This window comes from Paraburkholderia sp. SG-MS1 (assembly GCF_012275575.1).
GTDB lineage: Bacteria > Pseudomonadota > Gammaproteobacteria > Burkholderiales > Burkholderiaceae > Paraburkholderia.
On sequence record NZ_NPIH01000286.1, the window covers coordinates 113,930 to 171,600 of the forward strand.

47 protein-coding genes (2 of these 47 running past the window's edge) are annotated in these 57,671 nt (G+C 64.2%); 21 read left to right on the top strand and 26 right to left on the bottom strand.

The genetic code is table 11. From position 1 onward, the window contains the following. The 6 genes in view from CIC12_RS31425 to CIC12_RS31450 are tightly spaced (at most 47 nt apart) and all read right to left on the bottom strand, a layout consistent with a single transcriptional unit that may run on beyond the window. Window positions 1-408: the beginning of an aromatic ring-hydroxylating oxygenase subunit alpha gene (locus CIC12_RS31425; RefSeq protein WP_168670230.1), read on the bottom strand. The gene continues 822 nt to the left of window position 1, outside the view; the window shows 408 of its 1,230 coding nt (coding positions 1-408); the start codon lies at window positions 406-408; its stop codon lies off the left edge, out of view. 47 nt (window positions 409-455) lie between these two features. Beyond that, on the bottom strand, window positions 456-1,262 hold the full coding sequence (locus CIC12_RS31430) for a siderophore ferric iron reductase (RefSeq protein WP_168670232.1): 807 nt from the start codon (window positions 1,260-1,262) through the stop codon (window positions 456-458). Between the two features lie 2 nt (window positions 1,263-1,264). Beyond that, entirely contained in the window at window positions 1,265-3,151 is a 1,887-nt protein-coding gene (locus CIC12_RS31435; protein ID WP_446728057.1) for an IucA/IucC family protein, read from the bottom strand. After that, on the bottom strand, window positions 3,148-3,813 hold the full coding sequence (locus CIC12_RS31440; protein WP_168670234.1) for a GNAT family N-acetyltransferase: 666 nt from the start codon (window positions 3,811-3,813) through the stop codon (window positions 3,148-3,150). Before CIC12_RS31440 ends, CIC12_RS31435 begins: the two co-directional genes overlap by 4 nt. Further along, window positions 3,803-5,056, bottom strand: a complete 1,254-nt coding sequence (locus CIC12_RS31445) for an MFS transporter (protein WP_168670236.1) — start codon at window positions 5,054-5,056, stop codon at window positions 3,803-3,805. Before CIC12_RS31445 ends, CIC12_RS31440 begins: the two co-directional genes overlap by 11 nt. Continuing rightward, window positions 5,053-6,447 (bottom strand): lysine N(6)-hydroxylase/L-ornithine N(5)-oxygenase family protein, encoded by a 1,395-nt coding sequence (locus CIC12_RS31450; protein ID WP_168670238.1) that lies wholly within the window; start codon window positions 6,445-6,447, stop codon window positions 5,053-5,055. The genes CIC12_RS31445 and CIC12_RS31450 overlap by 4 nt, the downstream gene beginning before the upstream one ends. A 581-nt stretch (window positions 6,448-7,028) precedes the next feature. Between CIC12_RS31450 and CIC12_RS31455 the strand changes: the two genes are divergently transcribed. The 13 genes from CIC12_RS31455 to CIC12_RS31515 all read left to right on the top strand — a co-directional run bounded on the left by CIC12_RS31455 (window position 7,029) and on the right by CIC12_RS31515 (window position 24,918). After that, on the top strand, window positions 7,029-9,239 hold the full coding sequence (locus tag CIC12_RS31455; RefSeq protein ID WP_238812982.1) for a TonB-dependent siderophore receptor: 2,211 nt from the start codon (window positions 7,029-7,031) through the stop codon (window positions 9,237-9,239). Window positions 9,240-9,524: 285 nt separating this feature from the next. After that, window positions 9,525-11,225 carry an FAD-dependent oxidoreductase gene (locus CIC12_RS31460; RefSeq protein WP_168670240.1) on the top strand — a complete coding sequence of 567 codons (1,701 nt, stop codon included), beginning with the start codon at window positions 9,525-9,527 and terminating at the stop codon, window positions 11,223-11,225. Window positions 11,226-11,302: 77 nt separating this feature from the next. Further along, window positions 11,303-12,739, top strand: coding sequence for an aldehyde dehydrogenase family protein (locus CIC12_RS31465; RefSeq protein ID WP_168670242.1), 1,437 nt, complete (start codon window positions 11,303-11,305; stop codon window positions 12,737-12,739). Window positions 12,740-12,752: 13 nt separating this feature from the next. Then, on the top strand, window positions 12,753-14,531 hold the full coding sequence (locus tag CIC12_RS31470; RefSeq protein WP_168670244.1) for a thiamine pyrophosphate-binding protein: 1,779 nt from the start codon (window positions 12,753-12,755) through the stop codon (window positions 14,529-14,531). 164 nt (window positions 14,532-14,695) lie between these two features. After that, window positions 14,696-15,871: an ABC transporter substrate-binding protein gene (locus tag CIC12_RS31475; protein WP_446728058.1), complete on the top strand. Its 1,176-nt coding sequence runs from the start codon at window positions 14,696-14,698 to the stop codon at window positions 15,869-15,871. 43 nt (window positions 15,872-15,914) lie between these two features. Then, the gene (locus tag CIC12_RS31480; RefSeq protein ID WP_168670248.1) at window positions 15,915-16,784 is read left to right on the top strand and encodes a branched-chain amino acid ABC transporter permease; all 870 of its coding nucleotides are present in this window, start codon (window positions 15,915-15,917) and stop codon (window positions 16,782-16,784) included. Next, window positions 16,781-19,387: a branched-chain amino acid ABC transporter ATP-binding protein/permease gene (locus CIC12_RS31485; RefSeq protein ID WP_168670257.1), complete on the top strand. Its 2,607-nt coding sequence runs from the start codon at window positions 16,781-16,783 to the stop codon at window positions 19,385-19,387. The genes CIC12_RS31480 and CIC12_RS31485 overlap by 4 nt, the downstream gene beginning before the upstream one ends. Next, window positions 19,384-20,256, top strand: coding sequence for a sugar phosphate isomerase/epimerase family protein (locus CIC12_RS31490; protein WP_238812983.1), 873 nt, complete (start codon window positions 19,384-19,386; stop codon window positions 20,254-20,256). The genes CIC12_RS31485 and CIC12_RS31490 overlap by 4 nt, the downstream gene beginning before the upstream one ends. Further along, window positions 20,253-21,176, top strand: a complete 924-nt coding sequence (locus CIC12_RS31495; RefSeq protein WP_168670259.1) for an NAD-dependent epimerase/dehydratase family protein — start codon at window positions 20,253-20,255, stop codon at window positions 21,174-21,176. The genes CIC12_RS31490 and CIC12_RS31495 overlap by 4 nt, the downstream gene beginning before the upstream one ends. Continuing rightward, the gene (locus tag CIC12_RS31500) at window positions 21,173-21,595 is read left to right on the top strand and encodes a cupin domain-containing protein (protein WP_168670261.1); all 423 of its coding nucleotides are present in this window, start codon (window positions 21,173-21,175) and stop codon (window positions 21,593-21,595) included. Before CIC12_RS31495 ends, CIC12_RS31500 begins: the two co-directional genes overlap by 4 nt. Before the next feature lie 22 nt (window positions 21,596-21,617). Next, window positions 21,618-22,580, top strand: a complete 963-nt coding sequence (locus tag CIC12_RS31505) for an NAD-dependent epimerase/dehydratase family protein (RefSeq protein ID WP_168670263.1) — start codon at window positions 21,618-21,620, stop codon at window positions 22,578-22,580. Window positions 22,581-22,617: 37 nt separating this feature from the next. Further along, on the top strand, window positions 22,618-23,361 hold the full coding sequence (locus CIC12_RS31510; protein ID WP_168670265.1) for an SDR family oxidoreductase: 744 nt from the start codon (window positions 22,618-22,620) through the stop codon (window positions 23,359-23,361). An 18-nt stretch (window positions 23,362-23,379) separates the two neighbouring features. Then, entirely contained in the window at window positions 23,380-24,918 is a 1,539-nt protein-coding gene (locus CIC12_RS31515) for an FAD-dependent oxidoreductase (protein ID WP_168670267.1), read from the top strand. A 17-nt stretch (window positions 24,919-24,935) separates the two neighbouring features. On the opposite strand, the gene CIC12_RS31520 is transcribed toward CIC12_RS31515, so the two are convergent. Continuing rightward, on the bottom strand, window positions 24,936-25,940 hold the full coding sequence (locus tag CIC12_RS31520) for a LysR substrate-binding domain-containing protein (RefSeq protein WP_168670269.1): 1,005 nt from the start codon (window positions 25,938-25,940) through the stop codon (window positions 24,936-24,938). A 111-nt stretch (window positions 25,941-26,051) separates the two neighbouring features. Here CIC12_RS31520 and CIC12_RS31525 point away from each other — a divergent pair, with 111 nt between their 5' ends. From CIC12_RS31525 to tcuB, 3 genes are read left to right on the top strand one after another with little or no spacing between them, the layout of a single operon-like run. Continuing rightward, window positions 26,052-26,999, top strand: coding sequence for a LysR substrate-binding domain-containing protein (locus CIC12_RS31525; protein ID WP_168670399.1), 948 nt, complete (start codon window positions 26,052-26,054; stop codon window positions 26,997-26,999). Beyond that, on the top strand, window positions 26,996-28,399 hold the full coding sequence (gene tcuA, locus CIC12_RS31530) for an FAD-dependent tricarballylate dehydrogenase TcuA (protein WP_168670271.1): 1,404 nt from the start codon (window positions 26,996-26,998) through the stop codon (window positions 28,397-28,399). Before CIC12_RS31525 ends, tcuA begins: the two co-directional genes overlap by 4 nt. Continuing rightward, on the top strand, window positions 28,386-29,561 hold the full coding sequence (tcuB, locus tag CIC12_RS31535) for a tricarballylate utilization 4Fe-4S protein TcuB (RefSeq protein ID WP_168670279.1): 1,176 nt from the start codon (window positions 28,386-28,388) through the stop codon (window positions 29,559-29,561). The genes tcuA and tcuB overlap by 14 nt, the downstream gene beginning before the upstream one ends. Before the next feature lie 150 nt (window positions 29,562-29,711). On the opposite strand, the gene CIC12_RS31540 is transcribed toward tcuB, so the two are convergent. From CIC12_RS31540 to CIC12_RS31620, 17 genes are all read right to left on the bottom strand, one after another. Beyond that, window positions 29,712-30,500: a DeoR/GlpR family DNA-binding transcription regulator gene (locus tag CIC12_RS31540; protein ID WP_168670281.1), complete on the bottom strand. Its 789-nt coding sequence runs from the start codon at window positions 30,498-30,500 to the stop codon at window positions 29,712-29,714. 67 nt (window positions 30,501-30,567) lie between these two features. After that, window positions 30,568-31,569 (bottom strand): 4-hydroxythreonine-4-phosphate dehydrogenase PdxA, encoded by a 1,002-nt coding sequence (gene pdxA / locus CIC12_RS31545; protein WP_168670283.1) that lies wholly within the window; start codon window positions 31,567-31,569, stop codon window positions 30,568-30,570. A 63-nt stretch (window positions 31,570-31,632) separates the two neighbouring features. Continuing rightward, window positions 31,633-32,904 (bottom strand): four-carbon acid sugar kinase family protein, encoded by a 1,272-nt coding sequence (locus CIC12_RS31550; protein ID WP_168670285.1) that lies wholly within the window; start codon window positions 32,902-32,904, stop codon window positions 31,633-31,635. Continuing rightward, on the bottom strand, window positions 32,901-33,881 hold the full coding sequence (locus CIC12_RS31555) for a 2-keto-3-deoxygluconate permease (protein ID WP_168670287.1): 981 nt from the start codon (window positions 33,879-33,881) through the stop codon (window positions 32,901-32,903). The genes CIC12_RS31550 and CIC12_RS31555 overlap by 4 nt, the downstream gene beginning before the upstream one ends. A gap of 252 nt (window positions 33,882-34,133) precedes the next feature. Then, complete coding sequence (locus tag CIC12_RS31560) at window positions 34,134-35,171, bottom strand: XdhC family protein (protein ID WP_168670289.1); 1,038 nt, start codon at window positions 35,169-35,171, stop codon at window positions 34,134-34,136. Between the two features lie 70 nt (window positions 35,172-35,241). Then, the gene (locus CIC12_RS31565; protein WP_168670291.1) at window positions 35,242-36,612 is read right to left on the bottom strand and encodes an MFS transporter; all 1,371 of its coding nucleotides are present in this window, start codon (window positions 36,610-36,612) and stop codon (window positions 35,242-35,244) included. Between the two features lie 59 nt (window positions 36,613-36,671). Further along, on the bottom strand, window positions 36,672-38,333 hold the full coding sequence (locus CIC12_RS31570) for a UbiD family decarboxylase (RefSeq protein WP_168670293.1): 1,662 nt from the start codon (window positions 38,331-38,333) through the stop codon (window positions 36,672-36,674). A 189-nt stretch (window positions 38,334-38,522) separates the two neighbouring features. Next, window positions 38,523-39,995, bottom strand: a complete 1,473-nt coding sequence (locus CIC12_RS31575; RefSeq protein WP_168670295.1) for an NAD-dependent succinate-semialdehyde dehydrogenase — start codon at window positions 39,993-39,995, stop codon at window positions 38,523-38,525. Between the two features lie 97 nt (window positions 39,996-40,092). Beyond that, window positions 40,093-40,677: a UbiX family flavin prenyltransferase gene (locus CIC12_RS31580; protein ID WP_168670297.1), complete on the bottom strand. Its 585-nt coding sequence runs from the start codon at window positions 40,675-40,677 to the stop codon at window positions 40,093-40,095. Beyond that, window positions 40,664-42,331 (bottom strand): UbiD family decarboxylase, encoded by a 1,668-nt coding sequence (locus CIC12_RS31585; RefSeq protein ID WP_168670299.1) that lies wholly within the window; start codon window positions 42,329-42,331, stop codon window positions 40,664-40,666. The genes CIC12_RS31580 and CIC12_RS31585 overlap by 14 nt, the downstream gene beginning before the upstream one ends. Before the next feature lie 139 nt (window positions 42,332-42,470). Then, window positions 42,471-43,199, bottom strand: coding sequence for an enoyl-CoA hydratase/isomerase family protein (locus tag CIC12_RS31590; protein WP_168670301.1), 729 nt, complete (start codon window positions 43,197-43,199; stop codon window positions 42,471-42,473). Between the two features lie 65 nt (window positions 43,200-43,264). After that, on the bottom strand, window positions 43,265-45,631 hold the full coding sequence (locus CIC12_RS31595; protein WP_168670303.1) for a xanthine dehydrogenase family protein molybdopterin-binding subunit: 2,367 nt from the start codon (window positions 45,629-45,631) through the stop codon (window positions 43,265-43,267). A gap of 4 nt (window positions 45,632-45,635) precedes the next feature. Continuing rightward, window positions 45,636-46,148, bottom strand: coding sequence for a (2Fe-2S)-binding protein (locus CIC12_RS31600; RefSeq protein WP_168670305.1), 513 nt, complete (start codon window positions 46,146-46,148; stop codon window positions 45,636-45,638). A gap of 19 nt (window positions 46,149-46,167) precedes the next feature. Then, window positions 46,168-47,049 (bottom strand): FAD binding domain-containing protein, encoded by an 882-nt coding sequence (locus tag CIC12_RS31605; RefSeq protein ID WP_168670307.1) that lies wholly within the window; start codon window positions 47,047-47,049, stop codon window positions 46,168-46,170. 30 nt (window positions 47,050-47,079) lie between these two features. After that, window positions 47,080-47,778, bottom strand: a complete 699-nt coding sequence (locus CIC12_RS31610) for an SRPBCC family protein (protein WP_168670308.1) — start codon at window positions 47,776-47,778, stop codon at window positions 47,080-47,082. Between the two features lie 112 nt (window positions 47,779-47,890). Continuing rightward, window positions 47,891-48,685 carry an alpha/beta fold hydrolase gene (locus CIC12_RS31615; protein ID WP_168670310.1) on the bottom strand — a complete coding sequence of 265 codons (795 nt, stop codon included), beginning with the start codon at window positions 48,683-48,685 and terminating at the stop codon, window positions 47,891-47,893. Between the two features lie 164 nt (window positions 48,686-48,849). Then, the gene (locus tag CIC12_RS31620; RefSeq protein WP_168670312.1) at window positions 48,850-49,251 is read right to left on the bottom strand and encodes a carboxymuconolactone decarboxylase family protein; all 402 of its coding nucleotides are present in this window, start codon (window positions 49,249-49,251) and stop codon (window positions 48,850-48,852) included. Window positions 49,252-49,388: 137 nt separating this feature from the next. Between CIC12_RS31620 and CIC12_RS31625 the strand changes: the two genes are divergently transcribed. From CIC12_RS31625 to CIC12_RS31645, 5 genes are all read left to right on the top strand, one after another. After that, window positions 49,389-50,072 carry a GntR family transcriptional regulator gene (locus CIC12_RS31625; RefSeq protein WP_168670314.1) on the top strand — a complete coding sequence of 228 codons (684 nt, stop codon included), beginning with the start codon at window positions 49,389-49,391 and terminating at the stop codon, window positions 50,070-50,072. Window positions 50,073-50,496: 424 nt separating this feature from the next. Further along, complete coding sequence (locus tag CIC12_RS31630; protein WP_168670316.1) at window positions 50,497-51,795, top strand: MFS transporter; 1,299 nt, start codon at window positions 50,497-50,499, stop codon at window positions 51,793-51,795. A 138-nt stretch (window positions 51,796-51,933) separates the two neighbouring features. Next, window positions 51,934-53,352 carry a uracil-xanthine permease family protein gene (locus CIC12_RS31635; RefSeq protein WP_168670318.1) on the top strand — a complete coding sequence of 473 codons (1,419 nt, stop codon included), beginning with the start codon at window positions 51,934-51,936 and terminating at the stop codon, window positions 53,350-53,352. A gap of 231 nt (window positions 53,353-53,583) precedes the next feature. Then, on the top strand, window positions 53,584-54,627 hold the full coding sequence (locus CIC12_RS31640; RefSeq protein WP_168670320.1) for a porin: 1,044 nt from the start codon (window positions 53,584-53,586) through the stop codon (window positions 54,625-54,627). A gap of 193 nt (window positions 54,628-54,820) precedes the next feature. Then, window positions 54,821-55,912: a porin gene (locus tag CIC12_RS31645; protein ID WP_168670322.1), complete on the top strand. Its 1,092-nt coding sequence runs from the start codon at window positions 54,821-54,823 to the stop codon at window positions 55,910-55,912. A gap of 260 nt (window positions 55,913-56,172) precedes the next feature. Here the strand turns inward: CIC12_RS31645 and gcvA are convergent, their stop codons facing one another. Together gcvA and CIC12_RS31655 are read right to left on the bottom strand one after the other, a co-directional pair. Further along, entirely contained in the window at window positions 56,173-57,105 is a 933-nt protein-coding gene (gcvA, locus tag CIC12_RS31650) for a transcriptional regulator GcvA (RefSeq protein WP_168670324.1), read from the bottom strand. Window positions 57,106-57,228: 123 nt separating this feature from the next. Next, on the bottom strand, window positions 57,229-57,671 hold the 3' portion of the coding sequence (locus tag CIC12_RS31655) for a D-cysteine desulfhydrase family protein (RefSeq protein WP_238812986.1). Its footprint extends 613 nt past the window's final position; only the last 443 of its 1,056 coding nucleotides appear in the window; the start codon falls outside the window, past its right edge — the gene reads right to left on this strand; its stop codon occupies window positions 57,229-57,231.

A 57,671-nucleotide genomic window follows, 5' to 3' on the forward strand; every position in this document is an offset into this window, starting at 1 on the left:
CCCGATCAGTTCGCCTTTGCCGTCATAGGTCCAGCGATGCAGCGGGCAAACGATGTTGCCGCCGGTCGCGGCGAGATTGCCGCTCGATTGGGTGGCGCCGCCCACGTCACCCGTTTCGCCGCCCAGCATCAGCGCCTGGCGATGACGGCAGACGTTGGAAAGCAACTGCACGCCGCTAGCGTGGCGCACGAGGACGCGGCCTCCTTCCTCCTGCGGCAGACGGCGCCAGTCGCCCGGCGCGGGCACCGACTGTTCGTGGCCCACATACAGCGCGGCGTTCGAGAAGATGCGCGCCATTTCGCGCTCGAACAGCGCATCGTCGAAATAGGCGCTTGCCGGCAGTTGCAGCTGCGCGTCTTGCGCATCGGACGGAGGAGCAAGATGCGTCATATTGCTGATGTCGTTCATCGGTCGTTTCCATTTCGGTTAAATGCCACGTGCGCGTGTGTTCGCGTTCACGCAGCCGGCATGGCATCCCGTTCCGCATTCAGGCGCACGATGCGCTCGTGTTGTTCCAGTCGCGGGCATGTGCTGCAAAGTTCGCCATCGCGTCGGCGATAGTGGTAGCAGCAGGTCTGGCGATCGAGCGCGAGCGCGCTCGCGCCGTCGCTGCGTGCGTAAATGAAAAAGCCGCCGCGGCCTGCGAGTGCGAGCGCGCCGAGCCAACGTTCGCCGAGCGCTTCGATATGCGTGTGCGTCCATCCGGCGTGCGTGGGCCGCACGGCGAGCAACGCCGCCAGCACGCAATCGGCCTGCATGCATCGCGCAGCATGAGCATTGAGCCGGACGACGCTCGACAGTTCGTCGAAAATCTGCGCGCAGCAGGCGGCAATCTCCCTCGCGGCGCGATCGATCAGTGCGTCGGGATCGCCCTGCGCCGGCACGTGATCGGGCAACCGCACTTCGCGGGTCCAGCCGTTCTCGATAGGCTGCTCGAAGCGTTCGAGCGACAGTGCGCGCTGCGCTGTGTGGACGCCGATCACGCTCAGGTAAATCGGCTGCCAGATCAGAATGCCCCAGCAGCGCAACGACCAGTACGCACGTCCGGCCTCGGGATATTCCGTGGTCCAGACACTGAGCAGCGCTTCCAGCGCGACACGATTGCCGTCGCAACGGGCAGGGCGAAAGTGCGTTGCGCGACGCGCGGACTCGTCGTTGCAGGGCGGCGCAGAGCTTGCGCAGTCCGTGACCACCCCGCGCAAGCCTGGCACTACGCGTGCGGCGAGCCGCAGAAGATCTTCCAGTGTGCGGTTCGCCGTCATGATTACGCTTCGACTGCTTCGGCGAGCGCGCCCGTTTTGGCTTCCTGCGGTGCGGGGCGCCGTCCCGCGAGCGGGTTCTGGAGATTGCCCGCCATCTTCAGATTGCCAGCGGGGTCCGATAGATTCACCATCTGCAGATTGTTGCCGAGCTGAAGACGGTTGAGGCACGAATGCAGGAACTCCGGCGCGAACAGGTCGTAGTCGGCAAACTTCTGCGCGATCTGCGGATGCTCTGCCTGATAGCGCGCGACGCAGCCTGCCACCGCGTTCCAGAACACGTCCTCGCTGCAGCAGCCGTGCTCGACGAGAATCTGGTTGACGTAGCGGAAGAAGCCGTCGAACACGTCGATGAAGATTGCCAGCAGCTTTACCCGTTCGGGCACGTCCACTGCGAGCCGCTTCACATTATCGGGGAGCTTGGCGTCCTTGTTGAGGATCGCGGATTCTTCCGCGATGTCCTTCATGATCGCGCGTACCGGCACGTGGTTCTCCATCACGAGGATCAGGTTCTCGCCGTGCGGCATGAACACCAGATCGTGCGTGTAGAAGCAATGCACGAGCGGTGCTAGATACGCGTTCAGGTAGCGCTCGAGCCACGCCTGAACATCGAGCCCGGACGCTTCGATGAGCGCGGGCAGCAGCGCGCGGCCGTGGCGGTCGGTGTGCAGCAGCGCCGCCATCGTCATCAGGCGTTGGCCTTCGCCCGCGAGTGTCAGCGGGTTCTCGCGCCAGAGTGCCGAAAACATCTTCTTGTACGGACTGTCGACCTGCACGGCCGCTTCGTAATAGCGATTGCGAAAGCCGAGCGACGCGACTTCGCGCAGTATGGTAAAGCCCCGCTGCTGCAAATAAGGATCGCTAGCGACTAGGCCCTTAATGTAGTCGTTGATCGCCGGCGTGCCCGACATGTAATACGGCGAAAGACCACGCATGAACCCCATGTTGAGAATCGACAGCGAAGTCTTTACGTAGCGCTTCGAACGGTCCGAGAGATTGAAGAACGTCCGGATCGATTGCTGGGCGAGATAGCGGTCGTCGCCAAAGCCGAGGCAGATGATGCGATTCGTCGCGACATACGACGCAAACGCGATCGACAGCTTGTTGAACCATTGCCACGGATGGGCCGGCATCAGATGGTATTCGTCGAAGTTGCAACCGCTCGCTTCCACGATCTCCCTGAATCGCGCGATGGTCGGCGCGCCGAGTTCTTCGTCCATGAGACGCGCGTAGTCGAGGTCGTCGCTGCAATGAAACGCGGCGTTGTCCTTATGGACCGCGAGCCATACGACCTGAATTGGCGAACCGGCTTCCGGCGCGAATGCGCGATAGTCACCCGCGTCGAAGCCGAGGCGGCCATTGTTGGCGACGAAGCCCGGGTGACCTTCACTCATCGCGGTTTCGATCGCCTGAAAGTCGGCGCCCAACAGATCGGGCGTGTCCGGGCCGACCTTGACGGCCTTGTACGCGGCGCCGTACAACGTGCTGCTGATTTCGTCGAGATAGATCGGCAGCATCTCTTCCTTGATGCCGAGGCGACCCTTTACGTCGAGGATGAAGGCGAGCGCGTCCAGCGGTTGCTGAACACCGTCCCGTGTGCACACGATCGACTCTGGACGAATGCTCCAGTGACGCAGCGCGAGTTGCCGTGCTTCGAAGCGGTAGATGCTCGTGCCGTCGTCGGACTTCACTTCGTAGCGCGCATGGTGTTCGCCGGGCGCGTCGCCGATACGCGTCGGCTCGACGATCAGCTCGTGCGCGTACTCGGCGAGCGCCTTGCGAACCAGCATGCGGTTGGCGTTGCGCCATACGTCGGGTGTGAGATGCGCGGCGGCCTGTTGCGGGGCGAGCGTCACGTGTTGCATCGAAGGTTGCGTCGTCGGTCGAGTCATGGCTTGAGATCCTTTGCAGTGGTCTTTTGAAGGGTGGCGTAGAAGTCGGCTCGCGTGCAGAACGCGAGCGAGGCGGTTTTCTCACGGAACGCGACGTTCTTCGCATAGACGAAGCCCATCGCGCGGTTAAGTGCGTGGATACGTGTGTTGCGCGCATCCGGTTCGACGACGATGCGCTCGGCGTCGAGTTGTTCGAACAGAAACGTCATCAGCGTCTGAAACACGCGGCGTGTATGACCGGGCACGGGCGTCGCGGCGGGCCCGACGAACAGATGCATGCCGAGATCGCCGTCGCGCACGTCGTAGTGCTCGCCCGCTTCGTCGTGCGCCGGGTCGTAGCTCTCGAAGAGAAAGGCGCTTGCACCACGCTGGCTGCCGATCCATGCACGTGCGTGGCCGGAGTCTTCGATGGCCCGATAGAACGCAGCGACCTCGTCGACGCTCTTGTCCTGCATGTTCCAGAAGGCGGCGCGCTCTTCGATGAACCAGCGGTGCAGCGTGGGCGCGTCCCGTTTGACATCGAGCGGGCGGATGTAAAAGCCGTTCACGGTTGCGCAGCGCGTTGCGTGTTGCGAGCTAGCGGGGTTATCGGCGAGTCGCGCGGCAGATAACGGCGCGGGCGCGCGCAGTGCGATTTCATCGGAGGTGATGTCAGTTCGCATGGCCGGTGGCTCCTGTGTTGGCAAGGTCGTTGGAAAGCGCGGCATCGGCGAGCGCGGCATGGTCCGTGTCGCGAGCGGGCCGGCGCTCGAGCAGCCAGATGCTCAGGAGCGCGCATAGCAGGAGGCCCGCCGAGGCGATGAAGAACGGCGCGCGCAAGCTGATTTCATCGACGATCGTGCCGGCGGCGAACGAAGCGAGCAGCACGCCGAGGTTCTGGAAGAAGTTGATCACGCTGAAGTCGGTGGCATACGAGGCGGGCGTACTGAGCGCGAACATCGTCACGTCGAGCTTGACGACGATCTGGAAGAACGCCCAGCCGAACAGCACGCGTCCGACGATGATCCACAGCGGCGCTTCGACGCCTTGCAGCAGTATGCCCACGGTGCAGAGCAGCAGGTTCGGGATCATCTGATCCGGCAGACGCCGGCCTTGCCCTGCGGTGTGCTTGTTGATATACAACGCGACGAGTGCGACCATGCCAGGAATCGCGAAAACGAGACCGGAGAGCAGCTCGCTCGGCGAACCACTCGTGTTCTGCCAGTAGGAAGACATGAATGGCCGGATCAGGTACACGCAGAAGTCGAACGCAAGCATCAACAACGCGAGCCGCAAAATCGGCAGCCGTGTGCGCAGCTTCGGACGCACGGCCGCAGTGTGCGCTGGCGCTTCCTCTGCGAAGCGGCAGCGCCGTGCGATGGCGTGCGAGCGGATCAGCCACATGCAGATCGCCATCTGAGCGAAGTCGCCGGCGGCCATCGCGAAGATGCAGGTGTGCGCGCTCCAGACCTGCATCACGAAGCCGCCCGCAACAGCGCCCGCGATCGCGCCGAAGTGCACGACCACCGAGAGCAGGCCGATCGTGTGCGCGTGGGACGCCTTCGGCTCGAGCCGCATCATGTACGGGTACATCAGCAGATAGCTGCTCTTGCACATGAACATCGCGAGCGACAACACCCAGAAGAGCGGCAGCGTCGACGCCCAGTAGCTCGCGAGCGACAGAACGCCAGCTGCGCATTGCGTATAGACGAGCAGATGCATGGCGTCGAGCCGTGTGGCGACGCGTGCCCAGATGGGCAGTGTCAACATCACCACGATCGAAATGAACGCCACGTAGGCGCCCGCGTGCACAGGGCTCGTCACGCCGTAGCGCGCGGCGAAGAACTGCGGATAGAACGGAATCAGGATCGCATCGCTGACGACCGCGAAGGTCGTCATGAGGATGATCATGTTGCGCAACTTCATCGCGCCTCCAGCGGCGCTTTGACGAACGCCTCCGTGTCGGGCACCGAGAAGTCTTGCAACGCGATGCGCCGCTCGATCTTGTAGTGCTCGACGCCGGTCAGTTCGCGCAAGATGCACGAATTGCGGTAGCAACTCATGCCGAGGTCGGGATTGGTCAGCCCGTGGCTCAGAAGCCCGGCGTTCTGCACGAAGATGTCGCGTTCGTTCACGTCGATCGCATAGTTTCGTGACAGGCGGTAATGGCCGTTGTCGTCCCAGCGGATGCGCTCGCGAATGCCGTCGATAAAGCCCGGCACGTTCTGCCGGTAACCGGTCGCGAAGATCACGCCGTCTGTGATGTGCGTGTACTGCACGCCCTCGTCGCGCTGGACGAAGCGCAGATGGTAGCGATCGTCGACGTGATCGTGATGACAGCCTGTCAGCTCCGAGTTCGTGATGAGCCGCGCGTTGCGATGACCGCGGCTGCGGCGGTCATCGAGCAGATCGTAGATCTGGTTGATCAACGAAGCATTCACGCCTTTGTAGAGACTGTCCTGCTTCGCGATGATGCTTTCGCGCACATTGCCCGGCAGGTTATAGAAATAGTCGATGTAGTCGGGCGAGATCATCTCCAGCGTGAGCTTGGTGTTCTCCATCTGGAAGAAGCGCGGCGAACGCGTGATCCATGTGAGCGAATAGTTGTACTTATCGTTTTCCTTGAGCAGATCGTAAAATATTTCGGCGGCGCTCTGGCCGCTGCCGATCACCGCGATGGACCGCTTCTGCTGCAATTCCTGTTTGCGCGCCACGTAGTGCGCGCTGTGAATGCAGCGCTCGCGCATCGCGTCGCAACAGGCCGGTAGTTGCGGCACCGAACCCACGCCGACCACGAGCCGCTTCGCGCGATGCACGAAGGTCTGGCCGGTTCGCACATGACGCCCGCTCACGACGTAATGGGCACGCTCGCGATCGTATTCGACGTTCTCGACACTCGAGCCGAAAGCGATGCTGGAAAGCTGCTTGATCGCCCATTTGCAATACCGGTTGTATTCCTCGCGGCTCAGGTAGAAGCGCTCGCGGATGTAATACGCATAGAGTTTGCCCTCCTGCTTGCAGTAGTTCAGGAAGCTGAACTTGCTCTTCGGATCGGCGAGGCTGACGAGGTCGGCCAGAAAGGGGTTTTGCAGCGTGGTGTCGTCGATCAGCATGCCGGGATGCCAGTCGAAGTCTTCGTTGCGTTCGAGGAAGAGACCATGCAGGTCGCGGATCGGATCGGCGAGACACGCGAGGCTCAGGTTGAACGGGCCCAGACCGATCGCGATGAAATCGAGAACCGCCGGGTTCGTCCCGGCATCGGAGCCCGCATCCGCAGTACGGGGCGCGTGCTCATGGAAGATATTAGTTGTACTCATGTTTGAGTTTCCTCTTTGACCGGGTAGAACCATGTTGGGATGTCATCACCGATGGATGGAAGTCGCGAGCGTCACGCAACTGTCACAGCGAAACGCCGCGGAACGGCATGCGGCTCGGGTGTAAATGAGATTGATTCGCGTTTGATGATCATAGAAATTTCCTCGACATCTTGCAAGGCCGAATAACGAATAAAAAGGAATCCGAAGCAATCGAATTGACTCGCTGCGCATGAACGGGTCAATGAACCTTATCGGCCGCAAAGTCGCTGTGGATCGAGGAGGCGCAGGGTTGGTGGCGGTGTCTGCAACGGGCGCAAGTCGGGACCACTAAAAATTCATTTCGCCCGATTTCGTCAGACTTTATAACCCTTCTGTATGTAGGGGTTCGTGTGAGGCGGTCATGCTGGGACAGATAGAGCTGGGAAAGCCGGCCGGCGGGCGATGCGGCGCTTTTAAGCGTATGTAAGGCAATCGAATTGCAGCGTAAGGCTTTTAAATGGGCGCACGTTTTGTTAGTATCGCGCCCTTGAGAATGATTCCCATTCACAACTAGGGGCGCAGACGCCTCGGTCCTGCCAGACATGAAAAATCAACAAACCAAACGCCGTACCGGGCTCATGCCTTACCGTCCTTTGCAGATTGCGGCGTGGCTGACTTTTGCCGCCGCATCCCAGCATGCCTACGCTCAGAGCAACGCCAGCGCCGAAGCCGCTGCGCCGACTGCCGCCTCCGGCGTGACAGCGGGTGCGCCAGCGACTGGCCGCGGCGAACAGGCATTACCCGCCGTCAAAGTGACGGCGGCCGCCCAGACAGACTCGCCGCTGCATCTGAATACGCCTGTTTCGGCTGGCGCGCTCGGCTCGCGCTCACAGTTGGAGACGCCATTCTCGACCACTGTCGTGACCGGTGAGGAACTCGCCGATCGCCAGGCCAACAAGCTCGGCGACGTGTTCGCGGGCGATGCTTCGGTGACCGACAGCACCAATGCGTATAACGCGTGGGCGACGTACATCACGATTCGCGGTCTGCCGATCGACTGGCAAAACGGTTTTCGTATCGACGGCAATCCCTTCATTTCATACGGCATCACTATGCCCTATGAAAATCTGGAACGGGTCGAGTTGCTCAAGGGCCTCGGTGGCTTCATGTATGGTTTCGCGCAGCCAGGCGGCGTCGTCAATTACGTGACGAAGAAGCCAGGGGCCGAACCGGTGACGAGCGCCTCTCTCGGCTACCGGATGGACGGCGTGCTGAGCCAGCATGTGGACCTGAGTCGCCGTTTCGGTCCGGACGGGATGTTCGGCGCACGCATCAACTACACGCACGAGGCGGGCAAGACCTATAACGCCGGCGACATCAACCGCAATTCGGTGGCGTTGGCGCTGGACGGCCAGCTCACGCGCGACCTCGCTGTCTACTTCAATGCGATCTATCAGCAAAGCCGCTCGAGCGGCGGCACGCCGGCGATCTACACGGGTAGCTATACGGCGGCGAATCTGCCCGCGACGATCAGCGGCGGCAGCAATCTGCTGGGCGGCACCGATCAGCATCTGAATACGAACCTTCAGCTCTACACGGGAGGCGTGCGCTACCAGATCACGCCGGACTGGTCGTTCAATACGTCACTGAGCTACAGCAAGTCGACGCGCGACCGCAACGAGAGCACGCTCACGCTGCTCAACCAGGCGGGCGACTACACCGACAACCGCTGGAACGGCGACGAAGGCCACCAGGACATTTACTGGCAGGGGATGTTCGAAGGCAAGGTGAAGACCGGCCCGTTCATGCATCAACTGGTGCTCGGCGCGTCGTGGCAGCATCAGACCAACGACTACAGCGCCGTCTCGTATTCCTTCGAACTCGGCAACGGCAATCTCTTCCAGCCGAATCCGTGGCGCTATTACTCGGGCGCGGGTCTCGACAAGTACCGCGCGAGCGAGATCACGCAGAAATCGGTGTTTGCGAGCGACACGATCCAGTTGACGAGCCGCTGGTCGGTGCTCGCGGGCGTGCGCGTCACGAACTATGACCAGGAGACGTACAACGTGAACGGCTCGGTGGCGTCGTCGTATGGGCACAATGGTGTCGTCACGCCGACCTTCGCGCTCATGTACAAGCTCGAGCCGAGCACGACCGTCTACGCGAGCTATGTGGAGTCGCTGGAGCAAGGGACAAGCGTCGCCAGCAATTACGCGAACGCCGGCGCGCTGCTGAATCCGCTGCGCTCGCGCCAGTATGAAGTCGGCATCAAGAGCGAGCACGGACGCTGGAGCGCGAACGCCGCACTGTTCCGTATCGAGCGCGGCGCCACGTACGAGAACGACCAGCACGTGTTGACGCAGGACGGTACGTCGATCTACCAGGGTATGGAAGCGGGCGGCAGCGTGCGTCTGGGCCGCAGCTGGCAGGTAGCGGGCGACGTCATGCTGCTCGACACGTGGTACGCGAAGGGGCAGACGTATAACGGCAACCGCGTTGCCGGTGCGCCGCGCTTCGTTGCCGCGGCACGCGTGACCTACGATGTTCCGTTCGTGCCGGGCCTGCAGGTGGGCGCGGATACGAAGTACACCGGCAATATGGAAGTACGTCCGGCGGGCAATCTGCAGACGGGCGGCTATATGCTCGTGAACGTCGGTGCGAACTATATGACTCGCATTGGTGGCCACGACGTGACGCTGCGCGCGGCGATCGATAACATCACGAATCGCCGCTACTGGATGTTCCAGTACGAGAACTACATTGCGCCGGGCGATCCCCGTACGGTCAGCCTGAATGCCAAGATCGATTTCTGATCGAAGGGTGGAAGCCTGCTTGCTGATCGACTATCGGCAGCGGGCTTTTCCTTGTTAGCCAGCCAAGCTAATCGGCCTCGCCTGAAATCGGGCGCACGTTCTCCCCCGGCATAGGGGCACGCGCTCAGTGCTTCGCTGCAGACGCCTCTCCGTTTCGCCTCACCTCACCACCCATTTCTCCGCCCCTTTCGCCACGCAACACCCGCAGCCATAGCAGAAAGCGATAACCGCCATCGGAAATCGGTAGTCCCGCGCTCGCGGTTCACGCGCTTACACTGCGTCTCCATGGCAGACGAAAACTACGATCTGATTGTGGTTGGCGCGGGCGCGGCGGGCCTCGCGGCCGCTTCCATCGGCGCTGCGGAGGGGCATCGCGTGCTGTTGCTCGAGCACACCGGCCGGATTGGCGGGACTACCGCGATTTCCGGCGGCATGGTCTGGATTCCCGCGAACCACAAGATGAAGGACGCGGGCCTCGAAGATAGCGACGAAGCAGCGCGTCGCTATATCGAGGAAACGGTGCCGGGCGCGACGAACGACGCGCGCATGCAGGCCTTTCTGCAGCACGGCGACGCGGCGATCCGCCACCTCGAAGCGCACACCGCGCTAAAGCTGCGCCCGGTACGCCGCTATCCCGACTACTATCCCGATCTTCCCGGCGCGACGCCCGGCGGCCGCGTGCTCGAACCCGTCCCTTTCGACGGCCGCGAACTCGGCAAGGACTTCGCACTGCTGCGCGATCCCTTGCCCGAATTCATGCTGTTCGGCGGCATGATGATCAGCCGCGAGGACATTCCGAAGCTGCGTCGCGTCGGTAAATCGCTGGCCGCCACTTGGGACGTGCTCAAGCTGATCGGCCGATACGCGCGGCAGCGGCGGCGCGCCCATCGCGGAACGACGCTCGTGCTCGGCAATGCGCTCGCCGCCAGATTGTTCAAGTCGGCGCGTGAGCTAGGCGTCGAAATCGTGCTGAACGCGCAGGTCGATCGCCTCGTGCTGGACGGTGGCCAGGTCGCGGGTCTGCGGCTGCGAGTCGACGGGCAGGACAAGGAAGTACGCGCGCGGGCCGTGGTGCTCGCGACAGGCGGCATCTCGCACGATACGACACTGCGCGCGTCGTTCGTACCCGCCCAGGCGGGACAGCGCTCCGCTACCGCAAACTCAGGCGCGCAGGCAGGCGGCGCTCGCCTCGCGCAGGCAGCGGGCGCTGCATTGAGCCCGCCATCGCGAGGCGTGGACGATGCGTTGGCTTTCTGGGTACCCGTGTCCTGCTGGCAACGGGAAGACGGTTCCTCGGCGGTATTCCCTCACACCGTGACAGATCGCGCGAAGCCGGGATTGATTGCGGTGAACCGGCACGGCAAACGTTTCGTCAACGAGGCGGTTTCTTATCACGAGTTCGTGCGGGCCCAGCTTCGCGATGGCGACGCTGCGATCCCCGCATGGCTCATCTGCGATAGCCGCTTTCTCTGGAAGTACGGGCTCGGCCGCGTGCGCCCGTTCGCGCTATCGACCCGGCGCGACGTCGTGAGCGGGTACCTCAGGAAGGCGCACACGCTCGATGCCCTGGCCGACAGCATCGGCGTGCCGCGTGCGGCGTTCCTGCAAACCGTGCAGCGCTTGAACGCCGGCGCGAGAGAAGGGCGTGACGACGAATTCGGCCGGGGCGGCAACATTTACCAGCGTCATCTGGGTGACGCCGACCGGCAGCCCAATCCATGCGTCGCGCCGATCGAACACGGCCCTTTCTACGCGGTCGCCGTGTTCCCAGCCGATCTCGGCATGGCCGCCGGCGTCGTCACCGACGCACATGCGCGCGTGCTGCGCGCCGACGGCACGCCGATCGACGGCCTCTACGCGTGCGGCAACGACATGCATTCGGTGATGAACGGCGCTTATCCGGGACCCGGCATCACGCTCGGCCCGGCGCTGGTGTTCGGCGTGATCGCGGCGCAGCACGCGCTCGGCCATAAGCTGACCGTATAGGTGGTCTCGGAAAACAATAGTTTTGCTCGCGAAACCGCGCCCCTACACTGCTTGCTATCGCACGGAGCCTAATTTCGATGACCGAATCATTCACTGCACTGCCTGAGGTACGACTCCTGATAGACGGCCAGTGGGCCGATGGCGTCGACCGCGTCGCGGTGCTCGACAAATACCGGCTGACGCGATGTGCGAACCTGCATCTCGCGTCGCAGGACCAGGTGCGCATCGCGGTGGCGGCAGCGCAGCGTGCCTTCGCGGCATCGACGTTGACGCCGTATGAAAGGGGCGCCGTGCTCGAGCGGGCCGCAGCGCTGCTCGAACGCGATTCGCAGCAGCTCGTCGGCGCATTGCAGACGGAGGGCGGGTTTACGCTCACCGATGCGCAGGGTGAGATCAAGCGCTGTCTGCAGACGTTCAGGCTCTCGGCGGAAGAAGCGCGCCGGCTGGCCGGCGACATGGTGCCGCTCGACGGCGCGCCGCAGCAGGCAGGCCGCCTCGGCTTCACGATTCGCGTGCCGTTGGGCGTGGTGTGTGCAATCACGCCGTTCAACGCGCCGCTCAACACAGTCGCGCACAAGGTCGCGCCTGCGCTCGCAGCCGGTAACGCTGTCGTGCTGAAGCCTTCGACGCATACGCCCACGCTCGCGAATCTAATGGCGTCGAGTTTGCTCGAAGCGGGCTTGCCGCCGGGGCTCATCACGGTGGTGCACGGCGGTGCGGAAGTGGCGGGGTGGCTGATCGACGAGCCGGCCGTGCGGTTTTTCGCGTTCACGGGCAGCACCGAAGTCGGACGTTCGATCCAGCAGCGCGCGGGCCTGCGCCGTACGCAGATGGAACTCGGCAGCATCGCATTTACGATCGTCGGCGACGACGCCAACCTCGATCAGGCGCTGCCGAAAATCGTCGCGGCGGGCTACCGCAAAGCGGGACAGGTGTGCACGTCGATCCAGACGCTGCTCGTGCAACGTGACCGCATCGCGGAGGTCAAGGCGCGCCTGAGCGGGCTCGTGGGTGAGCTGCGCTTCGGCGATCCACGCGACCCGGCGACACTGGTCGGCCCCGTCATCAGCCTTGCGTCGGCTGAGCGCATCGAGCGCTGGATCGACGACGCGGTGGCACGAGGGGCAAGCCGACTGGTGGGCGGCGCGCGCGAAGGCGCGGTCGTGCCGCCGACGCTGCTGGCCGATGTCGATCCCGCCTCGCAGGTCAGTTGCCAGGAAGTGTTCGGCCCGGTGATGTCGCTCGTACCGTTCGACACGCTCGACGAAGCGATCGACCGCGTCAACGCCACGCCGTACGGGCTCGCGACCGGGCTCTTCACGAACCGCCTCGACGTGGCGCTGAAAGCCGCGCGCCGCCTGCACGTGGGCGGCGTGCACATCAACGAGACGTCGAGTTCGCGCGTCGATCTGATGCCGTACGGCGGCAGCAAGGATTCCGGCTTCGGACGTGAAGGGCCGCACTACGCCGTGCGGGAGATGAGCGAAGAACGTTTGATCACGCTGAGTACATGAAGGGGACGATGCAATGCCGATGATGAAGGGCGGTCAACTGATCGCCGAGACGCTGGTCAAGGAAAACGTGCCGTACGTGTTCGGCATCTGTGGTCATGGCAATGTCGGGATTCTTGATGCCCTGTACGACGTACGCGACAAACTGCAACTGATCTCCCCGCGTCACGAGCAGTGCGCCGGGCACATGGCCGATGCGTACTTCCGCGTGAAGCACCGTCCGGTCGCGACGCTGACGTCCACCGGCCCCGGTTCGGCGAACATGGTGATGTCGCTCGCCACCGCGCTGGCCGATTCGTCGGCGTTCATGGCGATCACCGCCAACGTGCCGACGTCGCAGCACAATCGCGGGCCGTTCCAGGAACTCTATCAACACAACCAGGCGGACTTCGCACAAGTTATGCGGCCCGTCGTCAAGCGCGCGTTCCAGCCGTCGCGCGTCGACATGCTGCCGCTCGCGCTGCGTCAGGCGATGGACACGATGGTGACGGGGCGTCCCGGTCCGGTGAATCTCGACATACCGTACAACGTGTTTCAGGAAGAGGCCGACGTCGAATTGCCGCCCGCCTCGCAGATCGGCCGCCGGGTGCGGCCCGGCGCGAGCGACGCGGACCTTGCCGCCGTGCTGGATCTGCTCGCCGCCGCGCACAAGCCGGTGCTCTTCATTGGCCACGGTGCGACGCTCGCCGAAGCGGGGCCCGAGCTGGCCGAATTGCAGAAGACGCTGCGCATTCCAGTGATCACGTCGCCGAACGGCATGGGCTGCGTGCCGGCGGACGACACGCTGACGCTCGGCTTCATCGGCCGCAACGGCGCCTATGCCGCCAACGAGGCAGGCCGCCAGGCCGATCTGGTCCTCACGATCGGCACGCGCTTCGACGACCGCTCGTCGTCGAGTTGGCATCCGGGCTACTCGTGGAATTTCCCGAAGACGCGGCTCGTGCATGTGGATATCGATCCGAATGAATTGGGGCGCAACTATGCGGTGACGGTCGGCATCGTCGCCGATGCGAAAGTGTTCACGCGACAGTTGCTCAACGCGCTGCCCGGCCGTCCGGCGATCGAGGCAAAGCGCTACGCGCCGTGGGCCGAAGAAGTGCTTGGATGGGTGCGTCAGTGGGAAGCCTTCGTGCGTCCGCACTTCAGCGATTCCACGAGCCCGCTGCGGCCGGAGTTCGTGGTCGGCACGCTGCAGAAAACGCTTCCCGACGATGTCATTCTGTCGCTCGACTCGGGCGTGCATCACAACTGGTTCATGCAATTCTGGAAGCCGAAGCGCCCGCAGAGCATGTTGAACAGCTGGGGTTACTCGTCGATGGGCTTCGGCGTATGCGGCGTGCTCGGCGCGCAACTTGCCGCGCCTGACCGGCCGTGCGTCGCGGTGGTCGGCGACGGCGGCTTCACGATGACGCCGTACGTGCTGTGCACCGCCGTCGAATACGACCTGCCGGTAGTGTGGATCATCTGGAACAACTTTGCGTGGGGCGCGATTCGCGATCTGCAATACGGTCTGTTCGATGGCCGCGAGATCGGCACGGCCTTCTACAAGGGGCAAACCGGCGAGCGCTACAACCCCGACTTCGCCGCATGGGCGCGCGCGTGCGGCGCCGACGGCATGACCGTCACGCGTGCACAGGACCTTGGCAATGCGGTGGAGCAGGCCCTCAGGAACCGGCGGCCGTGCGTGATCGACGTACACGTGGACGCCGAAGTCAGGCCACCTTCGACCGGCACGTGGCAGTTACCGCCGATTCCGTACAAAGAGCCAGTCTACGGCAAGCCGTACATCGCCTGATCACAGAATCACAGCCGCACGCATAACCAGAGAGCAGTCGTTCAACTCATGCTCCACGGCGCCTCGTGACCTTTAAGGCCGGCGCCGCCCCTAAACAGGAGACAGTCATGATTTTCCGCAATCCGCGCGGGCGGGTAGGTGTTCGCTCGTTTCTCGCAATCGCAATGGGTCTGGCTTGCAGCGCCACGGCACTCGCGCAGGGCAGCGATCCTGTGCGCATCGGACTCATTTATTCGAAGCAGGGCCCCGGCGCCTCGATCGGTCAATTCCTCGAACGCGGCAGCGAACTCGCGCTCGAACAGGCCGGCGGCAAAGTGCTCGGCCGGCCGGTCGAACTCGTGTGGCTCGACGAGCCGAATCCGCAGGTCTCACAGCAGAACATGCAGAAGCTGGTCGGCGAGAACAAGGTCGTCGCGGTGGTCGGCGGCAACTACAGCTCGTCGGCGCTCGCGATGATGAGCGTCGCCAACCGCGCGAAGATTCCGCTGATTCTGCCGGGCGCCGCCGCCAGCGAGATCACCGGCAAGGATTGCAGCCGCTATACGTTCCGCACCCAGGCGACGGTGCCGGTTCAGATCGCCGGCGTCATGCCGTACCTGTCGCAGATTGGCAAGAAGGTCTATTTCCTGACGCCTTCGTATGCGTTCGGCCAGGACATTCTGCGCTCGGCGCGCAGCCGGCTCAAAGAGAACGGTATGACCGAAGTCGGTGTCGATGAAGTGCCCGTCAACACCGCCGACTACAGCTCGTACATTCTGAAGATCAGACAGGCCAAGCCGGATGTCGTGCTCGGCGGGCTTGTCGGCGGCGATTTCTCGAACTTCCTGAAGCAATGGAACGAGATGGGCATGAAGGACAAGATCCCGTACGTGGCCGTCGCGGTGACCGACACCGACTTCTGGGACGTGGGCACGCAGGCATCGGCGGGCATCTACGTGAAGCCGTGGTATTACAACANCCCGAAGAACACCACAGCCGAGAAAAAATTCACTGCCGACTTCGAGAAGAAATACGGCCGGCCGCCTTCCGACAAGTCGTGGTCGGGCTGGATCGCGATGCGCTCACTGCTCGAATCGATCAATGCCGCGAAGTCCACGGACTCGCAGGCCATCGTCACCCAGCTCGAGAAGTGGAAGAACACGGACGGCGCCATCCCGTTCTACTACCGCGATTGGGATCACCAGCTTGTGCGTCCTTCGGTGGTCGTCAAGGTCAAGTCGAAGATCACCGACAAGTATGACTTCTTTGACGTGGTGAGGGAGACGTCGAGCACTGCCGCCGATACGGAGAAGGCCTTCGGCGACAAGCAGGAGATCGGTTGCAACATGCCGCCGCTGTAACGCCGCGGCAACCATACGGCAACTGCACGATCAAGGGGGCATCATGCTCGATACGCTTGTTTCACAGTCGGCCAACGGACTGGTACTAGGCTTCATCTACGTGCTGATCGCCGTGGGCCTGTCCATCACTTTCGGCCTGCTTGGCGTGATCAATTTCGCGCACGGCGCGTTTTTCGCACTCGGCGCCTACGTCGCGTACCAGCTCTATCAGATGTTCGGCTGGCCCGCGGTGGTGCTCGCGCCTATTTTGGTCGGCGTGATCGGCATGGTGGTGGAGGTGCTCATCATCCGGCGGCTCTACGGCAAGGAGCCGCTGTCCAGTCTCATCGTCACCTTTGCGCTGGCGTTGCTGATCGAAGCGCTGATCCGCTTTTTCTGGGGCGCCGACGGCAAGCCGTTCAACCAGCCGGAGTTTCTGGCGGGCATTGTCGAGGCGGGGCCGCTGCTGATCACGAAGTACCGGGTCGCCGTGCTCGTCGCGACGCTTGGCACGCTGCTCGCGCTCGGCGCATTCCTCGCATGGACACCGTACGGTCGCATTCTGCGCGCGGGCAGCCGCGATCCGGAGATGGTGGAGCTGCTCGGTATCAACTTGCCGCGCGTGCTGACCGGCGTGTTCGGGCTCGGCTGTGCGCTCGCGGCGATCGCCGGCGTGCTGGCCGCGCCGCTGTGGACCGTGTCGCCGTCGATGGCCGCCAACGCGATCATGCCGGCGTTCGTGGTCGTCGCGATCGGCGGTCTCGGCTCGTTTGCAGGCGCGGTGGTCGCGGGGCTGGCGGTGGGCATCGTGAGTTCGCTCACGATCCAGTTCCAGCCCGATGCCGCGGCCGCGTCGATGTATGCGCTGATGTTTATCGTCATGCTGTTGCGTCCGCGCGGATTGTTTGGAGAACACTGGGAGCGCTTCGAATGAACACGCGCACGACTACAGACACGCCGCTGCAGGCACGCGGCCATTTCCGTGCGTGGCGCCATCCGGTCGTCACGATGGCAGCCGTGCTGATCGTCATCTCCGGCGCGGCGCTCGCGCTGGGCATGCCGATCGACCGCATCACGCAGATCGCGATCTATACGCTCTATGCCGCCGGCACGAACTTTCTGATCGGCTATCTCGGGCTGGTTCCGTTCGGCGCGTCGTTTTTCTTCGGCTGTTCGAGCTATGCGCTGGCCATTGCCTCCGGGGCATGGGGCGGCAACGAGATTACGGGCGTGCTGATTGCCGGGGGCTTCTCGCTGCTGCTCGCGCTCGTGATCGGTGCGCTGATTTTGCGGCGCAAAGGTCTCTACTTCTCGTTGCTGACGCTCGCCTGCTCGCAGATCGCATTCGAGATTGCCTACAAGTGGACCGCGGTGACGGGCGGCGAGAACGGCCTGCAGAACGTGGCGCGGCCGCTGTTCGGATCAGCGCTGGCGTTCCATGCTTTTGCGCTGGTGGTCGTGATTGCGCTGTCGTGGGCGTTGTGGCGCATCGCGCATGCGCCGTTTGGCCGCCTGCTGCAGGCGCTGCGCGATAACGAGCAACGCGTGACGAGCCTCGGCTACGACGTTTACGCCACGCGGCTGATCGCGCTGCTGATAGCGGGTGGCACGATCGGCGTGGCGGGTGGCCTGATGGCGCTGCTGCTGCAAGGCGTCTATGCGAACAATCTGAACTGGGCGCACGCGGGCGACCCGGTGCTGATGGCGGTGCTGGGCGGCGTGCATCAGTTCCTTGGGCCGCTGTGGGGGGCGATTACTTTCATCGTGCTCGAAGACCGGCTCAGCGCGATCACGGAAAATTGGTGGCTGTTTTTTGCGCCGGTGATCATCGTCATGGCGCTGCTTTCGCCGGAGGGCATTCAGGGGTTCTGGCAACGCTTCGGCAAGCGGCCGCGCTGGACGCTCACGCGCGACGCCATTCCCGCGCGGCCGGCGCGCATCACGCCATATCGTCCGCTCGATGCGGGCGGCGAGGAAGGGCAGGCCGTGCTGTCGGTCCAGAACCTGTCCAAGCGTTTCGGTTCGATCGTCACGCAAGACGGCATTTCACTCGACGTGAAGCGTAATCAGCTGCACAGCTTCATCGGACCGAACGGCGCGGGCAAGACCACTTTCTTCAACATCCTCACGGGCTTCCTCCTGCCCGATGAAGGCCGCATCGTTTTCGAAGGGAGCGACATCACGCGCTTGCAAGCGCATAAGCGTGCCCGTCTGGGACTCGCGCGGTCGTTCCAGATTCTCAGCGTGTTTCCGAACCTGAGCGCATTCGAGAATGTGCGTGTCGCCGTGCAGGCTGCTCGCAAGCAGTGGCGCGGCTTCTGGCTCGACGCATACACGGCCGGCGACGCCAACGAGCGCGTCTGGTCGCTGCTCGACGCGGTCGGGCTGGCCGATCGCGCCGCCAGTTTGTGCGCGGAGTTGTCGCATGGCGAGAAACGTCTGCTCGAAATCGCGATGACGCTTGCTACGAGCGCGAAGCTGTTGCTGCTGGACGAACCGCTCGCCGGTCTCGCGGAGTCGGATCGCCAGGTCGTCGCCGCGCTGATCCGGCGGCTCGCGAGTTCGCATGCGGTGCTGCTGATCGAGCACGACATCGACCGCGTGCTCGCGCTGTCCGATCGCATCACTGTGCTGCACCAAGGGCGGCTGATTGCGGATGGTTTGCCGGCGGACGTCGCACGCAATCCGCAGGTGATCAGCGCATATCTCGGCGATTCGAGCACGGCAGCCAATGCCGCCACCCCGGTCGCGCGCATCGATACTCCTGCAGAACCGGCGCGGGCTGCTGCGAAAGCCGCTTCATCTGGCCGTGCGCTGCTGCAGCTCGAACAGGTGAGCGCGGGCTACGACGGCGGGACGGTGCTCGAAGGCGTGGATCTGACCGTGCAGGCGGGCGAGGTCGTCGCGCTGCTCGGCCGTAACGGCGTCGGCAAGACCACCCTGTTGCGCACGATCACGGGGACGCTGCACGCAACGGCGGGCCGGGTGCTCTTCGACGGCAACGATGTCAGCGCGATGCGCGCCGATCTGATCAACCGGCTCGGCGTGTCGCTGGTGCCGGAAGGACGCCGGCTGTTCCCCAATCTCACGGTCCAGGACAACCTGAGGATCGGCGCCCGCGTGGGCGGCGCACCGCTCGATGAGATCTGCGAACTGTTTCCCAAGCTGCGCATATTGATGCGTTCGCGTGCGGGCAACCTCTCCGGCGGCGAACGCCAGATGGTCGCGATTGCGCGCGCGCTGATGGTGCCGAGCCGCCTCATCCTGCTGGACGAGCCGTTCGAGGGTCTTGCGCCGGCGGTCGTGCACGAGGTGCGCGAGGCGGTCGTGAAACTGACCACGCGCGCGAGCCTCGTCATCGTCGAGCACCATGCGGAGTCCGTGCTGACGATGGCCGACCGTGCGTACGTGCTCGTCAACGGCAAGGTAGCGTTCGGCGGAAGCGCACAGGAACTGGCCGCCGACACCGCGCTGCAAGAGCGCCTGCTCGGCGTGACGGCGGCCGATCCGGAAGAACTGTTGCGGAAGACGGCATGAGCATGACGACGATCAACCCGACACACCGCGCGCGGCCGCTTGGCGTGAACACCTATGGCTATATCTGGTCGACGCCGGCCGCAGAGTGCGTGCGGCGGCTCGCTGCGCTCGGCTATCGCGAGTTCGAGCTGGTGCTCAATCCGCCGCATCTCGCACTGGATGAATTCAAGTCCGGCGAGCGCAGGCAGTTCGCCGCGTTGCTGGCCGCCGACGGCCTGGTGGCGCGCTCGCTGAACGTGCCGAGCCTGGATCACAACCTCGCGAGTCCGATGCGGCGCATGCGCCAGTACTCGGTCAATCTGTTCATCGACGCGATCGACCTGGCCGCCGATATCGGCGCCGCACACCTGGTCGTCGTGCCCGGCCGCATGAGTCCGCTCTTTGCGCCACCGCAGCAGCAGCGCGAAGCGTGGATGCGCGAAAGCCTCGACGCGCTCGTGCCGCATGCCGAGCGGCGTGGCGTGACGCTCGCGCTGGAGAACGTGCCGTTCGCGTCCTTTCCCGATGCCGTGACGCTTGGCGCCTTCGTGCGTCGATACGCTTCGGCGTCGCTGGCGGTCTGCTATGACGTGGCGAATGCGCATTTCATCGGCGAGTCGCCTGCCGCGGGCTTGCGGGAATTGCGCGAACTGGTCCGGCTGATCCATCTGTCCGACACGACGCGCGAGACGTGGCGTCATGACGAAGTCAGTCTGGGAGACGTGCCCTTTTCTGAAGTGCCCGCCGCGCTCGATGAAATCAACTTCAACGGAGCTTGCATGCTTGAAATCATTTCGTCCGAACCGGAGCGCGCGATCGAGCGCAGTCACCGTGCATTGAGCGCGTTCGGCTTCGCAGAAATTGACGAAACCACGCAGAGGCCCGCATGAGCCGCATTCTGGTGACGGGCGCCGCAGGCCTTCTGGGCCGTTTCGTGGTCCGCGAATTGCTCGCGCATAGCTACGACGTGCGCGGCTTCGATCGTCGCGCGGGCGACGCAGACATCGAATGGGTAATCGCCGACGTGACCGACGCAGCCGCCGTCGAGGCGGCTATGCGTGGCATCGATGCCGTGCTCCACATCGCAGCGGTGCCGAACATCTGGTCCGGCGACGGCGCGACCATCATGCACGTGAACACGCAAGGCACGTGGCTCGTGTTCGACGCGGCCGAGGCCGCAGGTATTCAGCGCATCGTGTTCTGTTCGAGCGATTCGGTCGCGGGTTACACCGTGCGTGAAGGCAAGATGGTGCCGCCGCGCTACGCGCCACTCGATCTCGCGCATCCGTTGAACGCGACGGACCCATACGCATTGAGCAAGGTAGCGGGCGAGGACATTGCGCGGGCGTATGCGTTGCGCGGCATGTCGGTGCTGGCGTTGCGCACGGTGTTCGTCGCGTATCCGGAGATGGCGGGCGAGATCGTCGCGCGCGCGAAAGATCCGCTCAACTATCACGCGCCGGTGGCGGGTGGTCCCTCGACGGCAGGCGGCGGCCCGCTGCACCATCACATCGACGCGCGCGACCTCGCCCGCGCGTTTCGCCTCGCGCTGGAACTGCCGATGCAGCCCGGCGAGTTCGATCGCTTCTATCTGTCGGCGAGCGTCACGCTGTCGCCGGAGCCGACCATCGAGCGTTTGCGCCGCCTTCATGGTGACGCAGTCGACATCCGCGACCCCGAGCACTATCGCCGCCATCCGTTTGCACCGCTTTACGACCTCAAGCACGCCGCCACGCGGCTCGGCTTCGTACCCGAGTTCGATCAGCGACACCTGTTGGCCGGCTTGCCCGGCTTCGAGAAACAATCATGACGACAATCATCCCCGACGATAAGCATTTCCGAAACGCGGCCACGGAAAAGCAGGCCGTGACACGCAACCTCGCCGAACTGCTGTGGGTGCAATACCCCGGCCACTTCAATCAGGCACTCTCGAAAGCGATCGTGACGCCAGACACGGTGGGCAGCCGTTTCTTCGATCACCGCATTTCGTGCTACGAACCCGGCGCTTATGTCGAGAATCATGTGCACAAGGTGCAGGAGCAGATCTATCACGTGCTGTCGGGCGAGGGCATTCTGGTCGTCGACGGCGAGCGGCGTCTGGTTCGCGCGAACGACGTGACCTATATTCCGCCCGGCGTGCAGCACGAATTTCACTGCACCGGCACGGACACGCTGGTCTTTCTGGTAATCACGAGCCCGCCGACCGACGAGGAACCGCAACCGCGCTGAGGCTGCACAACGAGAGAAGACGATGAAGAAGATTCTGGTTACCGGTGCGAGCGGCTGGCTCGGCACCGAGATCGTGAAAGCTTTGCTCGCACGCGGCGATGCGGTGATCGGCACCGACATCGTGATCAGTCCGGCGGCGACCGCGCTCGCCGCGCGCTATCCGGCGCTCACGCTGGCCGCGGCGGACCTGTGCGAGTGGCCGCAAGTATTGCGTCTGATGCACGACCATCGTCCTGACGCGGTGATTCATGCGGCTGCGATCGTCGGCGTGATTCAGTGCGCGGACATTCCGATCAAGGCGAATCGGGTCAACGTGGAAGGGTCGGTCAACCTCTTCGAAGCGATGCGGCTCGCGGGCGTCAAGCGGATCGTGCATGTCAGCACCGAAGAGACCTACGGCGACTTCACCGCCCCGTCGATCGACGAGGACCATCCGCAAAAGCCTGTCAGCGTGTACGGCGCGACGAAGCTCGCGGTCGAGCATTACGGGCGCATGTACTCGCGCGATCACGGGCTCGAATGCATCAACGTGCGCACCTGCTGGGTCTATGGGCCGCATCTGCCGCGCCTGCGCGTGCCGCGCACCTTCATCGAAGCCGCGCTGCGCGGCGAGACGCTGCATGCGCCGGACGGCGCGGAGCTCGCGGTCGATCAGGTCTACGTTGCCGACACCGTGGCGGGTCTGCTGCTCGCGCTCGACAAGCAGACGCACCGCTTCGACAGCTACAACGTCGCGACGGGCGTCGCGCCGACGATCGCGGACGTTGCAGAAGCCGTCAACCGGGCGATCCCCGGCGCGCGCATCACGGTGGGTAGTCGCGGCCCGTATCGGCACGGCGGCACGGTGCTCAGCGCGAAGAAGGGCGCGCTCGACATCAGCCGGGCGCGCGACGAGCTGGGGTACGAGCCGCGCTACGACTTGCAGCGTGGCATCGAAGCCACCATCGAAGAAACCCGCGCGGCGTTCGCGCGCCATACCGCGTAGCACCGTTACGCGTCGATACGCAAAAGGGAGGCAGGCAATGAACAGCATCAAGCCATTAACGCTGGTGTTCGGTGGATCGCGCGGCATTGGCGCCGCATGTGTCGATGTGCTAGCGCGCGGCGGCAGCGACATCGCATTCACTTACGCGAGCCAGTCCGCGGCGGCCCGCGAACTGGAGGACAAGGCGAGCGCGCACGGCGCAAAAGTGCGTGGCTACGGCGTGGATATCTGCGACGCGGCTGCCGTGAACGCAGTGTTCGCCGACATCCAGCGCGACTTTGACCGTCCGCTGCAAGCGGTGATCGCGAACGCCGGCATCAACGTGCCGCCCGCGCCCGTCGCGCAATTCGGCGATGACGATTTCCGGCGCCTCGTCGAAGTGAACCTCGTCGGCGCGTTTCATGTGCTGCGAGCCGCGGCGCGCGAGGTGGCCGACGGCGGCTCGATCGTCGCACTGACGACCTCGCTGGTGCGCCACGCGGTGCCGGGCGTGGGCCCGTACAGCGCGACCAAGGCGGCGGTGGAGTGCCTCGTACGGTCGATGTCCAAGGAACTCGCGGCGCGCAACGTGCGCGTGAATGCGGTGGCGCCAGGGCCGATCGACACCGAGCTGTTTCGCGCCGGCAAGACCGACGAAGCAAAGCAGCGCTCGGCCGGCATGAGCCCGCTGAACCGCATCGGCACGCCCGAGGAGGTCGCCGAAGTGGTCGCGTTCCTGGTCTCGGGTAAAGCGTCGTGGGTGGACGGCCAGATCGTGCAGGCTAACGGCGCGCTGGTGTGAATGTCCGGACGCACAGAGATGCAGACACGCAACCGTATCTATCCGCCGGCCGACGAGACCGTTGACGTACTCGTGGTGGGCGCGGGCGGCGCGGGGCTCGCGGCGGCGATCGAGGCGGCCGAGGCTGGCGCGCGCGTCGTGCTGCTGGAAAAAAACGACGCGCCGGGTGGATCGACCTCGTGGTCGATCGGCTCCGTGAGCGCTTCGCAGACGCCGCATCAGCGCGCCCAGGGCATCGCGGACACGCCGCAAGCGCACTGGGAGGATATGCCCGGCTTCGCGGGCGATCTCGCCGGCCGTGACAACGACGCGCTGCGCCGCGTGTTGTGCGACGCGATGCCCGACACGTTCCAATGGCTGCTCGACAGCGGCATCCGGTTCATGGGACCGATGCCCGAGCCGCCGCATCGCGTGCCGCGCATGCACAACGTGTTGCCGAATTCGCGTTCGTTCATCTATCACCTGTCGCGGCGCGCGCGCCGCTGTGGCGTGGACATTCGTGTCCGTGCGCGTGTGACGGAGCTGGTGCTGGAGGAGGACGGAGTACGGGGCGTGCTCGTCGACAGCGAGAGCGAAGGCGGCCCGACCCGGCGTATCGATGCCCGCGGCGGGGTGATTCTCGCCGCGGGCGATTTCACCAACAGCCCCGAACTGAAGGCGCGTTTCATGGGACCGCAGGAAGCCAAGGTCGCCGCGGTGAATCCGACCGCCACCGGCGACGGCCAGCGCATGGCCGAGCGCTGCGGCGCGCAGATCGTCAATGGCGAGCTCGCGCTCGGCCCGGAGATCCGCTTCATCGCACCGGCGAAGGAGAATTTCGTACGCCGTCTGCCGCCGTGGCGTTCGCTGGCCGCGCTCATGCAATGGTCGATGAAACATGTTCCCGATGTGATCCTGCGGCCGTTCCTCATGAAGTTCCTGACCACTGCGCTCGCACCCGCACTCGCGCTGTTCGAAGACGGCGCGCTGCTCGTCAACGCGCGTGGCGAACGTTTCTGCGACGAGTCCGACAGGCCCGCGTACCGCTTGCCCGATCAGCCGGGTGGCGCGGGCTATATCGTCATCGACGGCCGTATCGCCGAGCGCTATTCCCGCTGGCCGCATTTCATTTCGACCGCGCCGGGTGTCGCCTACGCGTATCTGGCCGATTACCGGCGCAACCGTCCGGATATTTATCGCGAGGCCGATACCGTCGAAGGGCTCGCGCGCATCACGGGGATGGACGCCCACGCACTGGGCGCGAGCATCGCGGGCGCGTCGTCGGGCGTGACTTCACTCGCACGTGCGCCGTTCATCGCGCTCGGGCCGGTGCGCGCGGTGTTCGTGCATAGCGAAGGGGGCTTGCGGGTCGACACTCAACACCACGTGATCGACGTATCCGGGCAGCCGATTGCGGGTTTATTTGCCGCTGGTTCGACGGGGCAGGGCGGTTTGCTGCTGAAGGGGCACGGGCACCATCTCGCGTGGGCATTCGCTTCGGGGCGGCGCGCTGGACGTCTTGCCGCGGCGGCCTCGCGCCGACCTTCGGAGCGGACCACTACGGTCCAAACGGCATGAGGGCCGTCATGGACCCATCAGGTTTCGACGCTTTGCATCGGAAGGTCGTCGAATTCGACCCGCACGGGTGCGGGCGTATCGAGCGGCGACATCGAACGCACGCCTTGCCACGCGTTGCTGCCGATCAGTGTGCGCACGACGTGCTTGAGTTCGTCGCGCACGATCGCCGCGGCTTGCGACAACTTTTCCGGCCCGAGCGCGTACAGGTAATTGCGACGCACCATTTCGGCGTCCGAGATGCGCAGGCAGCGCCATTGCTCGGGTGCATTCTGCAGCGCATACACCGCGGCCATCGGTTTGATCGTTGCGCCGATACCATCGGCCACGCAGTGCATCAGCAGCGGCAGCGAATCGATTTCCGCCACTGCGTCCACGGTCAGGTTCACGCGGTCGAACTCGAGCGTGATGCGCCGGCGCAGGCCGTGTCCGGGGCTAGGCAAGATCAGCGGCAACTTCGCCAGTTCGTGCAGCGTGATGTCGTTGCGGTGTGGCGAGATCATCTGGCTGTCACGCGGCAGGATGACGAACAGTTCTTCCTCAGCCAGCAGTTCAACCGTGAGATCGAGCGCGGCCGTCGTGCTGAACAGGATCGCGAGGTCGAGTTCGCCGAGGCGGGTCATATGTTCGAGGTGGCCCGAGAGCGCCTCGACGACATTGAGCACGATGCCGGGAAATTTCGCGTTCAGATGCTTGATGAGCGGCAAGCCGAGCGCGCACACCGTGGTCGGCGCCATGCCGAGATTGACGCGGCCGCTCACGTTCGAATGCTCGCGGCGCGCGACCGATACCGCCTGATCGAGCTGACGCAGGATGAAGCACGCATGATGGTAAAGCGCTTCGCCGTTTTCGGTCGGCCTCACGCCGCGCGACGAGCGCACGAGAAGCGGCTTGCCGACTTCGTCTTCGAGCCGGGTCATTTGCTGGCTCAGCGCGGGTTGCGCGATGAACAGTTGCCGCGACGCTTTCGACAGGCTTCCGCTCTCGACGATCTGCACGAAGTACTTCAACTGACGCATGTCCATGTGTGATCCCTGTGCGGAGCAGCGAGTGTTCCGCACGTCTCCTTTACTGGACGTAACCCCATGTCGATTGCAAGTCTGATTTTTGCAAATGAGGACCAGGTCGAACTGCCGATCGAACTTCGGCAATTGCGCTATTTCGTCCGTGCGGTGGAACTAGGAAGTATAAGGCGGGCCGCGTCCGAATTGGGAGTGGCGGTTTCCCTGCTCGGTCAGGATCTCGACAGGCTCGAAGCGCAACTGTCCACGCAGCTGTTGCGCCGCACGCGCGGCGGGCTGATTCCGACCGACGCCGGCTTCGCGTTTCTGCGCCACGCACAATTGACGCTGCAGCATGCCGTCGAAGCCGTGGAGGCAGCGCGGCAGAAGCGCCTCGTGGGACACGTGAGCGTCGGCCTGCCGCCGAGCACCGCCTCGGTACTCGGGGTGCCGCTCGTCATGGCGATGCGCGAGCGGCACCCCGAATTGCGCGTGCATCTCGTCGAAGCGCTGTCGGGACATCTGGCGGCGATGCTCGACGCGCGGCAGCTCGACCTGGCGCTGGTCGCGCGCGGCAACGCCACGCGGCGCTGGCGTGTCCGTCCGTTGATCGACGAGCGTGTGTATCTGCTCGGCCGCGCGGACTTGCCGGGCTTTCCCGCGGTGGAGACGTTAAGTCTCGCCGACCTCGGCGATCTGCCGCTGGTGATGCCGAGCGGCTCGCACGGTTTGCGCGCGTTGCTCGATCTTGCGTTCGAGCGCGCGGGTGTGCAGCCTCATATCGCGCTTGAAATCGACGGTCTCGCGTTGCTGATGGACGCCGTGTGCGCGGGCCTCGGCGCCACACTGCAGCCCGGTTCCGTGGTGTGCCGTGAACCAGGCCGCCCGTTGCGGGCCTTGCTGATCGCCGACCCGAATGCGCGCCGGCAAACGTTGATCGCGAGCCAGTCCGAGGATGAACTATCGCCCGCCGCGCTCGCCACCCGGGTCGTGATCGCGGATGTCGCGCGCGAACTCGCGGTGGCCGGACGCTGGCCTGGCACCACCCTGCACGAACTGAACACGGGAAGCGACGAACCATGATCGATGTGCTGGTAATCGGCGGCGGCAATGCCGCGTTGTGCGCCGCCTTGATGGCGCGCGAAGCGGGCGCGAGCGTGCTGCTTCTCGAAGCCGCGCCGCGTGAATGGCGCGGCGGCAATTCGATGCATACGCGCAATCTGCGCTGTATGCACGACGCTCCGCAGGACGTGCTGGTCGATGCCTATCCGGAAGAAGAGTTCTGGCAGGACCTCCTGAAAGTCACCGGCGGCGCGACCGATGAAAAGCTGGCGCGGCTGGTGATCCGCGCGTCGTCGACCTGCCGGCCCTGGATGCGCCGGCACGGTGTGCGTTTTCAGCCGTCGTTGTCGGGCGCACTGCACACGGCGCGGACCAACGCGTTCTTCATGGGCGGAGGCAAGGCGCTCGTCAACGCCTACTATCGCAGTGCCGAAGCGCTTGGCGTGCGCATCCGCTATGACGCGCGCGTGGAGGGGCTGCAATTGCGCGATGGCCAGTTCCTCGCGGCGTGGGTGGGCGATGAGCGTATCGAGGCCCGCAGTTGCGTGCTCGCCGCCGGAGGCTTCGAATCGAATCGCGAATGGTTGTGCGACGCGTGGGGCCGCAATGCGGCGGGGGAATGGCCCGCCGACAACTTCATCATCCGGGGCACGCGCTTCAATACGGGAACGTTGTTGCGCTTCATGAAGGAGGCTGGCGCCGACATGATCGGCGATCCGACCCAGGCGCACATGGTGGCGGTCGACGCGCGTGCGCCGCTCTATGATGGCGGCATCTGCACGCGTATCGATTGCGTGTCGCTCGGCGTCGTGGTGAACCGCGACGCCGAGCGCTTCTACGACGAAGGCGAGGATTTCTGGCCGAAGCGCTACGCGATCTGGGGCCGGCTCGTCGCGCAGCAACCTGGCCAGGTTGCGTATTCGGTTATCGACGCGAAGGCCGTGGGACGTTTCATGCCACCGGTATTTCCCGGTACGAAGGCGGAGTCGCTGCCGCAACTGGCGCGCGCGCTCGGCCTCGATGAAGCGCGTTTCATGCGGACGATAAACGCTTACAACGACGCATGCCGTCCGGGCAGCTTCAATCACACCGTACTCGACGATTGCACGACAGCCGGACTTGCACCGCCGAAGACGCACTGGGCCCGGCCCATCGACACGCCGCCGTTCTTCGGCTACGCGCTGCGGCCCGGCGTGACGTTCACCTACCTGGGACTTAAGGTTGACGACACAGCGGCGGTGCGTTTCGGCGGCGAGCCGAGTGCGAATCTCTTCGTCGCGGGCGAAATGATGGCCGGCAATGTGCTCGGCAAGGGATATACAGCCGGAGTCGGCATGAGCATCGGCACGGCGTTTGGCCGCATCGCCGGCACTCACGCTGCGCGGGCCGCATTGGAGGAGCGTCGACATGCAGCAGCTTGAAGCGTTGACCCGTGAAGCCGCCGCGCTGGGCGAGGGTAAGGCGATGGTGATCCCGATCCATGCGTTGTCCGGTGGTGAGGCCGAAGTCGCGCGCGTTTTGCAGATCTGCAATGCGTGCCGTTATTGCGAAGGCTTTTGCGCGGTCTTTCCTGCGATGACGCGCCGGCTCGAATTCGGCAAGGCCGACATTCACTATCTGGCCAATCTCTGCCACAACTGCGGAGCGTGTCTGCATGCGTGTCAGTACGCACCGCCGCACGAATTCGCCGTCAACGTGCCGCGCTCGATGGCGCAAGTCCGCTTGACCACTTACACGGATTACGCGTGGCCGTCCGCGTTCGGTGCGCTGTACAAGCGCAACGGCCTCGTGCTTGCGCTCGCGCTGGTGCTCGGCTTCACACTGTTCATGACGTTGGGACTGGCCGCGAACGGCACGCTCTGGGGCGCCGTGAACGGCAGCTTCTACGCGATCTTCCCGCATAACCTGCTGGTCGCGCTATTCGCGCCTGTGTTCGTGTTCGCGGCGCTCGCGCTCGGTGTCGGCGTACGCCGCTTCTGGCGGCAGGAGGAGGTTGGTTCGCCGTCCGGCGCCGCATTGAGTGAGGCCGCGCATGACGTGTTGTCGCTCAAGTACCTGGACGGCGGGCACGGAGAGGGATGCAACAACGCGGACGATGCCTTCACGCAAGCACGCAGACGCTTTCATCACCTCACGTTTTACGGCTTCATGTTGTGTTTCGCCGCGACGTCGGTCGCCACGTTGTATCACTATGTTATGGGATGGTCCGCGCCGTATGACTTCGTCAGCTTGCCGAAGTTGCTGGGCATGTCGGGCGGGATTCTGCTGGTGGTGGGCACGGCAGGGCTCTTCGTGCTGAATCTGCGACGCCATCCGCTGCAGCAGGACCTCGCACAGCGTCCGATGGATCGTGGCTTCATTGCGCTGCTGTTCCTTACCGCGGCGAGCGGCCTCGTGTTGATGCTGACGAAAGCTTCTGCCGCGCTGCCATTGGCGCTGTGCGTCCACCTCGGTTGCGTGATGGCGCTGTTCGCGACGATGCCCTACGGCAAGTTTGCGCACGGCATTTTCCGGTGCGCGGCGTTGCTGAAGTGGTCGATCGAACGGCGTCGGCCGAACCGGCTGCAACTTGGGGATGATTGACGGGGTACGCCTCTGCGCTCTTCTCAAGCGCGAGGACGCGAGTGCCGCAACCTCAGGAGACGTTCGAGCTTCGTTGCGCGCTGCGTTGTCACTCGACGACCCACCGCGCGAATGTCGCGTGCCGGAGCATAGGGCCACGTTACGCCGCTTTCACGAACGCTCGGCCTCACCGTTTACCGCGGTCTCGACAGTCACGCGTTCGATGGCCTTGAACGGTGCGAGACGCGCCGGATCGGCGCTCGCCGATGTAATCAGACGCCAGTCGCGCTCGATAGGCGTCCAGTGTTGCTGACGTGCGCGGCCTAGTTTGTCGTCGTCGGCGAGCACGAAGATTTGTGCCGCCCGCTTGATGATGCAGTCCTTCAGATACGCCTGCTCCGCGCTGGCCTCACACAAGCCGAACTCGGCAACCACGCCGTCGGCGCCAAGGAACGCCTTGTCCACGCTCAGCCGGCTGAGTGTCAGTTCGGCAAGCGGTCCGAGCGTGCTCATGCTCGAACTGCGCAGGTCGCCGCCGATCAAGGTCAGGTGCACGCCAGGCGCATTGGCGAGCGTCATGACAGCGAGCAGGTTGTTGGTTACGATGCGCAGATCGAGCCGTGAGACCAGGTGCCGGGCCAGCGCGGCACACGTCGTGCCGCCGTCGAGCAGCACCGTATCGCCGTCATGCACGTGGGCCGCCGCCGCCCTGGCAATGGCTTCCTTCTGTTCGCGCTGCGTCGCCTTGCGTTCCTCGAGCGACGCTTCCGGCTCGTGCGAGCCGATCAGCGCCGTTGCGCCGCCGTAAGTGCGCACTAGCCGGCGCTGGTTGGCGAGCGTCGTGAGGTCGCGCCGGATCGTCGCCTCCGATACGCCAAGGGCGACCCCGAGTTCTTCCACGTTGGCGTCGCGGGTCAGGATGAGATCGAGGATCGCGCGGTGGCGCTCGGACGCTTTCATGTTTTTCGTCATGCGTGAACAAGGCTGCCGATGTTACACCACGGCGTCGCGCGCCGACGCGAGGCAATCACCCGCGGCGCGTTGCGAGTTCGGCGCCCTGGCGCAGTGCTTCGAGCAAGCTGCCTTCGTCGGCGATGCCCTTGCCCGCGATGTCGAATGCCGTGCCGTGATCCACCGACGTGCGGATCACTTCGAGCCCGACCGTCACGTTCACGCCGGCTTCGAGTCCGAGCACCTTGACCGGGCCGTGCCCCTGGTCGTGATACATCGCGACGACGAGATCGAAGTCACCACGGCCGGCGCGGAAAAACAGCGTATCGGCGGGCAGGGGGCCGGTCACGTCGAGGCCGCGCTCCTGCAATAGCTTGACGGCCGGAATGATTTTTTCCTCTTCTTCGCCGTAGCCGAAGAGACCGTTTTCGCCCGCGTGGGGGTTGATGCCGCACACGCCGATGCGCGGTCGCTCGATGCCCGCCTTGATCAGTGTGTCGTTGCCGCGCTCGATCGTGCGTTGCACGAGGCCGGGTTCGATCTTGCGGATCGCGTCGATGATGCCGATATGGGTCGTCACATGGATCACGCGCAGTTGCGGCGCGACCAGCATCATCGACACTTCGTCGACGCCCGTCAGGTGCGCGAGCATTTCCGTATGGCCCGGAAACTTGTGGCCACCGGCGTGCAGCGCTTCCTTGTTCAGCGGCGCCGTGCAGATCGCGTCGATCTGTTTGGCTTCGGCCAGTTCGACCGCGCGCGCGATATAGCGGTAAGCCGCGTCGCCCGCCACGGCCGACAGCTTGCCGAACGGCATGTCGGCGGGAATCAGCCCGAGGTCGATACAGTCGATCGTTCCCTGTTCATAGCGCGCTTCGGACGCTTCCTTGATGCGCCGGATCTTCGCGCTGCCGCCGACAATCGCGTTCGCCTGTTCGAGCCGGCCCGCGTCACCGATCACGAGCGGACGGCATTGCTGATAGACGGTATCGTGAGTCAGGCTCTTGACGACGATTTCAGGACCGACGCCGGCGGCGTCGCCCATCGTGATGCCGATGACAGGAAGATAGTTGCTCATGATGTTTTGCCCGAATCCTTGATTGCGTTTGTCTTGCGTACTCGATCGCATGAAGTGCGGCGATCAGATTAAATGGTGTGAGACCGCGCCGGCGCCGGCTTCTTCGTGAAGATAGTTCCATGCCGCGTACAGCGCGTGATCCGTGCCAAACGCGCCCGCTTTCGTGACGACGCGCAGGTGCTGCGGAACGTTTGCACCGACGGGGCGCCCGACCGCGACTCCGGCTTCGATTTCCGCGAGCAGCTCCAGAGCGCCGACGCCGACCGTGCTGAGCATCGCCCGCGCCGTTTCACCGCCGGTCGCGACGAGCCCGCCCAACGCGGCAACATGCGGCTTCGCGAGCGCGGCCAGCGCGGAAGAAAGCAGGGCGCCCTCGGCGGCGTCGAATGCGTCGTCGCGGCCGATGCGCAGCAGCAAGTCAGCGCGTTCGCCCAGCGTCGCGGCGATGCGCGCCTGCCAGGTGGGCCAGTCCGCGTGGCGCTCCTGTTGACGCAGCACAGCGGGCGGCACGATCAGTTCATGCACGTGGCCGCGCTCGCGCAGCATCGTGCATTGGCGTTCGGAGACCGCCGACAGACTGCCTACGAGGATCAGCACCGGCGCACCGTGCGCATCGTGCGAGGCACGCGTCGCCGGTTCGTGCCGCGCGCGGCCGTCGAACAGGGCCGGCAGGCTCGCCATTTCGCGCGCGAGGCCGCCCGAGCCGACCCAGAACAGCGGGGTATTCATGCGTGTCGTGACCTGTGCGAGCGTGAGCAGGTCATCGCCCGTTTCCGCGTCGACGATGAGCGCTTGCGTACCGCTTGCGGCGCTTGCCGCGATCCGCCTGGCCAGTGCATCGCCGCCTTCGCGCAATGCGTCCAGGTCGAGATGGGCGGTCGACAGGCCGGCCTCGGCCAGCATGACGCGCGGCTCGGCCGGGCGACCGGCGTGTTCGAGCTTCCACGTATCCGTCGTGTCGAGCGGCTTGCCATGCACGATCACATGACCGTCGCGCAACGTGCGGCCGGTGGCGGGGAACGCCGGCGCGACGATGGCGAGACCGGCGAGCGGCTGCAAGGCGGCGACTTCGGCGGCCCAATTGCCGCGCAGTGTCGAATCGATTTTCTTGTACAGGCGTCGGCCAGGCGCGCGCAGCATGCTCCAGACCTCGGCCGTGCGCGCGCCTGCTGCCGCTGGTGTGAGGCGGCGCGTGTCGGTATCGGCGGCGATTACGTCGGCTTCGAGCGAATCGACGGCGTCGAGCGTGACCACCGTGCGATATCCCGCGCTCGCGAAGCCGATGGCGCAATCGGCCGCGCCGGACAGATCGTCCGCGATGATCAGCATGCTCATCGTGCAAGTTCCCCTGCCTTGCGGCGTTCAGGTATCCGTTTGGCGACGGCCGCGGTGAGGAGCGGCGACAGTATCGCGGTCACCACCACGCAAGCCGCAACGAGGAGTGTCGCGCTTTTTGCCGCTTCCGCGTAGACCGGATTGGCCGCGGCGATGAGCGCCGGCACCGCCGCCGCATTGCCCGCCGTGTTCGCGGCCGCCGTGCCGGCCACGCCGGTGCCGCCCGTCAGACGGTCCACCAGGTAAAGCGGAATGCCGGTCACGATGACAACCGCAATGCCGAGTCCGATGCCGAGAAGCCCGGCTTGCCAGACCTTGTGCAAATCGAGACTTGCACCGAGCGCTAGCGCGAAGAACGGAATCATCACCGGGACGGCCTTGCTGAGGAAGTCGCGCATTTCGCGATCGAGATTGCCGAGCAACATGCCGACAGCGAGCGGCAGGATGCTGCCGACCAGCGTCGGCCACGGGAAGGCCGAGAGGCCCGCGACGCCGAGCGTCACCATGGTGAGAAACGGCCCCGACTCCAGCGACATGATCGTATAGGCGCCGACGTCTTCCGAGCGGCCGTACTGGCCCATCAAGGCCATATAGAGGCCGCCGTTCGTGTCGTTCATCGCGGCGACGACGGCGAGTGTCGAGATGCCGGCGAACAGACCCGACGAGACCGGCTGTTCGCCGAGAAAGTGACCCAGCACGACGCCTGCCACGACCGCCGCACCGACTTTCGTGGCGAGCAGGGCGCCCCCTTTCTTGAGCAGATAGGGGGTGGCCTTGACATCGATGCTCGCGCCCATGCAGACGTAGAACACCGCGAGGATCGGCAGCGCGCCGGTGAACAGCGCATTGGTGAATGAACCGAAGAACTTCGGCATGCCGGGCAGAAAAGTCGCCACTAGCGATCCGAGTAACAGCGGCACGATCATCATCCCGCCGGGTACGCGCTCGATTGCGCGCTTTATATGTATTTGGGCCATGCAAGTCTCCTGATTGATCGGCAGAATGATCGAATCAGTCACTTATTTGATTGAATCGATCAAATTAGATGGTACCTCTTCGCCGATGAATGCGCAAATCGAGCATTTTATTGATCGATTCGCGCAGGGCGGTGACTTGGGAATGGGGTCGGAGTTCGGAGCGGAGAAAACGTCGGTTTTCCACGGTCGCGCGTGTTCGAGCGCGTGGCGAGCGTCACGTAGGCAATGAAGCGCTGGCGGGAGCAGACCGGATCAATGACGCTTCGCTACGGCGCAGCCCGTTTGGTGATTCACTGCGATATCCAGCGTGGTCTTGGCTTCTTCGACCCGGCATTCGCTCGGTAATGCCACACCGTTCTTGACCGCTGTCATCTCGGCGAGGATCGACACCGCGATTTCCGGTGGCGTACGGCTGCCGATATAAATACCAACCGGCCCGCGCAACCGGGCAAGTTCATGTTCGTTGAGATCGAAATGCGTTTCGAGCCGCTCGCGTCTTGCGGCGTTGTTCCGGCGCGAACCTAACGCGCCTACGTAGAATGCGGGCGTTCTGATCGCCTCCATCAACGCGAGGTCGTCGAGCTTCGGGTCGTGCGTGAGGGCAATGACCGCGCAGCGCTCATCGAGCTTCATGTCGAGCACGGCGTCGTCGGGCATCGAACGCACGAGTGTCGTGCCCGGTACGTGCCAGCCGTCGGTGTACTCCTCGCGTGGATCGCACACGGTCACCTGATAGTCGAGGCCGAGTGCGATCTGGCAAAGATAGTTCGAGAGCTGACCGGCACCGATCACGAGCATCCGGTAACGCGGACCGTGACTGGTCAGCAGCCGGTGCCCGTTGAAATCGGTGCCGTCCGTCGAGCGCGCCAGCACGAGTCTCGCCGCGCCGGTTTCCATGTCGAGCGAGCGCGCGACGAGCTGCCCGGCAGCTACCCGGCGAAGCAGATCGTCGATGCCGCTCGCGCGCGTCAGCGGCTCGAGCACCAGCTCGATCGTGCCGCCGCACGGCAATCCGAAGCGATGCGCCTCGTCGGCGGAGATGCCGTACTTCACGGCTTCCGGGACCGTCTGCTCGATGCCGAGCCGGCGCACGCGCTCGATCAGGTCGTCCTCGATGCAGCCGCCGGATACCGAGCCGACCACCGCGCCGTCTTCGCAGATTGCCAGCATCGCGCCTTCGGGCCGCGGCGATGAACCCCACGTCCTGACCACGGTGACAAGCAGCACCCGACGGCCGCTTTCGATCCAGCGAGCGCTCGCCTTCAGCACTTCGAGATTGACGCTATCCATGAGAATAAACACCTGTTGGAGTCACCGGTCCCGCACCGGCGCCGTATGACAAGGCCTGGGAAGACACTCGCTAGTGTCGCGACAGCGCCGAGCGCAACGACATTTCTCGCGCTGCTTCTGGGGTGATGGTTCTGTTGAGCATGAAGCAGGCGACACCGGCCGCCAGCATAGGCAGCGCACCGAGAAGAAAGATCGTTCCGATCGGCGTTCCGACGGCGATCAGGACACCGGCGAGCAGCGGGCCGACGATGGCGCCGATGCGCGCTACCGCGAAGGAGGCGCCGGTCGCGGTCGAACGGATGAAGGTCGGATAGATCATGCTCGAAATGGCATTGAGGCCGATATTCCCGCCAAGGACCAGCAGACCCGAGACCAGCGCCATCGCCATGGTGAGACCGGCGCCGGTACCGGCGCCCATTCCGACGGCCAGCCCGAGGGCCGCCACCGGAATGGCGCCGAGGATCATCGTCAGCGTCATCACCGATACGCCCTTTTTGTCGATCATCCAGCCGAAGAACCAGCTGAAGCCTGCACCCAGCTGGAACAGGGCCTGGCTGCGGGCCGCGTTGGCGAAGCCGATTTCATCGGTCAGCAGCGTCGTCATCCATTGCGACAGGAAGAAGTGGGTGACGAAGGAAAAGCCAAGCGCCAGCCACAGGAAGCCTGTCATGGCGGACCGGCCCTCGGTGAAGAGGTGCCTTACCGGCACCCCCGTGCGCGCCTGCTCCTGGATGGTGAAGCGCGTGTCGTCCGCGAATTGCGCGCTCGGCTTCAGCTTGCGGGCATAGGCGAGGATGCGCTCGCTGGTGGGGTTGCGCAGGGCCAGGTAGCGGATGGATTCAGGCAGGCCGGCGAACAGGACGATGCCCACTACCACGGCGCCGGCGCCGCCGACGTAGAAGACCGAGCGCCAGCCGTAGGCGGGGATGATCTCCGCCGCGAGAAGGCCGCCGCCGGACGAGCCGGCGGTGTAGCCGAGATAGAGCAGGGTGATAATCAGCCCGCGCTTACCCGAGCGGGCATAGTCCGTGATCAGCGAGACCGCCATCGGCATGCCGCCGCCGATGCCGAGCGCGGCGCAAAAGCGCAGGATCGACAGTTCGACCAGATTGTGGGCGAAGGGCACGGCGAAAGTGAAGGCGCCGAACAGCGTGGTAGCCAGCAGGATGGCGCGCCGCCGGCCGATGCGGTCAGCCAGCATGGCGAACACGACCGAACCTGCCATCCAGCCGATGATGCTGATGTTGAACACGGGCGTCATCAGGGCCCGGTTGATACCCCATTCCTTGATGATGCCGGGGGCGGCGTAATTCAAAGCCTGATTGTCGAAGCCGTCCGCCAGCATGACGAGGGCGCACAGAACGAAGAGGGTCACGGTGAACCAGCTGCGCTCCTGTGTCTCGACGACGTGGGCGATATCGACGGTATTCTTTTGAGTCATGGCGGTCTCCGGATGCCTCTGCTCCAGGGGTTGTTGACGTTCAGCGGGCGCGTTGAGACTCACTCGCTGTGACCACCCGAGGCTTCGCGCACCGGTGTTTCCGGCTTCACGCCGCCACGCCGGTTGGCCCAGGTGCGCTCGCCCGTCTCGCGCCAGCCGCCGGAGGTCGCCGCTTCTGCATACTCATCCCAGCGCTTGTCCCAGTCGCCCAGGTGATAGCCGTGCCATGGCGGCTGCGGCGTGAGGGCAGGGAGTTCGAGTTCTTCCCAGATCTTGCGTGCCGCGCTCATGTACTGCTCCTTCGGCAGGGCCAGCGGCGGCATGGCGTGCTTCAGCGTCGCGTCGATCAGCAGCGTACTTTCGAGCGGCGCGCGACCGGACTTGGGGCCGTGGCCGCTGGCGCGATAGGGCGTCACGTGCAGGTCATGGGTGAAGTCGGCCCGATAGGCCAACGACCAGAAGATCGCATCGGCATTTTCCGGGTTGATGTCCTCGGAGACCGCGATGACCAGCTTGCCGCACTGCGCCTGGAGCGTCGCGGCCCCTTGCAGACCGCGCCAGACCTCGGCCTGCGGCGTGCCGCGCGCAAACTGCAGGAAGATCACCTTGCGCAGATTGGTCAGCGGCTCGTGCATCACCACCCGCTCGATGCCGCGCACACCCATCGCCTTGCGCAGATGCTCGAGGTACAGAGGCTCGTAGGCCACCTTCTTCAGCACGGAGCTTTCGCTGGGCGTGACCTGACTGATGATCGAGACGAAGACGGGCTTCTTCTTCATCGTGATCGCGGTGACGTGCATGGACATGTTGTAGTCTTCGAGCGCGATGTGACCGTGGCTTTCGCCAAACGGACCTTCGGGCTCCAGCGCGTCGGTGTCGATCAGGCCTTCGATCACGATTTCGGCATCGGCGGGAACGACGAGATCGATGGTTTTGCAGCGCACCACCTCGACCGGCGCGCGCATCAGGCCGCCGGCAACGGCCATCTCGTCCTGATCGATCTGGAGCTTCTGCGGCCCGGTGAACAGCACGGCGGGCGCGCAGCCTAGCACGATGGCACACGGCATCTGCTGGCCCCTCGCCCGATATTTCTCCCAATGGAGATAACCACCGGCTCCGGACAGGCGGCTCGCCATACGCACACCGAGCCGGTTCTCCGACTTCAGCGCGGCGCGGTAGGTGCCCATGTTCTGCACGCCGCTCTCGGGATCTTTGGTCACGCAGAGCGTCGCGGTCAGATAAGGCGCCGCGTCGAAGCCGGGCGTGGAAACCGGCACCGGCAGGCGCGACAAACCTTTTTCCTTCAGCGCATCGCCGCTGATCACGACCTCCTGGCAGCGCGCGTGCGACACCATCACCGGTGGAACCGGCTCGGCGATCGCTTCCGTCCACGCCCTGCCGATCTGCTCGACCGGCAGGCCCAGCCCGGTTGCGTAGATCTCCGGCGAGGCGGCAAGCCCGCCGATCAGCACCGGGATGTCATAAGTCTGGCCGTCGCCGTCGACTACGTTGGTGAACAGGAAGGCGCGGCGCTGATCTTCGTGCAGCCCGCCCTGGAACTGCCAGCGCGCGAGCGGGTGGAGCTCCGTATCCTTATTGATCGGCCGCTCGATACGGGTCAGCAGCCCCTTGGCCTCCAGCCTGGCGATATGTTCCTGCAGATCGCGGGGGGCGCCGCCGGTAGCGGCCGCTTGAGAAAGATCGTGAAGCGATGACGACATTCTGTCTCCTTGATATGAATCCCAGTGGGCGGGTGAATTTGCATGATTGTATGATTGCATGCCGGCGTTGTGACTGTCAACGCGGCTTTACCCACTGCGCGTGGCGTGTGGACTGCTGTCGAACGGTTGCTGGGCGTCGGTTTTGGCGTGATGAGTCCGGCTGCCAACTGGCAGCCGAAGCCGCATCGCTCAGAGACCGCCCATGCACAAATACTTGATCTCGAGATATTCCTCGATGCCGTACTTCGAGCCTTCGCGGCCCAAGCCGGATTGCTTGACGCCGCCGAACGGCGCGACTTCGTTCGAGATCAAGCCGGTGTTGATGCCGACCATTCCATATTCGAGCGCCTCCGACACGCGCCAGATCCTGCCGATGTCGCGGCTGTAGAAGTAGGCGGCAAGACCGAATTCGGTGGCGTTCGCCGCTTCGATCGCCTCGTGCTCGCCGTGAACGCGGAAGACCGGGGCGACCGGGCCGAAGGTCTCTTCGGTCGCGAAGCGCATCGATGCGGTCACGCCCTCGACCACGGTCGGCTCGAAGAAGAGTGTGCCGGCTGCATGACGCTTGCCGCCGGCGAGCACGCGTGCGCCGTGCGACACCGCGTCGGCAATGTGCGCTTCGACCTTCTCGACGGCAGCCTCATTGATGAGCGGGCCTTGCATGACGCCGGTCTCGAAACCGTTGCCGACCTTGATGCGGCTGACCGCCGCGGCGAGTTTTCGGGTGAACGCGTCGTACACGCCGTCCTGCACGTAGAAGCGGTTCGTGCAGACGCAGGTTTGGCCGGCGTTCCGATATTTCGATGCGAGCGCGCCTTCGACTGCCGCATCGAGATCGGCGTCGTCGAACACGATGAACGGCGCGTTGCCGCCCAGTTCGAGCGAAAGCTTCTTGACCGTCGGCGCGCACTGGCTCATCAACAGTCGGCCCACCGGCGTCGAGCCCGTGAACGAGAGCTTGCGCACGATCGGGTTGGCGGTCATCTCCGCGCCGATCGCGCGCGGATCGCCGACGACCACGCTGAACACCCCGGCCGGCACGCCCGCACGATGCGCGAGTTCGGCCAGCGCGAGCGCCGAGAGCGGCGTGGCCTCGGCTGGCTTCACGATCATCGCGCAGGCGGCGGCGAGCGCGGGCGCGACCTTGCGGGTGATCATCGCAGCCGGGAAGTTCCACGGTGTGATCGCCGCGCAGACACCGATCGGCTCCTTCGTCACCAGCATCCGCTTGTCGCCGGCTGGCGAGGCAAGCACGTCGCCGTCGATCCGCTTGGCCTGCTCGGCGAACCATTCGATGAACGACGCCGCATAACCGATCTCGCCCTTCGCTTCGGCGAGCGGCTTGCCTTGCTCGGCCGACATGATGATCGCGAGGTCGTCGGTGTTTGCGATCATCAGCGCGTGCCAGCGCTTGAGGACCGCCGCGCGCTGCGCCGCGGTGAGTGCGCGCCAGCCGCGCTGCGCGCGTTCGCCGGCTTCGATCGCGCGGCGTGTTTCGACGCCGGTCATCAATGGCACGTCGGCGATCTTCTCGCCGGTGGCGGGATCATTGACGGCGAATGTGCGGGCATCGTCGGCACTACACCATGCGCCGTCGACGTAGGCGAGCGTGTGCAACAGGCTCGGGTCGGCGAGCCGGGAAAGCGGATTGGATTCAGTCATGATCGTCGCAAAGGGCGGGCCGCCGACGCGCGCGGCGCGGCGGTCCTGTGATGTTGATGAAAGCGGGGGGCGCCTGCGTTACTGCCGCATGACCGGCTTATTGCGGCTCTTTCCAGCGCTTGACCACACCGGTATCGATGTCGAACAGATCGAGCATGCGGCCGATCGTGTGATTGACGATGTCGTCGATCGTTTGCGGTTTCGAGTAGAACGCCGGGACGATCGGCGCGATGACCGCGCCCATGTCCGAGAGCTGCACGAGCGTGCGCAGGTGTCCTCCGTGTAACGGCGTCTCGCGCACACCGAGCACGAGACGCCGGCGCTCCTTCAACACGACGTCGGCGGCACGGCTGATCAGCGAGCTCGTAATGCCGGTGGCGATCTCGCTCATCGAGCGCACCGAGCACGGCACGATCAGCATGCCCTTCGTCTTGAACGAGCCCGAGGAAATGGCCGCGCCGATGTCTCCGGGCGAATACCAATGCGACGCACGCGCGCGCAGATCGGCCGCGCGGATGTCCGTTTCGTAGGTCATCGTCAACTCGGCGGCCTTGCTGATCACGAGATGCGTCTCGACGCCCGCCTCGGCGAGAAGCTCGAGCGCGCGAATCCCGTAGATCACGCCGGATGCGCCGGTGATGCCGACGATGATCCGCTCAGGAGTACTGTTATTCGTCGTCACGATCGCCCTCGACGCCGCGTACCGGCGAATTCGGCTCGACGCCGCTGCGGCGGCGCGCCTGATAGGACGCGTCGCGCTGCATCCATTCGCCGCGCGTCGCCTGCTCGGCGTTGCGGTCCCATTCCTCGGTCCAGTCGCCGAGCGAGTAGCCGTACCACGGCGACTCCGGCTTCAGCTTCGGCAGCCCGAGACGTTCCCACAGCACCTTCGCGTTCTCCATGTATTCCTTCTTTGGCAACGCGAGTGGCGGCATGGGCGTTTTCATCGTCGCGTCGATCAGCATGGCCGAATCGAGGCCGGTAGCGTGATCCGAGCGCGGACCGTGGCCCGGCTCGCGGTACGGAATCAGCTTCACATCCTCGACCGGATTGCAGCGATAGCCCATCGCCCAGAACACGGCGTCCGCGTTGTCCGGATCGATGTCGTCATCGATTGCGATCACGAACTTGCCGATCGCGGCCTGCAGCGACATCGCGCCGTACAGCGCGCGCCAAACCTCGGTGCGTTTCGCGCCGCGCTCGAACTGCAGGAATACGAAGCGCCGCAAATTCGTGAGCGGCTCGTGCAGCGACACCTTGCGGATGCCGCGAATGCCGAGATGGTCGCGCAAGTGGCGCAGGAACATGGGCTCGTAGGCGAGACGTTTGATGACGCTCGATTCGGACGGCGTGACCTGCGAGATGATCGATGTCAGCACGGCGTCCTTGCGGCGCGTGATTGCCGTAACCTCGATGGAAAGGTTGTAGTCTTCGAGCGCGACGTAACCGTGGCTTTCGCCGAACGGACCTTCCGGTTCGAGATACTGCGGATCGACGTAACCTTCGACGACGACTTCCGCCTCGGCCGGCACCAGCAGATCGACGGTGCGGCCCTTGACGACGCGGATCGGCGCACCGGCGAGGCCGCCGGCGACGCTCAGTTCATCGACGTTCGGGCGCAATTTCTGCGGGCCCTGGAATGCGACGAGGGGCGGCGCGCCGAGCACGATGGCGACCGGCATCTTCTCGCCCTTCGCTGCATACTTGCGCCAATGGTCGAGACCGCCCGCGCGCAGGTTCACGAGCATCATCATGCCGAGCCGCGTGGCCGATTTCAGGTGGCCGCGATAGGTGCCCATGTTCTGCACGCCGGTTTCCGGATCGCGCGAGATCACACCGGTCATCGTCATGTACGGCGCGGCATCGAAACCCGGCGTCGAGATCGGCAGCGGCAGCGATTCGAGGCCGTTGCCCGGACCTTCGAGGTCGCGGCCTTCGATCACGATGTCATGCACGGGGCCGCTTTCAACGACGACCGGGGGCACCGGATGATCGATCGCGCGGTTCCACGCGTCGCCGATGTCGTCGAGCGACGGCACGTTCATGCCGATCCGGTAGATCTCCGGATTCGCGGCGATGCCGCCGACGATGACCGGAATGTCGTACTTGCGGCCCTTGCTATCGACGATATTCGTAAAGAGGAAGGCCTTGCGATCGGCTTCCGGAATGCCGCCGCGGAACTGCCAGCGCACGAGCGGATGCATCTCGGTGTCCTTGTTCACCGGCTCGTCGATCCGGTACAGCAGGCCCGCGGCTTCGAGGCGCGCGATGTGTTCGTGCAGGTCCGCGTACCCAGCGTGCGCGGATGACGTGGAAGTGGTGTCTTGATCAGCCATGACTGGAAGTCCCATGAAGCGCCGCGTTGCGCTGCGCCTCTATTGCTTGAAGTATTGCCCGACGCGGGCAGGGTATTGCGTGTCCGATCCGTTTCGTACGCGCCGCACGCGCAAGGCGCGGCGGCACTTCGGCGGGTTGTCAGCGGCGCATCGACGTCATTGCGTTGGCGAGCGACGCGCCCGCCACTTCGCTCGCGAGCGAGAAGTCGGGAATCGTGATCTCGCGGAAGTACGTCTTCAGCGTCGCGATGGCGATCCGGTCGCGCGAGCAGATCGAGGCAACCATCGCGTCCGCCCGCTCGCTCAGGCTCGCGCCCGGCACGACTTCGGCGACGATGCCCCACTCGCGCGCATTCGCGGCATCGATGGTTTCGGTCAGGTAGACCATGTGCGCGGACGCCTTCGGTGGCACTTTGTGGCGCAGCACGGAGAGCACGAGCGTCGGCGGCAGGTTTTTCTGCAGTTCGGGCAGGCTGAAGCGCGCGCGGTCGGAGGCGATGGCCATGTCGCACGCGGTGACGAGCGCACAGCCAAACCCTTCCGCATCGCCTTGCACTTCGGCGAGAAGCGGCACCTCGCTCTCGTGCATCGCGCGGTAGACGTCGAGAATCGGATCGGCCACGTTGCGACGGAACTGCGCGGACGTCGGCGGCGTTGCCGACGGCGCGCCGACCGCGCGGCCGCGGCAGAACGCGGGACCGGACGCGCGCAGGCGGATGATTTTCACGCCGCTGTCGCGGCCGGCCTTACGGATCTCGGCGGCGAGCGCGCGCATCGCGTCGAGCGTGAGCATGTTGCCGAGCTCGGGTTGGTCAAGGGTGATCCGGTATTCGGATTCGTGGAGCGCTGCGGTGAATTCGGTCGTCATGGAGAAAAGGTCCAAACAATGAAAACAGGGGATGAGCGCCCGCGCTGAGCGAGCACCCGCGCAGGTCAGCGCGCGTAGGCGCCGGCCTCCTTGAGCTTCTGGAAAACACGCTGCGGGACGAGCGGCGCTTCCGTGAATTCGACGCCGTATTCCGAAAGCGCGTCCTCGATCGCCGCGACGATCGCCGCCGCGGCTGGAATCGTGCCGCCTTCGCCCGCGCCCTTGACGCCGAGCGGATTCAGCGGCGAGGGCGTTTCGAGGTGCACGATGTCGATGTTCGGCACGTCGGTTGCCATCGGCAGCAGGTACTCGCCGAAGTTGGTCGTGGTCGGCTGGGCGTTCTCGTCGTACTGCATCCATTCGAGCGTCGCGTTGCCGATGCCGTGCGCGACCGAGCCGATCACCTGGCCGTCGACCAGCAGCGGGTTGATGAGCTTGCCCGAGTCGTGCGCCATCACGTAGTTGAGGATCGTGATGTGGCCGGTCTCGCGATCGACTTCGAGCTCGACGACGGCCGTACCGTTGCAGTATGTCGACTGCGCGGGTGAGAAATACTTCGTCTCTTCGAGGCCGGCGGTGAGGCCCGCCGGCATGGTGAAGCCCGGCATACCCTGCGAGATTTTCGCGAGCTGGCCGTAACTCATGCGTTGCTCGATGCCCGAGCGGCGCGCCACGTGGCCTTCGGCAAGTACGAGGTCGTCGATTTCGCATTTCCACAAGTGGGCGGCAAGCGTGAACATCTTGTCGCGCACGGCCTGAGCGGCGATGTAGACCGAATTGCCGGCATTGACCGTCGCGCGGCTTGCGAACGTGCCGACGCCCATCGAGATGCCGCCCGTGTCGCCGGTGACGACGTCGATCGTTTCGAGAGGTACGTTCAGTTCCTCGGCGCAGATCTGCGCAAAGGTCGTCTTGTGGCCCTGGCCTTGCGGCGATGCGCCGGTGATCACGGTGACGCGGCCGGTTGCCTGCACGCGCACCGTCGCGCCCTCGAACGGGCCCATGCCGGTGCCTTCGACGAAGCTCGCCATGCCGATGCCGACGAAGCGGCCCTGGCGGCGCGCGTCAGCCTTGCGTGCGGCGAAGCTCGCGTAGTTCGCGCGTTCGAGCGCCGCTTTCTGGCAGGCCGGATAGTCGCCGCTGTCGTAGCGCAGCGGGCTGCCGTCGCGGTAGATGAAGCCCGCGTCATACGGCATCTGCTCCGGCTGGATCAGATTGCGCCAGCGCAACTCCGCGCGGTCCATGCCGAGTGCGCGGGCGGCCTTGTCGAGAATCCGCTCCATTGCGAATACCGCCTGAGGACGGCCCGCGCCGCGCACCGGCGAGGTCGCGCATTTGTTCGTGTAGACGACGTCGAGCCTGGCGCCCATCGCGGGGATGACATACGGGCCGGGTGTCGTCGTGATCGAGATGTACGGCGTGATGATGCCCCACGGCAGGAACGCGCCGTTGTCGTGCACCATCTCCAGCTTGACGCCGCGAATCTTGCCGCTGGTATCGAGCGCCATGCGCACGGTCCACCACTGGTCGCGCTCCTGCGTGACGGCAAGGAAGTGCTCGCGCCGGTCCTCGATCCATTTGACGGGACGCTTGAGCGCGACCGCCGCGATCGCGACGAGCGCCTCTTCCGGATAGAACGGCAGCTTCGGACCGAAGCCGCCGCCGACGTCGTTCATCAGCACGCGCAGTTTCTCGGCATCCCACTCGAGCAGCTCGACGAGGTTCTTTTTCTCGTGGTGCGGCGCCTGACCCGACGACCAGACAGTCAACTCGCCGTTGGTGGAATGGTATTCGGCGATGTACCCGCGCGTTTCCATCGGATGCGCGGAACCGCGGTTCTGCCAATACGTCTCCTCGACGACGTGCGGCGCGTCGTTGAAGGCTGCGTCGATGTCGCCGAACCCCATTTCGATATGTGCGACGACGTTGTCTTTCGCGTCGGTGTGGCAGAGCGGCGAGTCCGGACGCAGTCCATCGCGACAGTCGGCGACGGCGGCCAGCGTGTCGTACTCGATCTCGATCAGACCGCAGGCGTCTTCCGCGATATAGCGGTTGTCCGCGACGACGAACGCCACGGCTTCGCCCGCGAACGTGACTTCCGTCGAGGCGAGCAGTTCCTGGGTGCGCTCGAAGCGGATCGCCGGGTTGGGCAGCATCGACGGCGCGCGGCCGCGCGCACGGCCGCTCAGGTCCGCGTGCGTGTAGACGGCGTGCACGCCCTTCAGTTCGCGGGCGGCCGTGCAGTCGATCGAGACGATCTTCGCGTGCGCGTGCGGGCTGCGCAGCACCGCGGCCTGCAGCATGTTGGGAAGGTGGACGTCGTCCACGTAGGAGCCTTGGCCCTGCAGCAGCTTCTTGTCTTCGGTGCGCATGACGCGCCTGCCGATGTAGCGCTGATCAGTGGGGGCGCCCTTCAGGTCGGAAATGTCCATCGTGTTACTCCGTGGCTTGGAGCGCCGGCGCGGCGGCACGCTGGTCGCGGATGCGCTGCGCGGCGAGCAGGGCAGCGGCGACGATCGGCTGGTAGCCGGTGCAGCGGCACAGGTTGCCCGTGATCGCTTCGCGGATCTCGGCTTCGCTCGGCGAATCCGTTTCGTTCAACAGTTCGGTCAGCGTCATCAGCATGCCGGGCGTACAGAACCCGCATTGCAGCGCGTGCGTTTCGGTAAAGGCCTTTTGCAATTCGTTGAGCGTGCCATCCGCGTGAGCAAGCCCTTCGACGGTGGTCAGCGAGCGGCCGTTCACCTGGGCGGCGAGCGTCAGGCAGGCGCGCGCGGTGCGGCCTTCGATCAGCACGGTGCAGGCGCCGCACACGCCGTGTTCGCAACCGTAGTGCGTGCCGGTGAGATCGAGGTCGTGACGCAGGAAGTCACCGAGCATGCGCCGCGATTCGACCTCGCGCTCATAAGCGGTGCCGTTGACGACGACTCTGACGGTTCGAGTCTCCATGTCTATCTCCTTTGTCACTCTACGATTGTCTTGCGACGCGCGAGAACGCTGTCTTCAGCGCTCTTTCGGTCAGGACGCCAGCGAGATGCTGGCGGTAGTCGGTACTCACGTGCGCGTCGGTCATCACGTCGAGCGCGCGCGCGGCGTCGCTCGCGATGCGCAACGCGCTGTCGTCCATCGGATGGCCGCGCAGGGCGGTCTCGACGTCGTGCATCCGCACGGGGCCGGCAGCGACGCCGCAGACCGTCAGCGAAACGCGCTCGAGGCGCCCTTGCGCATCAGCGGTACAGAGCGCCGCGACGCCGACGATGGCGTAATCGCCATGGCGCCGCGCGAACTCTTCGAATGCGTAGCCATGGCCTTCGGGCCAGATGTCGAGCGAGATACCGGCGAGCAGGTCGCCTTCTTCGAGCGCGGGTGTCATGTACATCAGCGCCCACTCGGACATCGGCAGCTCGCGGGTCGCGACTGCGCCGTCTTCGTAGCGAGCGATCGTCAGTACACCGTCGAGCGCGGCGGTGAAGCACGGCTGCTCCGACGACGGATCCAGCTGGCACAGGCTGCCGCCAAGCGTGCCGCGGTTGCGGATCTGCTTGTGGCTCACGAGCTGGTACGCCTCGCGGATCAGCGGCGCACGTTTCGTGACGAGCGGCGACAGTTCGATGTCGCGCTGCCGCGCCATGGCGCCGATATGAAGGCGGCCGTTGCGCTCCTCGATGCGGGTCAGCGCCTCGACGCCGTTCAGGTCGATCAGGTGACTCGTCATCAGATACCGGAAGTTCATCATCGGCATCAGCGACTGGCCGCCGGCGAGCACGCGCGCATCCTCGAGCGTGCCGAGCAACTGCGCGGCTTCATCGACGGTGGTCGGCGCGTGATACTGGAATTCACTGGGTTTCATGCGTGCTCCGATAGTGCGGCGGTGACTTCGTCAATGATGCTGCTTGACCCCGAAGAGCCGCGCGAAGAAATTCCGGATCGACTGCCACATCGCCTTGCGCACGAGTGCGCCGGCGTCGAGAGGCGCGACCGGCGCCGGCGCGGGCGGCGGGCGGCGCGTTTCGGTGGCCTGCCTCGGCGCATCCGGTTCAGCGGCCGTGTTCGTCGCGCCCTGCTCACTAGCGGGGTTCGGCTCGGCGGCCTGAGCGGCTTGGGCGGCGTGTGCCGCGTCCGCCTCCATGAGTGCAGCCAGGTTTTTTGCGAACTGGTTCAGCATTTGCTGCGAGAGCGCCTCGATCATCCCGGCACCGCGTCCATACTGCGCGACCGTGCCCGAGAGGTTGACGTCCGAGACCACGTCGACCCTGGTCTTGCCGCCGCCCGCGTCGGTGACCACCGCGTTGATCTGCGCATCGGCGCCGCCACGGCCTTTTGTGTCGGTGCCGCTTGCGGACACGACGACGGTGCGCTCGGCGTCGTTCTGTTCAGCAATCTTGAATTTGCCCGCGAACTTCAGCGTGAGCGGGCCGAGCTTGACGGTGAAGCCGCCCTTGTAGCTGCCGTCGGGCTGCTGTTCCTTGAGTTCCGCGCCCGGAAAACACGGTGCGGACCGTTCGATGTCGATCATGGTCTTCCAGACATCCGAGGGCGGTGCATCGACGGTGAAAGACGAACGGATTGTGATTGCCATACTGCCTCCTTGGGGCGGTCGGCCCGTGCGGGCGCCGCTCCGTTTATCTGATCGCTACTGAGCCGCGCGGCGCGTGACACTGTCCCCACGCGCGGGCGGCCCGGGTTTCATTTCATGGCGCGAGGGTCGACAGAAAATCGTCGAATACAGTCGCGAAGTCTTCACGCATGTCGAACGCTCCAAAGTGCGCCGCGCCTGGAATCACGACGAAACGGCTGTTCGGCAGCGCCTGGGCGATCTTCTGCGATACCGCCGGCGCAATGCTCGCGTCGGCATCGCCCGCGACGACGAGCGCCGGTGCCGACACGGCCGCCAGTTCGTCGAGATTGTCGAGTTGCGAGATCGCCTGCCAGTTTGCGCTCCAGCTGTACCAGTCGTCCGCTGCGAGCCGCGTGCGACACTTCTGGAGAAGGTCGGGACGTGGCGTGTCTGCGGCGAACCAGCGCGTGATGGTGTCGTCGATCACTTCGGACATCGAACCGCGCCGGCTCATGTCGCCACGCGCGAGAATGCGTGGGCGCACTTCGTCAGGGAATCCGCCGGCCGTTGCGCAGAGAATCAGCGCACGAGCGAGCTCGGGGAACTGGATCGCCACGCGCTGCGCAATCATGCCGCCCATCGATACGCCAATCAGGGCGGCACCCGTCAGGCGTTCCTGACGCAACACCGCGGCGACGTCGGCCGCATGATCGGCGAGCGTGATGGGAGCGAGGACACCGCTGGAGTCACCGTGGCCACGGAGATCGATCACGACGACGTCATACGACCCGGCCCAGTGCTCGACGTATTCGTCCCACCAGCTTCGGTCGACGCCGATCGGGTGAAGCAGAACCAGCGGCCGGCCCGTCCCGCGACGGGAGTAGGCAATGCGGCCAGCCGGGATTTCACAGAAAGTTGAATGGGACATGAGCTATACGGGTAATGCGCGGGGGGCGACAGATGCTTCGCACCATCGGCTACCGGGTCGGCCACCCACAGCGCGAAACGCCTGCTACCCACTGGACCACCAGGCATGCGCGCCTGGGATGGGATGACGAACTGCGCGGCGCCTGCACGACGCGCACGCCGCCTTCAGGCAGCAGTGATTTTTGCCTTCTGGTCGAGCACGACAGCCTTCGCGCGACGCAGCCCTTCGGCTGCGACCGGAATGCCTGCATACACGCCGGCCTGCAGCACCACCTCGGCAATTTCTTCTTCCGTCACACCATTGTTTAGCGCGCCACGCGTATGCACTTCGAACTCGTGCCAGCGGCCGAGCGATGCCAGCATCGCGAGATTCAGCATGCTGCGCGTCGCGCGCGGAAGGCCCGCGCGGTTCCAGACGTTGCCCCAGCAAACGTCTTCCGTGTATTCGAGGAACACAGTGTCGAACAGATGGGGGTTGGCGTTGCTCTGCGTGTGGCTGCCACCCAGCACTTCCTTGCGGATCTTTGCGCCGATGGCGCGGCGCTCCGATAGCGTGATGTCTTCCATGAGTATCCTCTGGTTTATCCAACGGTTGTAGGATTGTATAATGGTAGGCAGTATCGGAGCTTAGTTGACGAATGTCAATATGATTGTATTACGGGATTCGGTCTAGCTCCCATTAATTGATATGACAAAGGGATGGAATGAACACCAACAGACTGGTAGTGCGGCCGGTGGCAACGCTGCGTCAGCAAGTGATCGACGGTTTGCGCGCATGCATTAGCGACTTGACCTTCAAGCCGGGCGACCGGTTGATCGAGCGCGAGTTGTGCGAAATGCTTGGCGTGAGCCGTACGCTCGTTCGTGAGGCACTGAGCCAACTGGTGGCCGAGGGGCTTGTGCAGATCATTCCGCATAAAGGCCCGATCGTCTCAGTGATGACAGGAGAGGAGGCAAGAGGCCTCTATGAAGTGCGTGGGGTCCTCGAGGCGCTCGCGGGCAGGCAGTTCACCGAGCGGGCGACGGACAATCAGCGTGTCGCGCTGAAGCAGGCGTTGAACGAACTCGCGTCGATACGGGACATGCGCGGTGAGGAGGTCACCATGCTCTTCCTGAAACAGAAGGCACGGTTCTATGACGTGATACTCGAGGGCGCCGGCAACCCGGTACTCACGGAGATGCTACGTCTCGTCCATACGCGAGTCATGATGCTGCGCGCGACGACGCTGTCGCAGGAAGGGCGCCTCCCGCAAAGCTATGACGAAATTGCTACGATCGTCGACGCGGTCATGCGCAACGACGCCGACGCAGCCGCGGCGGCGTGCAAGCGCCATGTCGAACAAGCTGAACGGCTTGCTGTCGAAGTGCTCGCCGTGGCGGCCAACTAGGTCAACGACACACGCCGCGCGTCTGCCGCTTTCCTTCGTGCCCGAAGCGTCAGGCAGGAACTGAAATTTTTTCGCCGCGCGGCGTGTCCCCTTCCAGCCCGCGCCAGTCCTGTCCGACCAGCGGCTTGCAACGCCACGCAGTTTTCCTGCTCATTCGCGTCTTCATCGCTTTCCCAGCGGGCCTTTCGGCCCCGGCTCCCCGCCCCATGCGGGCGGTGTGAATCGCCCGTTCCTTCTTGTCTCCCCTTAGGACGCCATGCTATGGCGCCCATGCACTGCCTAGAGAATTGTTAGACAGTAATACAATAATCCGTATTGCAATCTAATTGCATTACGCTATACTGCGCCGAATGATGAATCGGGCATACGATCCGTGTCGGGCAAGTCGCTCGCCTTTGCGGCAGAAAATCAGGAGACAGGAACGATGGGTATAACCCAAGGCGCCAAGGCGGCGTCGGCGGCTTCGGCCGAGCCGCAGGGACTCGGGTTGTCGCGCTATCAGTGGCTGGCGCTGATTTCGGCGTTCCTCGGCTGGATGTTCGACTCGATGGACCTGAATCTCTTCACGCTCGTACTCGTGCCGAGCGTCGGCCAGCTGTTGCACAGCACGGACGCTACCGAAATCAGCAAGATCGGCAGCTATATCATTTCGGGCAAGCTGCTCACGTGGGGCATCGGCGGGGTGCTGTTCGGCGTGGCCGCGGACCGCTTTGGCCGCTCGCGCGTCATGGGCTGGACCATCGTCATCTACGCGGCCTTCACCCTGCTGAGCGCATTTTCGAGGACGTGGCCCCAGCTTGCCATCGCACAGGCGCTGGCCGGTTTCGGCATCGGCGGCGAATGGGCGGCAGGGGCCGCGCTCGTGGCCGAATCGTGGCCCGGCCGGCAACGCGCCCGCGCCATGCAGATCATGCAGATGGCGTTCGCGTTTGGCTTTCTCGCGGCGGCGCTCGACAACCTGCTGCTCGGCCGCTTCGGCTGGCGCGTCGTACTCGGCGTGGGCGCGGCGCCCGCGCTCGTCACGATACTCGTGCGCCGCTTCGTGCCTGAGCCCCGACGCTGGGTGCAAGTGCGCGACAGCGTCATCGCCGAATCGGCAATGCAAACTTTCACCGCCATCTTCGCGCCCGGACTACGCCGCAAGACGATCATCGGCGTGATCGTGTCGTCGGCCGCGATGCTGGGCTGCTGGGGCGGTCTCACGTTCCTGCCGAGCTGGATTCATCAGCTGTCGGTTGTAGCCGCCGATCAGCGCGACATCAGCGGAACGGTCAGCTACGCGTTCATTCTCATGATGATCGGCGCGACGCTCGGTTACCTCACGCTGATCTGGATGCTCGATGCGCTCGGCCGCCGGATGTCGTACTTCATCTTTTCGGCAGGGTCGCTCGTGGTGTCGCTCGTGCTGTTCACGACGGTGCATGACATCAGTCGAGTGCTGTGGCTCATGCCGGTCTACGGTTACTTCGTCATTGGCGCGTTCGGCACGTTTGCCGCTTATTTGCCTGAGCTTTTTCCGACCCGTGTGCGTGCGACAGGGCAGGGCTTCTGCTGGAACATGGCCCGCGCGCTGACGAGTATCGGTCCGATCGCCGGCAATGCGGTGGTCGCGAAGTTTGGTTCGTTTCCAGCGGCATCGGCGGCGGTATCGCTGCTCTTCATCGTTGGCATGGTGTCGATCTGGTTCGGTCCCGAAACAAAGGGCGTTCCGCTCGACAATTAAGGATGACTGAAGACAGGTCGGCGGGCGATGCGTCCGCGCCGGCGATACACATGTTTCCTTCCTGCGATGACGCTTGAAGGGAAAGGGAGCGCCACGGCAGCCCGCCGCGTCGCTAGCGAGGATTTCGTTTTTGGTCTAATGGAACACACCTTGAGCACAGACACGCCGAAATCCGGCGCTTCAATCCCGGAGGCCACCGCAGAGAATCGGTCCGCGCGCGTCTTCGATGTCGGAATCAACGAGCGGCTGCCACTCTCGCAACTGGCGGTCCTTGCGCTGCAGAACGTTTTTGGAATGACGGGCATGTTTGTGTTCCCGGGACTTCTCGGCCGTGCCTTTCATTTGTCCGATCCCGAGATCGCGTACCTGTACGGGATGACCTTTATGGCGTGCGGGATTATCACGATTCTGCAATCGGTGCTGCTGCTGCGCCTGCCGATCGCGCAGGGTCCCTATGCAGGCAGCTTCGGGGCGCTCCTGACTGTCGGTCATTTGCAGTCGGGCGGCCTCGGTACGGCATTCGGGTCGTTCTTCGTCGCCTCGCTGATCTGGTGCCTCCTTACGGTGCCGATCCGCGGACGCAGCGTGGCGGGCATGTTCGCGCGGCATTTGCGCCTGCCTGTCATCTCCGGGATGATCGTCATGCTGATCGTGGTGCAGATCGCCAGCGTCGCGCTGCCGACCTGGATTGGCAGCCCTAAAAGCCCCGGCTTTCCGGTCGTGAACCTGCTTTCCGGCGCGGTTTCAGTGGCCGGTATCGTTTTCGCGATGCTGTGGGGCGGCCGCCGCCTGCGGCGCGTTGCGATCCTGCTCGGCCTCGCGCTCGGCACGCTGGCCTACACGCTGTTCGAGCCGGTTTCGTTCGCGGCGGTGGTCGCCGCGCCGCTTGTCGTCGAGCCGCGCATCTTTCCGTTCGGCTTCGGTGTGCGCATGGATCTCGTTGCGGTGTTCCTGCTCGTGCTGATTCCGGCGGGCATGGGTTCGATGGCCCTCTATCAGACAGTCGCCGATTGGGGCAAACAGACGCTGAGTCCGGGCCGCATGTCCGAAGGGCTGTTCGGCGTCGCGCTCGGCTCGGTCGTCGCGGCAGTGTGGGGTGGCTTCAGCACGATCGCATATCCGGACAACATCGGCATTCTGCGCGCGACGCGCGTCGGGTCGCGCTTCGTGACGCTTGCTGCGGGCATCCTCCTGATCGTACTCGGCGGCTGCGTGAAGTTCGACATGCTGCTCGTCGTCGTGCCGATTCCGGTGATCTCGGCCGCCGCGACGCTGCTGTTCGGTATCGTCTTCATGCACGGCGTACACATTCTCTCGCACGTCGAGTGGAACGACCGGCGGCTGATCGCGTCGGGGCTCGCGTTTCTTATTGGCCTCGGCGGTCTTTTCATCTCACCCGAAGTCCTCCATGCGATGCCGCTGATGCTCCAGCTCGTGTTTCAGCAGCCGGTGATTTCCGGCGGTCTCACGCTCGTCGTCCTGCACTCCCTGCTTTGCTCGAAGCAGCAGCCGAGCCCGCCGTCGGCCGCGCCTTCCCGCGCGCAGAACCGGGCTTAGGCAAGTCGTGAAGCATAGTCAGGCGGGGGCGTTCGGATTTTTCGACGCACTGTAATTTCTGAAGATCGTGTGCAGGCATCGAGGGAAGCTCTGCAATATATATTTAATAGTTGGTACTACATATCAATAAACATTGCTGGCGTTAGGCGCGCAATCTGGCACATGCCAACGTGTGTGAAGGCGCCCCGCTTCGCAGTCTTGAAGCCAGAGTTTGGAAGGCGGGAGACATAGATGAAAATAAAGATGGGGATGAAAGCGCTGGTGCTTGGCGCAACTCTGTTCGCTGAGGGAGCGCATGCGCAATCGAGCGTGCAGCTCTACGGGCTTCTCGATGCGTTCGTCGGCTACAAGAAGCCGATGAACGGTCAGTCGAGCGTGATCGCGGGCAACGGCGGCATGACGGCACCGTACTTTGGACTACGCGGGTCGGAGGATATCGGCGGCGGCACGAAGGTCATTTTTGACCTCGAAGGCTATTTCAACATCCAGAACGGCTCGATGGGCCGCACTGGTTTTCCGCACGACGGTCTGTTCTCGCGTAACGCGTACGTTGGGGTGAGCGGTCGGTACGGTACGGCGACGGCCGGCCTGATTCCGCCGCTCTTGTGGTTCTCGACAATTACATTCAACCCCTTTTGGAACTCATTCGTGTTCTCGCCGATCGTGCTGCACAGCTACGTCGGCGTGAATGGCCAAGGCGTATTCGGCAATGCGGGCGAGTGGTGGAACGCCGTGTATTACGCGTCGCCGTCGTTCGACGGCATCGTCGGCCGCGCCATGTACTCGTTCGGCAACGATCCGGGCCACCTCGGCCAGAACAAGTGGACTGGCCAGGTCTCATACAACAACGGCGGTTTCGCGACGTCCGTTGTGTACCAGCAGATCAAATACAGTCTGAACGCCGGCGACCTCGGCACCGTGCTACCGGGACTGAAGACGCAGTCGGTGGCGAACCTCGGGGTGTCGTACGACCTGAACTACGTGAAATTGTACGGCCAGTACCAGCACATCTGGGATTCGATCTCGAATGGCGACGTCGGCATCGATACCGGCCAGATCGGCTTCTCGATTCCAGTGGGCGTCGGCAGGATTCTTGGCTCGGACGCGTATTCAAAGAGCCGCGGCCATAGCTCGGTTTATCGCAACAGCTGGGCGCTCTCGTATGACTATCCGCTGTCGAAGCGCACCGACGTCTATGCGGCAGTACTGTCCGATCGCGCGAGCAGGATGTCGAGCGGCACCACGATCGGCGGCGGTCTGCGCACGCAGTTCTGACCGAACACCAGTGCCGACGACGCGCGCGATCCGCTGATTCAACGCCACGAGCGCGCCGCGGGCGCGCGCAATGGCAACTCGTCGCACGCAGTTCGAACTCGGCCTTCGTGCAATCCACGGTTGACGGTCCGGGGAAGTGCAGCGCACCGCACATCCCTCGCCCCACGAATTTAACGATGTCAATGGAGGAGATATGTTTGAAATTGGAGGAGCACGTAGCGGTGCGCGCAGGATCGGTCTGAGGCGCTCGCTGGCCGCAATGACCTTGTTGGGGCTTTCAGGCGGCGCCGCTCACGCGCAAAGCAGCGTGACGTTGTATGGCTCGCTGGACGGCGGCCTGCGCAATGTCGTGAACGGCACGAAGGCAGGTGGTGCGGCGCTGACGATGGCATCGAACGGCGTCTACAAATCGAATCGCTGGGGTTTTCTCGGCATCGAGGACCTGGGCGGTGGATACTATGTCCGCTTCAATCTGGAAGCGGGCTACATCCTCTCGACCGGCGCCAACAGCAGCACGACCAACCAGTTGTTTCAGCGTACGTCGACGGTCGGGGTAGGCGGCCCGTTCGGTCAGGTCAACATAGGCCATCAGTTCACGCTGCAGCACCGGCTGATCAAGGACTTCGAGCCATTCGACCTGCACTATCTGGGCATCACCGAAGCGGCAGCAATTTCGGGCGGCACCAACGGCCGCGACGACAACGCTATCCACTATCACGGCGACTTCGGCCCATGGACGGCGCGCGCGGTCTACGCACCGGGCGGCGTAGCAGGCAGCCTCGCCAGCGGTACCATGCTCGCGGGCGGTGTGAACTACCACACCAGGCTGTTCAGGTTCGGCGCAGGCTACACGCATCGCTCGAATCCGTTTTCGGCCACATCAAGCGCGTATTTTGCAAACAATCAATACACCGCGGGTGGTGCCGTGACGCTCGGTCCCGTTGATCTGATGGGCGGCTATTCGCTCGCAACACAAGCGGTTCCCTCCACTGTGCACGGCGAAACGCGCAATCAATATCTGTGGGGGGGCTTCCGCTATCACGCAACGTCGGTCTTCAACGTCACGGGCGCTTATTACGACGACAAGAACACGACGGCCGGCGTCGATGGAAGAAAGGGTGTCGCCATTCTGGGCATCAACTATGTGCTGTCGAAAAGCACCGAGCTTTACGCCGATATCGACTACACGCATTTCACCGGTGGCTACGTGACCAATGCAACACTGAACCCGTCCGGGCATGACAAACAGACAGGCGTCTCGTTCGGTATGAACCACTTTTTCTAGGGCGCGCCACCCGTGCTGGACGCGTGGAAGGCAGGCGGCGAATACCGGCGAGCCCGTGCAACACGGGCTCGCGGGATGCACTTCGACCGTTCGCGAGCGGGTTAAGTCGGCGCCGCAATCGGAGTCGGCTTTAGCAGCGTGCCCTCACGCAAAGCCGGCTTTCGAACAGGAACCGGTCGCCGTATGGCATCCATGATGCAAAAGCGTATGTCCGCCGAAATGGTCTGCACGCGTTGATGAGTCGACGTACTCTGATCCCATCACCTTGCGATAGTGTTGGTACCGCGGCCCACTTCTTCCAGCAGCCATTCTTTGAATGCCTGTACCGGCGCATGCTGCTCGCTCTCTTTTCTGTGAACAAGGTAGTACGCCAAATCGCAGCTCTGAACGTGTTCGAACGGTTTAGCAAGGCGTCCCTCCGCGAGGTCGCGCTCGACCAGCGTCGTCCTTCCGAGCGCGACGCCATTGCCAGATATTGCCGTCTGAATGACCATCGCGGAATCGTTCAATTGCAGGCCGCGATCCGTTTCGACCGAGTCACGATAGCCCGCGTGCAGCAGCCACGAGCGCCATGTGGGAAAGACACCAAAACCGCTCATCGACGTGTCATGAATCAAACGGTGATTCTTCAGATCGGACGGCTGCTTCAGGGCATTTGGACCTTCCACGAGCGACGGACTACAGACCGGGAAAAATTCGTCACGCAGCAAAAAGGTGGACATGAGGTCCGGCCACGTGCCCGCGCCGTATCTGATGCCGACATCGATGCGCGCGGAGGTGAAATCGACAAGCTGGCCGCCGGTCTCGATCCGCAGATCGTAATAGGGATGCCGGCGCTGAAACCGATCGACACGCCACAGAAGCCACTTTTCCGCAAACGCGGGTGGAACCGTCACCGTGAAAACAATGCGGGATTTACTCGCTTTCAGTCTCTCCACTGCGTTTGAGAGTAAATCGAAGCCGCCTTGCAGATCGGGAAGCGCGACACGCGCGGCATCCGTGAGCGATAGCCGTGATGGTCCCGAACTGGAACGGTGAAAAAGCTCGATGCCCAGATAGCTTTCGAGGCCGCGAATGAGTTGTCCGATTGCCGCAGGCGTCACGTTCAACTCCGCAGCGGCGGCCGTGTAACTCAAATGTCTGGCGACCGCTTCGAAGGCGCGCAGGGCGTTAAGGTTGTTCGGCGCTCGCATCGCTTCTGGTACGCGGGGAAAGTCGAAAACAGAACTGTACCGCGACATTTGCCAGAACGCCCGAGGTAGCGTTCGGCGTGACTCCGGTCACGATCGAACGCGACGCTCGACTATGCCCATCCATTAGACGGGACCGGCGCCCGCGCGGAAAGCATCCCGATACGCAAATAGCCCGGGCAGTCCGCCCGTCATGATGAACAGCACGTTCTGGTCACGCTGATAGCGCCCGGACCCGACGTCGGCGAGCAATCCTGCAAACGCCTTGCCGCCGTACACCGGATCGATGAAAAGCCCTTCGGTTGAAGCGAGCATTCTCACTGCCGAGACCATGGCCTGCGTCGGGATTCCATAGCCAGAGCCTAAAGAATCGTCGGAAAGATTCAGGTCGTCCGCGACTATTTCACACTCGGGTCTCATCAGACGCAAAGTCAGATTCGTTTTTTCCAGTGTAATGTTGCGTGAGCGATCCGCGTTGCTGAGCACCGCGTGGGCGCGAATCCTCGATGGGGCGCCTCCGAGCAAAACTTCGCCTGCAACGAGCCCTGCGTGCATACCGCCACTGCCGT

Excerpts from the sequence above, each read along its gene's own strand:
- CIC12_RS31430 (WP_168670232.1), bottom strand. The coding sequence starts at position 1,262 with ATGACGGCGAACCGCACACTGGAAGATCTTCTGCGGCTCGCCGCACGC.
- CIC12_RS31435 (WP_446728057.1), bottom strand. The coding sequence starts at position 3,151 with ATGACTCGACCGACGACGCAACCTTCGATGCAACACGTGACGCTCGCC.
- CIC12_RS31440 (WP_168670234.1), bottom strand. The coding sequence starts at position 3,813 with ATGCGAACTGACATCACCTCCGATGAAATCGCACTGCGCGCGCCCGCG.
- CIC12_RS31445 (WP_168670236.1), bottom strand. The coding sequence starts at position 5,056 with ATGAAGTTGCGCAACATGATCATCCTCATGACGACCTTCGCGGTCGTC.
- CIC12_RS31450 (WP_168670238.1), bottom strand. The coding sequence starts at position 6,447 with ATGAGTACAACTAATATCTTCCATGAGCACGCGCCCCGTACTGCGGAT.
- CIC12_RS31455 (WP_238812982.1), top strand. The coding sequence starts at position 7,029 with ATGAAAAATCAACAAACCAAACGCCGTACCGGGCTCATGCCTTACCGT.
- CIC12_RS31460 (WP_168670240.1), top strand. The coding sequence starts at position 9,525 with ATGGCAGACGAAAACTACGATCTGATTGTGGTTGGCGCGGGCGCGGCG.
- CIC12_RS31465 (WP_168670242.1), top strand. The coding sequence starts at position 11,303 with ATGACCGAATCATTCACTGCACTGCCTGAGGTACGACTCCTGATAGAC.
- CIC12_RS31470 (WP_168670244.1), top strand. The coding sequence starts at position 12,753 with ATGCCGATGATGAAGGGCGGTCAACTGATCGCCGAGACGCTGGTCAAG.
- CIC12_RS31480 (WP_168670248.1), top strand. The coding sequence starts at position 15,915 with ATGCTCGATACGCTTGTTTCACAGTCGGCCAACGGACTGGTACTAGGC.
- CIC12_RS31485 (WP_168670257.1), top strand. The coding sequence starts at position 16,781 with ATGAACACGCGCACGACTACAGACACGCCGCTGCAGGCACGCGGCCAT.
- CIC12_RS31490 (WP_238812983.1), top strand. The coding sequence starts at position 19,384 with ATGAGCATGACGACGATCAACCCGACACACCGCGCGCGGCCGCTTGGC.
- CIC12_RS31495 (WP_168670259.1), top strand. The coding sequence starts at position 20,253 with ATGAGCCGCATTCTGGTGACGGGCGCCGCAGGCCTTCTGGGCCGTTTC.
- CIC12_RS31500 (WP_168670261.1), top strand. The coding sequence starts at position 21,173 with ATGACGACAATCATCCCCGACGATAAGCATTTCCGAAACGCGGCCACG.
- CIC12_RS31505 (WP_168670263.1), top strand. The coding sequence starts at position 21,618 with ATGAAGAAGATTCTGGTTACCGGTGCGAGCGGCTGGCTCGGCACCGAG.
- CIC12_RS31510 (WP_168670265.1), top strand. The coding sequence starts at position 22,618 with ATGAACAGCATCAAGCCATTAACGCTGGTGTTCGGTGGATCGCGCGGC.
- CIC12_RS31515 (WP_168670267.1), top strand. The coding sequence starts at position 23,380 with ATGCAGACACGCAACCGTATCTATCCGCCGGCCGACGAGACCGTTGAC.
- CIC12_RS31520 (WP_168670269.1), bottom strand. The coding sequence starts at position 25,940 with ATGGACATGCGTCAGTTGAAGTACTTCGTGCAGATCGTCGAGAGCGGA.
- tcuA (WP_168670271.1), top strand. The coding sequence starts at position 26,996 with ATGATCGATGTGCTGGTAATCGGCGGCGGCAATGCCGCGTTGTGCGCC.
- tcuB (WP_168670279.1), top strand. The coding sequence starts at position 28,386 with ATGCAGCAGCTTGAAGCGTTGACCCGTGAAGCCGCCGCGCTGGGCGAG.
- CIC12_RS31540 (WP_168670281.1), bottom strand. The coding sequence starts at position 30,500 with ATGAAAGCGTCCGAGCGCCACCGCGCGATCCTCGATCTCATCCTGACC.
- pdxA (WP_168670283.1), bottom strand. The coding sequence starts at position 31,569 with ATGAGCAACTATCTTCCTGTCATCGGCATCACGATGGGCGACGCCGCC.
- CIC12_RS31550 (WP_168670285.1), bottom strand. The coding sequence starts at position 32,904 with ATGAGCATGCTGATCATCGCGGACGATCTGTCCGGCGCGGCCGATTGC.
- CIC12_RS31555 (WP_168670287.1), bottom strand. The coding sequence starts at position 33,881 with ATGGCCCAAATACATATAAAGCGCGCAATCGAGCGCGTACCCGGCGGG.
- CIC12_RS31560 (WP_168670289.1), bottom strand. The coding sequence starts at position 35,171 with ATGGATAGCGTCAATCTCGAAGTGCTGAAGGCGAGCGCTCGCTGGATC.
- CIC12_RS31565 (WP_168670291.1), bottom strand. The coding sequence starts at position 36,612 with ATGACTCAAAAGAATACCGTCGATATCGCCCACGTCGTCGAGACACAG.
- CIC12_RS31570 (WP_168670293.1), bottom strand. The coding sequence starts at position 38,333 with ATGTCGTCATCGCTTCACGATCTTTCTCAAGCGGCCGCTACCGGCGGC.
- CIC12_RS31575 (WP_168670295.1), bottom strand. The coding sequence starts at position 39,995 with ATGACTGAATCCAATCCGCTTTCCCGGCTCGCCGACCCGAGCCTGTTG.
- CIC12_RS31585 (WP_168670299.1), bottom strand. The coding sequence starts at position 42,331 with ATGGCTGATCAAGACACCACTTCCACGTCATCCGCGCACGCTGGGTAC.
- CIC12_RS31590 (WP_168670301.1), bottom strand. The coding sequence starts at position 43,199 with ATGACGACCGAATTCACCGCAGCGCTCCACGAATCCGAATACCGGATC.
- CIC12_RS31595 (WP_168670303.1), bottom strand. The coding sequence starts at position 45,631 with ATGGACATTTCCGACCTGAAGGGCGCCCCCACTGATCAGCGCTACATC.
- CIC12_RS31600 (WP_168670305.1), bottom strand. The coding sequence starts at position 46,148 with ATGGAGACTCGAACCGTCAGAGTCGTCGTCAACGGCACCGCTTATGAG.
- CIC12_RS31605 (WP_168670307.1), bottom strand. The coding sequence starts at position 47,049 with ATGAAACCCAGTGAATTCCAGTATCACGCGCCGACCACCGTCGATGAA.
- CIC12_RS31610 (WP_168670308.1), bottom strand. The coding sequence starts at position 47,778 with ATGGCAATCACAATCCGTTCGTCTTTCACCGTCGATGCACCGCCCTCG.
- CIC12_RS31615 (WP_168670310.1), bottom strand. The coding sequence starts at position 48,685 with ATGTCCCATTCAACTTTCTGTGAAATCCCGGCTGGCCGCATTGCCTAC.
- CIC12_RS31620 (WP_168670312.1), bottom strand. The coding sequence starts at position 49,251 with ATGGAAGACATCACGCTATCGGAGCGCCGCGCCATCGGCGCAAAGATC.
- CIC12_RS31625 (WP_168670314.1), top strand. The coding sequence starts at position 49,389 with ATGAACACCAACAGACTGGTAGTGCGGCCGGTGGCAACGCTGCGTCAG.
- CIC12_RS31630 (WP_168670316.1), top strand. The coding sequence starts at position 50,497 with ATGGGTATAACCCAAGGCGCCAAGGCGGCGTCGGCGGCTTCGGCCGAG.
- CIC12_RS31635 (WP_168670318.1), top strand. The coding sequence starts at position 51,934 with ATGGAACACACCTTGAGCACAGACACGCCGAAATCCGGCGCTTCAATC.
- CIC12_RS31640 (WP_168670320.1), top strand. The coding sequence starts at position 53,584 with ATGAAAATAAAGATGGGGATGAAAGCGCTGGTGCTTGGCGCAACTCTG.
- CIC12_RS31645 (WP_168670322.1), top strand. The coding sequence starts at position 54,821 with ATGTTTGAAATTGGAGGAGCACGTAGCGGTGCGCGCAGGATCGGTCTG.
- gcvA (WP_168670324.1), bottom strand. The coding sequence starts at position 57,105 with ATGCGAGCGCCGAACAACCTTAACGCCCTGCGCGCCTTCGAAGCGGTC.